The sequence below is a fragment of the Rhodococcus sp. AG1013 genome, assembly GCF_003350365.1.
Taxonomy (GTDB): Bacteria; Actinomycetota; Actinomycetes; order Mycobacteriales; family Mycobacteriaceae; genus Prescottella.
Genome location: NZ_QQAT01000002.1, coordinates 400,852 through 457,546 on the forward strand (window position 1 = coordinate 400,852; position 56,695 = coordinate 457,546).

The following is a 56,695-nucleotide window of genomic DNA, read 5'->3' on the forward strand; positions in this document are numbered from 1 at the left end:
CGTTCATCGGGTCGGACGTGGCGGCCTTCATCGAGCACACGCGCGATGCCGTCGAGCTCGGGCAGGACCAGGTGGTGGTCATCACCGCCGACGGTTACACGATCACCGACTTCGCCGGCAACGAGCAGCAGGGGCGCCCGTTCACGATCGACTGGGACCTGCAGGCCGCCGAGAAGGGAGGTCACGACTACTTCATGCTCAAGGAGATCCAGGAGCAGCCGCAGGCCGTCTCCGACACGCTCCTGGGCCATTTCGCCGACGGCAAGATCGTCCTCGACGAGCAGCGACTGTCGGATCAGGAGCTGCGCGACGTCGACAAGATCTTCGTCGTCGCGTGCGGCAGCGCCTACCACTCGGGCCTGCTCGCGAAGTACGCGATCGAGCACTGGACGCGGCTGCCCGTCGAGGTGGAACTGGCCAGCGAGTTCCGTTACCGCGACCCGGTGCTGGATCGGTCGACGCTCGTCGTCGCGATCTCGCAGTCCGGTGAGACCGCGGACACGCTCGAGGCCGTCAAGCATGCGAAGGACCAGAAGGCTCGGGTCCTCGCGATCTGCAACACCAACGGTGCACAGATTCCCCGTGAGGCCGACGCCGTCCTCTACACGCGGGCCGGTCCGGAGATCGCCGTGGCCTCCACCAAGGCCTTCCTCGCCCAGGTGACTGCGAACTACCTGGTGGGATTGGCCTTGGCGCAGGCGCGCGGCACGAAGTACCCGGACGAGGTGGCGCGCGAGTACGCCGACCTGGCCGCGATGCCGGAGCTGGTCACCCGGGTGCTCGCGACCGTCGAACCGGTGCGCGCGCTCGCACGCGAGTTCGCGCAGTCGCCCGCGGTGCTGTTCCTAGGTCGCCACGTGGGTTACCCGGTGGCGCTCGAGGGTGCGCTCAAGCTCAAGGAGCTCGCGTACATGCACGCCGAGGGCTTCGCGGCCGGTGAGCTCAAGCACGGTCCGATCGCGCTGATCGAGGAGGGCCTGCCGGTCATCGTGATCATGCCGTCGCCGAAGGGCCGGGCGGTGCTGCACTCGAAGCTGGTCTCCAACATCCAGGAGATCAAGGCGCGCGGCGCGAAGACGATCGTCATCGCGGAGGAGGGCGACGAGGCGGTGCGGGCACACGCCGACCACCTCATCGAGATCCCGGCCGCGCCGACGCTGCTGCAGCCGTTGTTGTCGACGGTGCCGCTGCAGGTCTTCGCCGCCGAGGTGGCGCAGGCCCGTGGCCTGGACGTCGACAAGCCGCGCAACCTCGCGAAGTCCGTCACGGTCGAATAGCGAGACCGTCAGGACAGGCTCGGTGTCGTCACATCACGATGACGACACCGAGCATGTCCGGGTGCAGCGAGCACGTGTAGTCGTAGGTGCCGGGCTCGGTGAAGGTGAACTCCCACGTCCCGGTGGTCTTCAACGGGCTGCGCAACACCGATTTCGCGTCGCCGAGGCCCACGACGTCGTGTGGTGTGCCGCGATCGTCGAACACCCACGTCACCGTCTGGCCCGCGGAGATGGTGACCGACGAGGGCGAGTAGGTCATGTTCGAGACCTTGACCGTCGGCCCGCTGTCGGCGACGGGTTCGTCGGTCGAGGAGTTGGTGCAAGCGGAAAGGCTTGCAGCCAAGGCGATTCCGGCGATCATCGCAGTTGCCCGTGTCTTCATGGGATTCAGCGTAGTCTGGCGATGATTGTGCCTCGAGTTACATCTCCCGACCTCGAGTTCGCGAGGAGTAGTCATGCCAACCCGTGAATCCGCGCCGATCGGTGCGCCCTGCTGGATCGACCTGCAGACCTCGGATCCCGAACGCGCCGCCGCGTTCTACGACGCCATGTTCGACTGGACCCACGAATCGTCCGGAGAGGAGTACGGCGGTTACGTGATGTTCTTCTCCGACGGGAAGCCCGTCGCCGGCATGATGGCCGGGCAGTCGGGGAACCCCTACGTGAACATCTGGACCACGTATCTGGCCACCGCCGACGCCGATGCCACCGCGAAGGCCGTCACGGAGTCCGGCGGTCAGGTGATGATGGAACCGATGACCGTGCCCGAGCAGGGCCGGATGGCGATGTTCCTCGATCCGTCCGGCGGGGTCGTCGGGGTGTGGCAGCCCGCCGAGCACAAGGGCTTCGGTGTCATGGGCGAACACGGTGCCCCCGCGTGGTTCGAACTGGTCAGCAAGAACTACGACGCCGCGTTGCCGTTCTATCGGGACGTCTTCGGCTGGAACCTGGCAACTCTCAGCGACACGGGCGAATTCAGGTACACCACAGGCCGGTTCGACGGCGAGGACCTGGCCGGGATCTTCGACGCGAGCACCGCGATGCCGGCGGACGTGCCGTCGCACTGGCAGATGTTCGTGGCGGTGGATGACACCGACGCCGCTGTCGCGCGGCTCACGGAACTCGGCGGGACGGTGCTGCGCGAGCCGTGGGATTCCGAGCACGGCCGGATGGCGAACGTCGCCGATCCGAACGGCGCGCAGTTCATGATCTCCGGTCCGGTGGCGGCCGGGTAGAGATGCGGAACTTCTACACGGCGCAGCAGGTCAAGGCCGCCGAGGCGCCGCTGCTGGCGCGCCTGCCCGAGGGCACGCTGATGCGGCGCGCCGCGTACGGCCTGGCGCGTGTCGCGGCCGACGAACTGCGGGATCGAACGGGGGGCGTGTCGGGCCGCGACGTCACGCTACTGGTGGGCTCGGGTGACAACGGCGGTGACGCGCTGTGGGCGGGAACGCTGTTGCGCCGGCGTGGCGTGGCGGTCACCGCGGTCCTACTGAACCCCGAGCGCGCACACGCCGCCGGATTGGCGGCGCTGAAGGCCGCCGGTGGGCGCGTCTCGTCGGATCCGGGCAGCCCCGACCTGGTGCTCGACGGGATCGTCGGGATCTCCGGCAAGGGCCCGCTGCGCCCGGCCGCGGCCGCGATCGTCGCGGAACTCGATGCCCCGATCGTCGCGGTCGACCTGCCCAGTGGCGTGGACCCCGACACCGGTGCCGTCGACGGTCCCTCCGTGACCGCTGCCGTCACCGTGGCGTTCGGGGCGCTCAAACCGGTGCACGTCCTGGCCGCGCCGAGGTGTGGCCGGGTCGAACTGGTGCCGATCGGCCTGGACCTGCCGACGCCCGACCTGGTCGCGCTCGACGCGTGGGAGGTGGGCCGGTTGTGGCCCGTTCCGCGGCCGGCGGACGACAAGTACACGCAGGGCGTGGTGGGTGTCGTCGCGGGCAGCGGACGTTATCCGGGCGCTGCCGTGCTGTCCTCCGGCGCCGCGGTCACCGCCACCGCCGGGATGGTGCGGTATGCGGGTCGTGCCGTCGCGGAGGTGCTCGATCACTGGCCCGAGGTGGTCGCTGCCCCGTCGCCCGCCGATGCGGGCCGAGTGCAGGCGTGGGTCGTGGGCCCCGGCATCGGCACCGACGACGACGCCCTGACGGACCTGCGGACGGTGCTGGAAACCGACCTACCGGTCCTCGTCGATGCCGACGGGCTGAACCTGCTGGCCGAGCACCCGGATCTGGTGCGGGGGCGCGGTGCGCCGACGTTGCTGACCCCGCATGCGGGCGAGTTCGAGCGGCTCACCGCTGTCGCGCCGACGCCGGACCGCGTCGCCGCGACGCGGGCACTGGCCGCCGAGTGGGGCGTGACCGTGCTGCTGAAGGGTCGGGCCACCGTGATCGCGGACCCGCACGGCCGGGCGTACGTCAACGACGCGGGCAGTTCGTGGGCGGCCACGGCCGGGTCGGGTGACGTCCTGTCCGGCGTCATCGGTGCGCTGATGGCGACGGGTCTGGCGCCGGCGGCCGCGGCCGCGGCGGGGGCCCGGGCCCACTCGCTCGCCGCCAACCTCGGGGCGCGGGAGGGTTCGGAGGACATCGGGGACGCCGGGCTCGCGCCGATCTCCGCGTCGACGCTGCTGGCGCACCTGCGGTCCGCGATTCGGATCCTTCGCTCACATGTGCCCGAATCGTGACTGGTCGGGTTGTACCCAGGAACCGGGCTGGTCCCGGTGAGTGGCAGGATCGAATTCTGTGACTACTAGCGCGCAGGAGACCGACACCGACCCGAACACCGTGAGCGCCACCTCGGCGGCGGACACACCCCCTCCGGCGGCGGCGCCGCAGGCGGAAGCGGTGATCGATCTCGACGCGGTAGCCCACAACGTGCGGATCCTGCGCGAGCACGCCGGCGATGCGGCGGTCATGGCCGTCGTGAAAGCGGACGCCTACAACCACGGCGCGGTTCCGGTCGCGCGGGCCGCACTCGCTGCCGGTGCCCGGGAACTGGGTGTCACCACCCTCGCCGAGGGCATCGAACTCAAGAACGCCGGGATCACCGCCCCGGTGCTGTCGTGGCTGCACACCGCGGACTCCGACTACGCCCCCGCGATCGCGCTGGGCGTCGAGGTGGGGCTGTCGTCGCCGCGGCATCTCGCGGCCGTCGTCGCGGCGGCGCGGGAGGTCGGCACGCCCGCGACCGTGACGATCAAGGTCGACACCGGCCTGAACCGGAACGGCGTCTCGCGTGAGGAGTGGACGGACTTCCTGAAGGACCTCGCTCGGGTCGAGGCCGAGGGGGCGGTTCGTTTCAAGGGTGTGTTCTCGCACCTCGCGCACGCCGACGAACCGCACCACCCCGCTATCGACGATCAGCGGGAACGTTTCACGGGTGCCCTCGCGGACGCCAAGCGGATCGGTTTGGCTCCGGAGGCGGCGCACCTGTCGAACTCGGCGGCCACCCTCACCCGTGCTGACCTGCAATTCGACATGGTTCGGCCCGGAATCGCGATATACGGACTGTCCCCGGTGCCGGATCTGGGGACGTTCGGCCTGCGGCCGGTCATGACGTTCCGATCGAGGGTGGCGCTGGTGAAGAAAGTGGCAGCTGGTGAGGGTGTGTCCTACGGGCACACGTGGGTGGCCCCGCACGACACGACGGTCGCGTTGCTGCCGGTCGGGTACGCGGACGGTATTCCGCGCGCGCTGGGCGGACGGTTCGACGTGCGCCTGGGTGACGACCGGCGCCCGGGCATCGGGCGGGTCTGTATGGACCAGGTCGTCGTCGATCTCGGTCCCGACGGTGCCGGTGTGCAGGAGGGCGACACCGCGGTGTTCTTCGGCAACGGCGAGCACGGTGAACCGCACGCACAGGAGTGGGCGGACGCGCTCGACACCATCCACTACGAGGTGGTGACCTCGGTGCGGGGCCGGACGGTGCGAACCTATGTCGGCGGTCCCGGCGGTCGTTCGTGAACGTCCTGAACAGGCTCGGCCTGTTCGGGGGAGTGCTGGGTGCCGCGGCGATCGGCGCGATCGCGGGGATCAACGTCGTCAAGTCTGCGGCGACGCGACGAGGACCGGAGATCTACGGGTCCGAGGACTTCGCGCTCATGACCGGCGACCGCAGCCGCGTCGTGGCGACCGAGGACGACGTGCCACTGCTGGTGCGGGAGGTGGGTCCACCGGATGCGCCCCTCACGGTGATCTTCGTGCACGGCTACTGCCTGCGGATGGAGTCGTGGCACTTCCAGCGCGCGCAGCTCGCGGAGCGGTGGGGCGATTCCGTCCGCATGGTGTTCTACGACCAGCGCGGGCACGGTGAGTCCGGCGTGCCCGCCGCCGAGAGCTGCACCATCGCCCAGCTCGGCCGCGACCTGGCGGCCGTCGTCGAGGACGTGGCGCCGTCGGGCCCGGTGGTGCTCGTCGGGCACTCGATGGGCGGCATGACGATCCTGGCGATGGCCCGGCAGTTCCCGGAGCTGTTCGACGACAGGGTGATCGGTGTGGGGCTGCTCGCGACGACCGCCGCCGGCCTGAACAAGTCGGGGCTCGGACGCAACCTCGACAACCCGGTCATCGACGGGTTCCGCCTCGCGGTGCGCACCGCCCCCGGCGCCGTGCAGCAGGCACGGGGCGCCGCGCGCGCGATCATCTCGCCGATCCTGCGGGCCGCGTCGTACGGCACCGAGGTCAGTCCGCGGCTGGTCGCGTTCTCGGAGGGCATGCTCAACGACATCTCGGTGGTGACGATCGTCAACTTCCTCGAATCGTTGGAGTTGCATGACGAGTCGGAGGCGCTGCCGGTGCTGTCGGACACACCGGCGCTGGTGCTGTGCGGTGACGCCGACATGATCATTCCGTTCACCAGCTCCAAGTACCTCGCGGCCGCCCTGCCGCGCTCGGAACTGGTGCGGGTGCGCGATGCCGGCCATCTCGTGGAGCTCGAGTTCCCGCAGGTAACCTCCGATGCGATCGATCGGCTGGTCCGGCGTGCCGTGTCGAGTCGTGCGGACCACGAGAATGCTGTGCCGGCGGGTGAACTGGAGCGAACCGATGTCGGCTGACACACGTACCGGGGGCAACGCGACCCTGCCCACGACCGAGGACACCGAGGCTCTCGGGCGGGCGCTGGCCCGCGACCTCGTCGCGGGTGATCTCGTGGTGCTGGACGGCCCGCTGGGCGCCGGGAAGACCGCGCTGACCCGCGGTATCGCGGCGGGTCTGGGCGTCGAGGGCCGGGTGACGTCGCCGACGTTCATCATCGCGAGAGAGCACCGGCCGGGGACGCGCCCCGACGGTGGCGCGCCCGTCGGCCTGGTCCACGTCGACGCGTACCGCCTCGGCGGCGAGGGCGGTGACGCGGGCTCGCTCGATATGCACGATCAGCTCGACGCGCTCGATCTCGACACCGACCTGGGCGACGCCGTCGTCGTGGTCGAGTGGGGCGAGGGCGTGGTGGAACATCTGGCGGATCGGCACCTGCGGGTGCGGCTGCGCCGCGAGCCCGAGTCCGATGTCCGCACCGCGAGCTGGGAGTGGGTGCCGCGCGCGTAGTACGGAGCCGAGTAGCCTGGTCTACCGTGCTTGTCCTTGCCATCGACACCTCCACTCCCGTGGTCACCGCGGGCGTCGTGAGCTTCGACCCTGATTCGGACCCGGGCGTTCCTCGGACGCTGGCCGTCCGAGTCACCGTCGACGCCCGAGCGCATGCGGAGGTCCTGACCCCGCAGATTCTGGACTGCCTGGCCCAATCGGGCCACAGCCCCGCCGATCTGGACGCGGTCGTCGTCGGCGTGGGGCCCGGTCCGTTCACGGGTCTGCGCGTCGGTATGGCGACCGCCGCCGCGTTCGGCGATGCGCTGGGCATCCCGGTACACGGGGTGTGCAGCCTGGACGCGATCGCCGCCGATGTCTCCGGAGAGCGGGACCTGTTGGTGGTCACCGATGCTCGTCGCCGCGAGGTGTACTGGGCGCGCTACTCCGGCGGGGCGCGGGTCGAGGGGCCCGATGTCGTCAAGCCGTCCGATCTCGATCCGTCGCCGTCGCAGGTGATCGCGGGCTCGGCCTCGCACGTGGACATGTTCGACCTGCCGGTCGAGCCGGTCGAGACCCCCTCACCGGCCGGTCTGGTGAAGGTCGCGGCGCAGGCACTGCGGGTGGGCGTGGAGCCGGAACCGCTGGTGCCGTTGTACTTGCGGCGCCCGGACGCGGTGGAGTTGGCGGACCGCAGGAAATGAGCATCCGCATCGTTCCGATGGCCGACACCGACACCGACAGGTGCGCCGAGCTCGAGCAGGTGCTGTTCCCCGGTGACGACCCGTGGAGCGCGCAGGCGTTCCGGTCGGAACTCGCGGGCGGGCACAATCACTACTTCACGGCGCGCGACGACGCCGACACACTGATCGGCTACGCCGGGGTGGCACTGCTCGGCAACAGCGTGACGCCCGAGGCCGAGGTACACACCATCGGGGTGGATCCGTCGGCGCAGCGCGGCGGCATCGGCGGAGCGCTGCTGGCCGAACTGCTGCGCGTGGCGGACAAGTGGGGTGGGCCGGTGTTCCTCGAGGTCCGCACCGACAACGAGCCGGCGATCGCGCTGTACAAGCGTGAGGGCTTCGAGATCGTCGGCACCAGAAAGCGCTACTACCAGCCGAGCGGCGCGGACGCGTACACGATGCACCGCCCGGCGCGGATCGACGCGGAGGCCGCCGAGCGGCAGGGCAAGGAGTGACGGCCATGATCGTGATGGGTATCGAGAGTTCGTGCGACGAGACCGGGGTCGGGATCGTCCGCTGGCACGATGACGGGCGCTGCGAGCTGCTCGCCGACGAGGTGGCGTCGAGCGTCGACCAGCACGCCCGCTACGGCGGTGTGGTGCCCGAGGTGGCCTCGCGCGCGCACCTCGAGGCGATGGTTCCCACGATGCGTCGCGCCCTCGCGGCCGCGGGCATCGACAAGCCGGACGCGATCGCCGTGACAATCGGCCCCGGTCTCGCCGGCGCCCTGCTGGTCGGTGTCGCGGCGGCCAAGGCGTACGCGGCCGCGTGGGACGTGCCGTTCTACGCGATCAACCATCTCGGCGGGCATGTCGCGGTGGACACGATCGAGCACGGCCCGATGCCGCCGTGCGTCGCGCTGCTCGTCTCGGGTGGGCACACGCACCTGCTGCACGTGGAGGAACTGGGCCGCAAGCCGATCGTGGAACTCGGCACCACGGTCGACGATGCGGCCGGTGAGGCGTTCGACAAGGTCGCGCGCCTGCTGGATCTCGGATTTCCGGGCGGCCCGGCGCTCGATCGCCTGGCGCAGCAGGGCGACCGGGATGCCGTCGTGTTCCCGCGCGGCATGACCGGTCCCCGGGATGCCCGGCACGACTTCTCGTTCTCCGGGCTCAAGACTGCGGTGGCGCGGTTCGTGGAGGCCAAGGAGCGTGCGGGCGAACCGATTCCGGTCGCCGATGTCGCGGCCGGATTCCAGGAGTCCGTGGCGGACGTGCTGACGATGAAGGCGGTTCGCGCGGCGCAGGACGTCGGCGTCGACACCCTCGTTCTCGGCGGCGGCGCCACCGCGAACTCGCGGATCCGGTCGCTCGCGGAGGAGCGGTGTGCTGCGGCGGGATTGACGCTGCGGGTGCCCAGTCCGCGGCTGTGCACCGACAACGGCGTGATGATCGCGGCCCTCGGCGCGCACCTCATCGCGGGAGGCACACAGCCGTCGGCGCTCACCTCGGCAACGAATCCGGGACTTCCGGTGTCGGTGAGCCAGATTCGGGACTGACCTCTGGCTGCGGCCCGGCCGGCTCGGTCCCCGGGGCGGGCGGCTCGGAGGTGGGGGTCTCGGAAGCCGGCGGCTCGGAGGTAGGCGGACCGGTGGTGGGCGGCTCGGTGGTGGGCGTGGTCGGATCGGCCGAGAGGCTCGGAGGGTCGCCGTCCGGAGTCGGAACCCCCGGTACGAGACCCGGGAGCCACGTGGGCAGTTCGGGCCACATCGGCGGAATCCACGGCCGACTCTGCGTGGTGCTCGGTGGCGGTGTCGTCGTGGTCGGCGCCTCGGTGGTGGTGGGCGTCGGGGGAGTCGTCGTGGGTGGGGGCGGTTCGACGGTGGTCGTGTACTGCGTCGTCCAGGCCGGACCGCTGTAGTCGTCGGTGGTCGGCAGTGGCACCTGCGAGGCGGGCGCCTGAACGGTCGAGGTCGGGGTCGGATCGCCCGACGGGATGTCGGTGTCGTCCGGATCGACAGTGGGGACATCGGGTTCGCCCGTGGGTGTCTCGATGACCTGGCTGCCGGTGGGTGCGTAGTTCTCCTCGCTCTGCGGGATCACTTCCTTGACGCCGTAGCCGAGCATCAGGCCACCGACGACGAGTGCGCCGACGATAGCACCCGTCCCACGTCCTCCACCCGACCCGGCGACCACCGGGAAATCCTGTCTGGCGTTCGATCCGGCCAGCAGCGCGGCGCCTTTGGCGGTCGCGGCCTCCGGTTCGGGCACGACGATCGTGACGCCGTCGAAGCCGGCGTCCAGTGCCGCCCCCACGTCGGTGATGTTTCCGCCGCCGCCGACGAGGACCGCGGCCTCGGGGGTGCGGAAGCTGCGAGCGCAGGTGCCGGTCACGAACTCGACGACGCGCGAGGCGATGTCGGCGTCCGGTTCATCGGCTGCACCGTCGCCGCTGACGGTCGTGGTGCGGTCACGGCACAAGATCGAGCCGCTGGCCTGGTCGACGACCGTGACGGTGAGTCCCGATGCGCCGAGATCGACGACCGCGATGCTCCCGTACTGCGCGACCAGCCCGGTGCTACGGAGATAGGCCAATGTGGCGGCCGTCTCGGGAATCAAGCGGATGGCCCGACGTTGGCGCTTGGCCGCGGACCGAACGGCTGCGGCGTGGCCCTCGGTGCGGTACGCCACCGCGATCGCGTCCGGCTCGATCTTGTGGTCGGGAACCTGGACGGTCATCAGGCCGATCGCGGAGAGGCTGAGGTCGCCGAGGTCGGTGTGGGTGCCGAGGTCCGAGGACAGCGTCCGGTACTCCATGGACTGCATGCCGGTGTCGTCGGTGGCGACGAGTGCAGTGCACACGCCGGCCGCTCCGGCAGAGATACCGAGTGAACTTCGCACTTGTCCACCTCCCACTTTCGGTGTTCGGATCTGTTCGCGTTCTCGACTCGCTCGCACCGGAAAGCTGGACTACTTCCCTTCCAGACGTCGACGTCGTTATCCGAACGTTACCGAAGATCGGTCCGCTCTGCTCGGTCAGGTGTGTCGTCGCAGGTCGGTGCCGACATTCGCGGTAGTACGGTGTGACGGATGCAGAAGCGAGAGCCTATGACCGACCCGGCCCGACTGCAGGAGCTCGACAAGCACGAGCGCCGTCGATTGCTGCGTCGGGCTCTGCTTCGTCCGCTCGGCACGGTTGTCGTTCTGGTCATCGCGTACTTCGCGCTGCCGATGGATCACCTGTCGAACGCGGGCATGGTCGCGATCCTCGTCGGCGGCCTGCTGTTCGTTGTGGCGTTGTGTATCTGGCAGGTTCGGCAGATCTTGCGCTCCCCGGTGCCCGCCATACGGTCGGCCGAGGCCCTGATGGTGACGCTGCCGGTGTACTTGCTGGGCTCGGCGGTGGCGAGCTTCCTCCTGTCCCAGATGAATCCGGAGTCGTTCACGGAGCCGCTGACCAGGATCGATGCGCTGTACTTCACGCTCACGGTCTTCGCGACGGTGGGCTTCGGCGACATCGCGGCGGTCGACCAGACTGCCCGTGCGGTGGTCACGGCGCAGATCGTCGGGAACCTCGTCATGCTTGCGGTCGGGGTACGACTGCTGACCGAGGCCGTGCGGTGGAGCAAGGCCCGGCGGGAGACCGACGGCGGCGCGGACGCCCCGAAGGACGCCCGCGCCGACGACTAGCGGAGTGTGGCCAGGACCAGTTCCACATTGTGGTCCGGGGAGCCGCCCAGCAGTTTCGGGTCGGCGTGGATGTCGTTGAACGAGAACTCGCGGTACAGCGACGCCAGGCCCGCCGGAGAGAAGTCGTCGTAGTCGACCTGGTACGGGCTGTCGGCCTCGATCAGCGTGGTCAGCAGCGACACCGTGCCGTCCTCGTTGTCGACCACCTCGATGATGCGTCCCTGCTGCGGGAAGTCGATGTGCGATGCCGTGTTGATCTCCCAGAATCCCTGTGCCGGAGTCTGGCCCACCTGTGCGGTGATGCGGTTCTCGTGGGTGTGGCCGTTGACCCAGGCGAGGACATTCGGGAAGCGGTGCAGCATATCCACCAGCTGGGCGCCCTTGTACCGGGGCTCGAGCGGGCGCTCCGGGTCGGGCAGGGTGTTCGCCATCGTGGTGCTCGTGTGGTGGCTGAACAGCACGAAGTAGGTATCGCTGCGGCTCTGCGTGACGAGCGCGCCGTTGGTGTCGTAGTACTTGCTGCTGCCCGCGAGCAGCGTCTGCTCGATCCACTCGAACTGCGCCTCGCCGAGCGAGCCGTCGACGAAGCCCGCGCGGTTGGTCGAGTCCATGCTGATGCCGATCACGCCGGGCGCGATCTCGAAGGTGTAGTAACCGATTCCGGTTTCGTCGGCGTCGGCCGCGAAGCCGTGGCCGACCGGGCCGGGGCCGGCGTTCGCCGGGTCGAGGTGGGCGGCGATGAACTCGCGCGGCGTGAAGGGGTGGCGCCGCGCGTCGGGGGTGACGATGCGCGGCGGGGTGGTGATCGCCGACAGCAGGTTCAGGACGGCGGTCGGATCGGAGCTCAGGGCGCTCGAGATGCGCGCGGCCTGGTCGGAGGAGTCCGGGACCTCGAACTTCTTGTCTCCCGTGTACATCTGCTCGAGGAACGGGATGCCGCTCGGGAGGGTGCCCTCGACGGAGTCGTCGTGGTTGCCGAAAACGCTGTACCACTTGGTGTTCAGGCCGGGGCTGGTGACCGGCTGCAGTGCCGCCGACAGCAGGCCGGGGACCTCCGGGAATCCGGTCTTCTTGTAGATGTCCTGGATCGACGACTCGGGATTCCAGTACAGGTCCGCGCCCGAGTTCTGCACGCCCTCGTAGCGGGTCGGATCGCCGGTGTTCGGAACGATCGTGCCACCGTTGAGTGCCTTGAGGAACCAGTCGAGTTCGACGTGCTCCTTGTTGTCGGTGTTGTCGCCCGTGGTGATCACGGCGTCGAAGTCGCGCTGTGTGTGCGGACCCTGGCGCAGCGAGTTGACCCGGTCGATGAGGGAGACGAGGCCCTGCGCGGTCATGGTCTCCTGCGGCCGGAACGCGGCACCCTGGAAGGGGTGGACGTACTCGAACCGAACGGGTGACTGGGCGTCGAGCACGTGCACGTCGGTGAGCTGAACCATGGACGCGAGGGCGGAGCGACGGTCCTCGCGACCGGACTTGGGCTCGGCCAGATCGGTGCGGACCACCAGCGGCCAGCCCGGACCGGCGGTGAGACGGCGGTATCCGCTGCTGCCCAGAGGAACGGCGACGGATTCGAGAGTGGTGCCTGCGATCGACGCGGGCAGCGGGGCCGCGGAGGCCTGTGCTGCGAGCGGATTCCACGACCGGCTGCCGATGAGAGGCAGTCCGGCGACTCCGAGCGCTCCGATGCCGGCCGCTCCGAGGAAGGACCGCCGATTCCAACCGTTCATCTGCTGTTCACACACGGCGCCCACTGTAGGGGACGGTTCGTGCCACAGACTCCTGTTCGCCCCCTTTGCGGCCCCGTGTCGCTCAGTGACGGCTCTCGTCGGAGAGCGGTCCGAACTGTGGGACCTGCGGCATCGTCGTCACGACGTGCACGGTCGCCTCGCTGCTCAGTGCGGCGAGGATCCAGGGCGCGTCGCTGGGGAACTGGACGAAGTCCCCGGTGGTGAGGTTCGTCAGTTCGTTCGTCGGGCCGACTCGCACCTTTCCGGAGACGACGTAGGCGTGGATCAGGGTCCCGGCGGAGTCGGCCGGGCGCACCATGCTCTCGACGTCGCCGCCCGGCGCCTGCCGCAGTCTGGTCAGGCTCGTGCGCACGTAGCCGGAGCCGTAGATCTGATCGAGCACCTTCGTCGAACCGATATCGGACCGGTCGTTCCACGAACCCTCGCCGGAGCGGACGACGAACACCCGCGTCCCCCACTCGGTCACCAGGCGCCGCAGCGGAACGTCGAGCGCCTCGGCGATGGCGTCGATCGTCTCGACTGTGGGATTGCCGACACCCTGCTCGATCTTCGAGAGCGTCTGCTTGGACAGGTTCGCCCGCTTGGCGAGGTCGCCCATGCTCATCTGTCGTTCGTTACGGAACCGCTGCACGTTGCGTGCGATCAGGCCGTTGCTGTCCAACAGGGCCTCCTTTCGTCGATGACGCAATGCGCTCAATGTTCCACACGATTGAATCCCCGCTCGACCGTGTGTCACTTTTAATATCACTATCGTCCATCTTGACATCGAAACGGCAGGTGGGCACACTCGATCGCGAAGGCGCCGCCACGGGCCGTCGCGCCGGGAATGTCCTCTTTGCGTAGTGATTGGGTAGGGATCGATGGGTGTGCAGGAGTTGACCGATCTGTCGCATTCGGGGTCGACGCGGGACGGCCGTGCCGCCGTGGACAAGGCGATGAGCCTGCTCACCAGCTTCGGGCAGGAGGCGTACTCCGGCGTCGGTGTCAGCGAACTCGCGCGCCGATCCGGGCTCAGCAAGTCCACCGCGTTCCGCATCCTCGGGATGCTCGAGCGCAACCACGCCGTCGAGCGGGTCGGCAGCGACTACCGGCTCGGCGCCGAGCTCCACAACCTCGGTGGCCGGGTATACGCGCCGCAGCACTCCGTGATCCGCGACGTCCTGACTCCCTACCTGGCGGACCTGTACGAGGCGACCCGGCAGACGGTGCATCTCGCGGTCCTGCACGGTCCCGACATCCTCTACATCAACAAGCTCTACGGCCACCGTCACGTCGCGTCACCGTCGCGGGTCGGCGGGAAGGCGCCGGCGCACTGCACTGCGGTGGGCAAGGCGCTGCTCGCATACTCCGGTCAGGACGCCGAGGATCTGCTGGGCTCGGATCTCGCGGCCCGCACCGCTCGGACGGTGACCGACATCGGACAGTTGCGTGTCGAGTTGTCGCAGGTCCGGCGGTCCGGTGTCGCGTTCGACCGTGAGGAGACCCGCGAGGGCCTGGTGTGCATCGGGGGAGTCGTCAACGGCTCGGGTGCACGCCCTGTCGCAGCGTTCTCGGTGTCGGGTCCGGTTGCGAGCTTCTCGCCGGCGAGCGTGGAGCCCGCCCTGCGTCGGGTGAGTCTGGCCGCGTCGCGCGCGCTGTGCGCGTCCCAGATCGCACTCGCGTCGTAGCGACGCCACAACTTCCAGGAAAGAACCTCTCCCGGAATCTGATTCAGGCTGAAGGAGCCCTACATGCCAGTCGCACTGGTTGCGCTGTCCCATTCACCCCTGATCGGGCTGAACGATCCGGCTCAGGAGGTGCTCGACGAGGTCGACCACGCCGTTGCCGGGGCGCGAGCGTTCATCGAGGAGTTCGCTCCCGAGGTCGTCGTGCTGTTCGCGCCCGACCACTACAACGGCTTCTTCTACGAGAAGATGCCACCGTTCGCTATCGGCACCGGCGCAATCGCGGTGGGCGACTTCGGTTCCGCGGAAGGCGAGATCCTGGTCGACACCGATGCGGCCGACGCGATCGCCGAGGGTGTCCTCGAGCGTGACATCGACCTCACGATCTCGGCACGCATGGTCGTGGACCACGGATTCGTGCAGCCGCTCGAGATGCTGTTCGGCGGCATCCGGTCGGTGCCGGTCGTGCCGGTGTTCATCAACGGCGTCGCGGCCCCTCTCGGCCCGGTGCGCCGGATCCGGCAGTTCGGCAAGGCGCTCGGTGAGGCCGCGTCGCTGCTCGACAAGCGCGTGCTGTTCCTGGCGTCGGGCGGACTGTCGCACGATCCGCCGGTGCCGATCCTCGCCGGTGCGCCGCCGCGGGTCGCGGAGGCGCTGATCCTCGGCAACCCGCCCACCCCCGAGCAACGTGCCCGCGGTGAGCAGCGGGTCGTGCAGTCCGGAATCGATCTGGCGGCAGGAACTTCCACGCGTAAGCCGTTGAATCCGGAGTGGGACAACGACGTTCTCGACATCGTCGCCGCCGGTGACATCGCGCAGTTCGACGGCTGGACCAACGAGTTCTTCGAGGCGAACGGTGGCGGGTCGTCGCACGAGGTGCGCACGTGGATCGCGGCCTACGCGGCACTCGCGGCGTCGGGTGCGTACGAGTTGCAGTCGCGGTACTACCGGCCGATCCCGGAGTGGGTTGCGGGCTTCGCGGTGACCACCGCGAAGTAGCGACTCTCGCCGACCTCTCTCAGCGACCCTGGACATCGCTGTCGCGCGGTGTTACTCATGACGTAGTGCTTCAGGGGAGGGGGCGTCATGGTGACATCCGCGCGACGGGCGGGGGCCGGCGAACGTGTTTTGCTGCTGCACGGATTCACGCTGTCACACCACGTGTGGCATCGCGTGGTCGACGAACTTGCTTCGGACTACGACGTCCTGGCGCTGACGATGCCCGGTCACTGGGGCGGTCCGCGGCTGCGATGGCGGGATCTCGGCATCTCCGGTATTGCCGACGGGATCGAACGCGAGCTCGACGTGATCGGCTGGGACACATGCCACGTCGTCGGGAACTCGCTCGGCGGCCAGGTGGGATTCGAGCTGGAGCGGCGGGGCCGGGCCGCATCGCTCGCCGCGATCAATCCTGGTGGAGGTTGGAAGCGCTTCTCGGCGACGGAGTTCCGGATGGGGATCGGGTTCGTCGCCCAGTTCCCGCTCGCGGCGCTCGCCCGGGTGCTCGGCGATCGCGCCGCGTCACAACCGCTGTTCCAGCGGCCGATCATCCGCAATTGCAGCCACGACATGTCGGTCGTCGACCCGGCAGACGCCACCGACGTGATCCGTGCCGTCTCCCGCTGTTCGGTCTACCTGCCGATCCTGCTCGCATTCCTGCGTGACGGCCCACTGACGGGTCTGGACGCGGTGAGGGCGCCGACCTCGTTGATCATCTCCGAATTCGATTCGTTCTTCCTGCGGGAGAAGTTCATCCAACGCTTCGTCGACGAGCTGCCCGACCATGTCCAGGAGGTCGCCCTCCCCGGAGTCGGCCACATACCTGCGCTCGAGAATCCGCAGCTGGTCGCCGCCGCCATCCGCGCACATCTCGATACGGCCGCCCACCGCGACGGCGTCGCCTGAGGGCCTACGAGTCGGACCTCGGCACGAAGAGGCCATGGCTGGTGCGATCGACCACGGTGAGTCGGGCGATCGCCTCGCGCGCATCGGGCTTGGGTCCTCCGGAACGGGTCTTCGGTATCGCGGGCCGGATCGCGCGACCGTCGGCATCGACGAGCCAGAGCATGGAGCATGGGATCCCTGGGGTGCAGTGCGCGCCGCCGGTGTAGTCGCGGGTCTTGCCGAACCACGCCTCGATCCACCAGCCCTGCGGGTCCGAATCCTCGGACAGCGCGGACAGGAGCACGGTGAGATCGCCGGCGTGCCGAACCTCGTCGACCGTCACCTCGGTGCCCACAGGGTTCCCGTTCGCATCGAGGCGCGACCTGCCGAAGGTCGGTTCACAGGACACGACGGCAACGGGAATGACGTTGTCGGGCACCGATCCCGTCGATGGAGGTGTGAAGGTCTGCGCCGTCGGCGGTGGGAAACGGCCGGGGAACATGCCCGGATCCAGGCAATCGACTCCCGCCGCGATCTCCGCGTCGCCGGGCGGACTCGGCGGGCGCTCGTGAAGATGGACGAGGCCCGCCACCGCAACCACGGGACAACCGTGGCGGCAACGGGTCCGAGGATCCTCACAGCTTCGACGATGCCACGAAGTGGCGGGCTGCCGGTGGAGTTCGCTGACTTCGCGGGTGCTCGGAAGTAGCGTGTGTGGTTGACGGGAGGGGTGAGTCATGGGCTTTGCGTCGACACCGGACCGGCACAGGCGATATCGACGAATCGCCTCGTCGGCCGTGGAAGAGATCCTGAACTACTTCGGCAAATGCCCTGTCTGCGGTTATCCCGCGCGTGCCTCCACGATCACTGTGCAGTTCGACGATGGCACTACGGAGTCGCTGGTCGTCGGCACATGTGGCCGCCCCTGCGGTTGGAACGGTCCGGTTCCGGCGACGTTGATGACCTGCGACTATGCGGATCCTGCGCGGGTTGACGTGGTCGAGTGAGTGGGAAGTTGTCGGTGGCCACCTGTAGTGTCGAAAGTATGTTCGATACCGGGGGTGGGGTCGGCGAGATACCGACGGACGGTGGTGTCGCGGGGGACGCGGCGCGGTTCGTGGTGTTGTCGGAGTTGGCGCGGATCGAGAATGCGCATGCGGCGCGGAAGGTTCTGCTGGCGGGCGAGTTGATGCTGTCGGCGCTCGAGCGGGATGTGGCGTTGCGGGGCGGCGATATTCGGGATTGTGGCAACGAGGCGGTCGCGGAGGTGTCGACGAGGTTGGGGTGTTCACACACGATGGCGTCGCATTTCTGCGATCTGGGGGTGGACCTGCGGTTGCGGCTGCCGTTGACGCGGGCGGCGTTCCTCGCCGGAGATCTGGACTACGCCCGGGCGTGGCGGATTCATCGTGAGACGGCCGGGCTACTGCCGGAGACGTTCTCGTTGTTGGAGGCGGAGATCGTGGCGTCGGCCCGCAGGTTGGCGCCGGCGGCGTTGGGGCGGGAGATCCGGGCGTTGATCCTGCGGGCCAGCCCCGGCGAGGCGGCGTCGGATCGGGAACTCGCGGAGGCGGAGTGTCGGGTGGGGGTCCGGCGCCTGGGTCCGTTGTCGGAGTTCTCGGCGGTGCTTCCCGCGGATCAGGGGCAGGCGGCCTGGCAGTTGGTGTGCGAGATGGCCGGCACGGTGTGCGGCAAGGATCGGCGTGGCCGGCAGGCGCTGCTGGTGGATGCGTTGATGGCGTCGCTGCACGGCGAATCCGCCCTGTCCTGCACGTGCGGAAGCGAGCGGTGCCCGAAGGTTGGTGTCGCGTCGATGCCGTCGCGGCGCAAGCCGTTGGTGCAGATCACCGTCGATGTGGCGACCCTGCTGGGCTTGACGGCCTCGCCCGCATACCTGGACGGGCACGGTCCGATCGATCCGCACCTCGCCCGGCTGTTGGCCGAGGACGGGACGTGGCGGGCGATGCTCACGGAGATGCGCGATCTCGCAACAGAACTGGGGCTCACACCGTCGACGAAGCCCACCGAGACTGATACGGGTCCAGGTCCGGATGCGGACACCATTTCGGCGGCGCCGGGCGGCCAAGGCAACGCAACCGAATCCGCGCCACAGCGACGTCAGGGCCTGCAGGTGTTCCGCGCCCGGGGCCGCCGACACCGAGGGGGACGGTTGCCGGAATCGCCGATCCCGTCGTCGTGGTGGGATCGGCCACCACCACTGCCGGGACCGCCACCGGTCGGAGAGGGCACCACGATTGCGGACGTTCTGAACAGGCTCGACACCGACGCGACGTTGCGGCGCGGGCGATTCCCGGACGGGCACGGCGGACAAGCGCAGCCACCGCACGGCGCCCTCACGTACCGGCCGGACGCATCGACCACGAGCATGGTCCGCACCCGCGACGGGCACTGCCGGTTCCCGGGCTGCTCGGTGCCCGCGGCCCGCTGCCAACTCGACCACATCGTCGCCTTCACACACCGCAACCCGATCGCGGGTGGTTGGACCATTCCGTCGAACCTGCAGTGCCTGTGCCAGTTCCACCACAACCTCAAGACGATGGACCGCATCACCGCCACCATGTTGGCGGGCGGCATCCTCGTGTGGTCGAGCAGTTACGGCACCACCACGGTCACTCTTCCCGGCGGGGTCGCGATGACCGACCTCGACAACACGCTCGTCCCGCACCTCCCGCGACGCAGACACCGCCAAACGGCCGACGGCACGCACGAGACCGACGAACCGCCGCCGTTCTGATGCAACTCGTTCCGGCTCAGGATCCGGTCGTGAGCCGCACGTCCGCGACCAGCCCGTGGTGGTCGGATCCGGCAACGTCGATGCGCTCGAACGACGTTGCCGTGGCGCCCTTCGTGAGGATGTGGTCGATCCCGACGACGGCGGGGTAGCGCTTGTCGGTGGGGTACGTCGGCAGGATCCCGGCGCCCAGTTGGTCGGCCGCATCGACGTACCCGCCGTGGCGCAGATCGCGGAACTTGCTGTGCGAGTAAGTGGCATTGAAGTCGCCACTGACGATGACGTTGTCGTGCGCGGCCGACGAATCCATATCGGCGCGCAACCGATCGAAATCTTCCGTCCAATGTGCTGCCGGCGCGATGTACGCGGGCACCGGATGCACGTCGTACAGGATTACCGGCCGGCCGAGTCCGGCATCGACCTCGGCCACCAGATTGGTCAGTGCCATTCCCTCCACCTGGCGGCCGTTCGACAACGGCAGTCGGCTGTAGATGCCGCCACCACCGCCGCCGGTGGTGTGCGGGGCCAGAACCTGATGGGGCAGAAGGTCCTCGAGCCCGGCTTTCCGCAGGGCCTCGACGGACGGGTCGGTCAACTCCTGGATCGTGAGCACATCGATGTCACGTTCCCGCACCATCCGCACCAGGGCCTCCGGATCGGCGGAACCCACCATGATGTTGGACTGCATCACGCGAATCGACGGTCCGTTCTCGTCCACTACCGGTTCTCCGGACGCACCCGCGACGTACAACGGGCCGTACGCCCAGCCGCCGAGCCCGACGACGACCACGGCCGCGGCGAGCAGCAGCCACTGTCGTGCGACGGCCGAGACGATCGCGCCGACCACGGTGGCCAACAGCAGAAGCGGCGCCAACGATGCCAGCACGATCACGATGTTGTTGGAGGCACCCGAGCGGAATGCGGCCAGTGCCGCCACGCCCGCGACGAGTCCCGCCACCCCGACCGCACCCGCGATCAACCGCAGCGCCCTGGATCTCGTCATCGACTCTTCGCCCCCAGATGTTTCGTGCGTTCCGACCAGCGACGGCAGCCTATCCGTTCGGTCCGGAAACGGGACAGGACGTGGACGGGCCCGTGGGGTCGCGCACTACTAGTCGCGCACTACTGCCGGTGGTGGACGGACTGCGGTGTGAGGTAGGCGTTCAGACCCTCGATTCCGAACTCGACTCCCAGGCCGGAGTCTCCACGTCCTCCGAACGGCGCACTGTGGTTCGAGGCGAAGAAGTTGATGCCTACCGATCCGGTGTCGATCCGGCGTGCCACCTCGATGGCACGATCCTCGTTGGTGGAGAAGATGATTCCGCCGAGACCGAACGCGGTGTCGTTAGCGATCGCGACGGCGTCGTCGACGGTCTCGTACCGCATGACAGTGACGACCGGTCCGAAGATCTCCTCGCGGGCGATGGTCATCTCCGCAGTGACATCGGCGAAGACGGTGGGCTGCACGAAGTACCCGCGGTCCGTGTCAGCGCGGCCACCGCCGGTGGTGAGGCGGGCGCCCTCGGCACGAGCGCCCTCGATGTACCCGAGGACCTTCCCGTACTGCGCCTCGGTCGCCGATGGTCCGAAGACGGTGTCGCCGTCGAAGGGGTCCCCCTGCTTGGCCGCGGCGACGGTGCGCGTGACGGTGTCGACGACCTCGTCGTACCGCGCCGCAGGCGCGAGGATTCTGGTCGAGATGTAGCAGGTCTGGCCCGTGTTGCGCATGCAGGACCGGATCAACGCCTGGGCGAAGGCGTCCAGATCGGCATCCTCGAGCACGATCGCCGATGATTTGCCGCCCAGTTCGAGTGTGACCGGCCGCAGTAGTTCACCGCACGCCGCCGCGATCTTCCTGCCGACCGGGGTGGACCCGGTGAATGCAACCTTACGGACCAGAGGATGGCGCACGAGGTGGTCCCCGACGGCGCCCGTTCCGGTCACCAGGTTCACGATGCCGGGTGGGACGCCGGCGGCCGCGACCGCCTCGATGACGAACCGGATCGACAGAGGGGTGGTTTCGGCAGGTTTGATCACGACGGTGCAGCCGGCGATGAGTGCGGGCGCCAGCTTGGCGACGACGAGGTTGATCGGGAAGTTCCAGGGCGCGATGAGGACACACACGCCGACCGGGTCGCGAAAGACGGTGGTCGTGCCGAGCCCGTTCGGGTAGGGGCGCTCGTCGTCGCGCTCGAGATACGACGCCAGTGATGCGAAGTAGCGGAAGATCCCGGCGGCATTCGCCGCACTACCCGAGGTCTCGGCGACAGGGCTGCCGTTCTCTCGGGTGTTCGTCCACGACATCGGTTCGGCCCGCTTGTCGATCTCGTCCGCGATCCGCAGCAGGTACTCCGCGCGGTCGGACGGACGCAGATCCGACCAGCCCGGTCCGCGGAAGGCACGGTCGGCGGCGCCGACCGCGGCATCGACGTCGCGAGTGGAGGCGTTCGGTACCGAACCCCACACCTCCTCGGTGGCCGGGTCGACGACGTCGATGCGCGCGTTGCTCGTGGACGTGACCCAGGTGCCGTCGACGAAGAGATCGTCGACGTGTGTGTAGGGAAGCTCGACCCGGTCCCTGCTCGGCACGGCCCGTGTCATCGCAGCACGTCCGTCTTCAACAGCGCGCGGGACCGATCGAGGTCTGCCACGGCGATCCGGTATCCGGCTTCGGTTTTCAGTTCGGGCAGGATCTCGCTCTCGAGTCGGTCGCAGTACACCGAGGGCGTCATCCCGAACCAGGACGAGGCAAGTGCGATACCGACGGGAGCGAAGCGCCACAGACGGTCGGCGTCGCGCACGAGTTCGTCCTCGAGGGATTTGGCGTCGGGCCGTGTGTCGTGGCCGTCGATGATCTCGCAGACGCGCTCGACGAACTCGTCGTCGTAGCCGAGCGGCGGCAGTACCTCGCGAGCGATGATGCAGCCCTGACGTTCGTGTTCGTACCGGATCGCGGCCTTGCGCCAGTCGCCGCTGAAACCTTCGGAGATGATCCGTGATTCGTCGACACGCCCCCATCCGGTGTCGTGCAGCAGGATCGAGACGCGGACGATGAGCGAGTCTGCCTCGGGGTAGCAGTCGCACAGGCGCTCGGCGTATGCGAACGACGTGGGCAGGTGGATGTCGTTGCCGCGGGCCCGGGACTCGGGAACCACCGACTTCCAGATCGGATCCAAGTCGGTGTCGGCGTCGGGAGCCACGACGATCGGCGAGGTGTCGACGGGAAGGGCGGTAGGGGTACGCATTGCGCACTACCTCGATTCGGATGGAGTCGGAGCCGGGAGCGCGTCCGCGCTCTCGGCGGTGATCGTCTTGAGGGCCGTCGCAGGGTCGGCCGCGAGATCGGCGGGGATGTGGGCACCCTTCGCTAGGGCGCCCCGCACGGCCATGAAGTCGAGCGGGTTGTTGACGCAGTCGGCCGCGATGAGGCGTCCGCCGCGGTAGTACAGAACCGTGTACTTGCCTTTCGCCTCGTCCCTGCGCACGACCGTGGTGTCGTATCCGGTCGACAGGCCCGCGATCTGCAGCTTCAGATCGCCCTGGTTCGACCAGAACCACGGAATGCTGGTGTATTCGGTGCGGCGCCCGGTGAGCGAGTAGGCGGCGATCTTGGCGTGTTCGATGGCGTTGTTGACGCTCTCGACCCGGATCCGGTCGCCCGGGTCGGCGCCGGGCACGGGGTTGGGCATGTTTGCGCAGTCACCCACGGCGACCGTGGTGCCGTCGGAGGCCAGCGCGTACTCGTCGACGCGGACGCCGTCGTTGCAGACGAGTCCCATCGACTGCGCCAGTTCGACATTGGGCACGACGCCGATGCCGACGAGCACGATCTGCGCGGGCAGGACGCGTCCGTCGGTCAACTCGACGCCCGTCACCGCGCCGTCCGCTTCCACGATCCGGGAAACCTTGGCGTCCAACTCGATTCGCATTCCGCGTGTGCGGTGTGCCTCGAGGAGATACTCCGACGTCTCCGGCCCGACGGCCCGGCCGACCAGGCGCGGCCCGGCCTCGAGCACCGTAGCGCTCTTGCCCATCTTCAGGGCGCTCGCGGCCGCCTCGATCCCGATGAACCCGCCGCCGACGACAACGATGTCGGTGGCGTCCGGCATGCGCCGGCGCAACTCGAGGGCGTCGTCGGCATTGCGCAGGTACAGCACCCCGTCCAGGTGGTGGCCCGGTACGTCGATCGTTCGCGCGCGGGCACCGACGGTCAGCGCCAGACGATCGAAGGGGAACCTCGTGCCGGACGCCGCGACGGCGACGCCCGACCCGTCGGGCCCGCGCTCGACGCTGGTGATGCGCTCACCCTTGACCAGCGAAATGCGGTGCTCGTCCCAGTATTCCGCGCTGCGGAAGATCAGCGATTCGGCGGAAACCAGACCCTGCAGGAACTCCTTGGACAGTGCCGGCCGCTGGTAGGGGCGGTGGTTTTCGTCGCCCAGCAGGGTGATCGGCGGGGCGTACCCGAGGGCGCGGAGCGAGCCGGCCAGCTGGACGCCGGCCTGGCTCGACCCGATGACGAGTAGCCCGCTGCCGGCGGCGGAGTCGTCGGAAACCATTGTCACACCTGCGTTTCCGGGGTGCGCACGTGCAGATTCATGCCGTCCGTGAGTTTGACCTGGCAGGACAGGCGGGAGTTGTCCTGGCGGTCCACCGCCGTGCCGTAGAGCATCTCGTCTTCCATGTCGTCCATCGCCGACAGGTCTTCGAACTGGTCCGGCCGGACGAAGACATGGCACGTCGCGCAGGACAGCGAGCCTCCGCACTCGGCGATGATGCCGGCGACGCCGTTGCGCATCGCGACCTCCATGACGGAATCGCCGACACTGCCTTCGACGACGCGGGAGTTGCCGTCGTGATCGGTGTAGGTGACTGTGGGCATTGCTGCGCCTCCTAGATGAACTGTCGGCCGCCGTCGACGACGAGTGTCTGGCCGGTGATGTACTTGCTGTCCGGACCGGCCAGGAACAGTGCGGCTCCGACGATGTCGTCGGGCTGACTGGCCCGCTTGATCGCGCCGCGGTCGACACCGTAGGTCTCGGCCTGTTCCATCAGGCCGTAACTGGCCTCGGTGAGGGTGAAGCCGGGAGCGATCGCGTTGACGGTGATCGACCGCGAACCCAACTCCTTGGCCATGACCCGGGTCAGAGCGACCACGCCACCCTTCGATGCGACGTAGTGCATCCAATTCGCCGATCCGCTGAGAATCGTTGCGGAGGAGAGGTTCACGACAGATCCGCCCTCTGCCAGGTGCGGGCTGCAGGCCCGCGCACACATCCATGGCCCCTTCAGGTTCACCGCCATGACGCGATCCCATTCGCCCGGGTCGATCTCCTCGAAAGCTGACCGGGTCACGCCGGCGTAGATCGCGGCGTTGTTGACGAGGACGTCGATGTGGCCGCCCCCGAACTCGGCGACCGCGGTCGCCATCGCGTCGGTGGATTCCACCGAGGTCACGTCCACCGCCGTCGACAGCGCCTCGGCCCCGCGCTCGCGGAGCTGTCTCGCCGTCTCCTCGGCGCCCTCGGCGTCGATGTCGGCGACGGCCACCCGGTAGCCGCGGTCGGCGAATCCTTCCGCGAATGCGCGGCCGAGTCCTCCTGCGCCACCGGTGATCAGAACGGTTCGCATGTCACTCGCCCACGATCGTGACGACACCCTTGGTGCCGTCGACGTGCAGGCGTTGCCCGGTCTTGATCTGCGTCGACGCGGACCCGGTGCCGGTCACGGCCGGCAGACCGTACTCGCGGCACACGATCGCGGCGTGGCTCATCATGCCGCCGATGTCGGTCACCGTCGCCTTGATCTTCCCGAAGATCGGGCCCCAGGACGGAGCGGTGACCGGGGCGACGAGAATCTCGCCGTCCTGGACGAGAGCCAGTTCGTCTGAACTGGTGATCACGCGGGCGATGCCTTCCACGACACCCGGCGACGCGGCCATGCCACGGAGATTGTCGCCGGACTGGTCGTCGTCGTTGAGCCACTGCTGGACCTGCTCGGTGGTGATGCCGTAGAGCATGCTCGTGAACGGCTCGGTGATGAACTCCGGGGGCGTGTTGAGCGCCGGCTCGGGGCGGCGGGACTTCAGCGCGTCGACGATGCCTCGACGGCGTTCGATCTCGGCGGGCCAGTAGTGCGGTCCGGTCGGCTCGGCGCCGACGGCCCATGCGGTGGCGAGGTCGAACAGGGCTTCGCGCACCTCGCCGCGCTTGAGGTAGAGCAGGTCGTCCTGCTCGGGCCAGAACCCTTCCTCATGCAGCATGCGGGAGAGCTCGCGGACCTTGCGCCAGAAGACGCCCATCGTCCAGTGCTCGATGTAGAAGTTGTGGTTCTCGACGTACGGGTAGGCGGTGCGGGCCAGTCCGAGCTTGGCGTCGAACGACTCTCGCGTGTCGTCGTCGAGCAGGTCGCGGTACTCCTCGGCGATCCGGTCGCGCTCGGCGGCCAGTTCGGCGACCGGGCGCATGATGTCTTGCCCCTCGCCGAGGCGCCGGATGTAGTCGGCGATGTAGCCGAGCGGCAGTTCCTGGTGCTCGATCCAGTACTTGTCGTGGCCGTAGAAGCCGTTGCCGACGGTGAAGTTGAACCACGGATCCTGGGCGCCTTCGTACTGGGTGATCCACCGGGCGCCGTTCTCCGCCGCCGCGATCCGGGCCAGGGTGCCGTCCGGGTCGTCCGTGTTGTCGAACAGCCCGGTCAGCCCGAGCTCGACGGCCAGCTTCGCGAGGCCCTTGAGTTCGTCGTCGGGCCGGAACAGCTCCATGTCGACGCCCTGGACCATCGTCGCGATCGACTGGTCGGGGATGTTCGGGAACACCTCCTTACAGAAGCCGAAGAAGTCGAGGTACGCGATGTACCCGAGGTTGAGGAACTCGAAGTGGTACTGCCAGTTCTGGTAGCAGAGCTGGATCAGCCGGTCGTAGTTCTCGAGCAGAACCTCGGTGCCGTCCATGGCCTTCCCCGAGCGGATGTCCTCGATCGACACCATGTCGGGCAGCTTCGCGAACGACAGCGCGTTCATCTCGTCGATCGTCTGGCGGACCTTCTTGTGCCACTGCTCGAGCAGTGGCTCCCAGTTCTGGTAGTAGTACGCCGCGCGCTCCTCGAACTGCGGTGCGCGGGTGTCGAACTCCTCCTCGGGAGCGGGGATCGGCGACATGTACAGGTAGCCGAGGTGCATCTTGAACTCGATGCCGTTGGAGTTCGGGATGAGCAGGTGCCGGGTGTTGTACTGGCCCAGGCACTTGACGGCGAATTCACCGCCGATGGTCTCGAAGGGCTTGAAGACCGTGGGCCAGTGCTGGCTGTCGCAGAACCAGAACTTGGCGTCGTCGACTTCCTTGCGGTTCGGCTGGAAGACCATGTTGTACGGGTAGAGCTCCTCCCACCCCTCGGCGCCCGCGGGCGTCTCGAGGTCGAAGGGGCTCGGAAAGGACTTCATCGTCATGGGAGTTCCTCTGGAAGGAAAGCGGTGCGGGGCGGGTGCTGGATCTGTACGCGGAGTGCGCGGTCGGATCAGGCGGAGCGCGGCTTGGTCATTGCTCGGCTGATCGAGCTCATGTCGAAGCTCCGTCGAGCAGGCTTGGTGGTCTCGGTTGCCTTGTCCTGAGCGGGTTTTGCAGACCACACGGTTTCGGGGCGGGACTGCAGCAGCAGGAGGTTCTCGCCGTCCGGGAGGTCGGCGTCGAGTGCCCACTCGATGTCCTGCGGGCATCCGTAGTGCTTCTCGGCGCGTTTGGCGATCGCGGCGACGGCCTTCAGTTCCTCGTCGCTCAGGCTCCGGCAGGCGCGGCGGTCGGCGTCGACCTCACGCTCGACGAGGCGGTGGGAGACGGGATCGGGAACCAGTTCGGCGTGTTTGTCGCCGATCGTCTCGGACACCACGGTCAGCATCACCTTGTCGAGCACGATGTTGTCCGGGGTGACCTGACCGGAGACCACCATCTCGCCGACACCGTACGACGCGTCGACGGTGATCTTCGAGCGGTCCCCGTTGGTGGGGTCCATCGTCATCGCGACGCCGGCGACCCTGGCACTGACCATCTTCTGGACCGCCACGGCCATCGAGAGTCCAGCGTCGGGGATGTTGTTCTTCAGCCGGTACGTGATCGCGCGACTGGTGTAGAGCGATGCCCAGCAGTGCCGGATGTGCTCGAGTACCTCGTCGACCCCGTTGAGCCACAGGTAGGTGTCCTGCTGGCCGGCGAAGCTGGCGTCGGGCAGATCCTCCGCGGTCGCCGACGACCGCACAGCCACCGGCACGGGGTGCTCGAATCGTGACTGCAGGCGCTCGTATGCGTCGATCGTCAAGCGCCGCAGCGGCTCCGGGACCGGGCGCGAGGTGATCGCGTCCCTGATCCGGATGGAGATATCATCCACGCGGGTGACGTCCTCGGGATCGAGGCCGGCGAGCAGCTCACGGATCTCGTCGGCGATTCCGGCCGTCGCGATGAAATCGTCGTACAGCGTCGTGGTGAGTGCGAAGCCGGGTGGCACCGGCATGCCGGCCGCCGTCAGCGACACCAGCGACGCGCACTTGCCGCCCAACTGATCGTGCTGCGGTTCCCGCGGGCTGTCGAAGAACTGGATGTACCGTGCCGACGCGGTCTCGGTGGTGCCGTCGGTGTCGGCCCCGCTCTCGCCGAGTGCGTCCCACCGTACCGGTACCGACGTCGGGGCCCGGAACGACAGGTTCTCGCCGAACGTGATCGCGTCGGGATCTACGAGTTCGAGGAACGGCGCTGTTTTCAGTACCTCCTCGACGACGACGCGGGTCTGGAGCTTGGCGAGCATGTTGCCCAGGCAGTAGTGCAGGCCGAAGCCGAAGGCGAGGTGCTCGCGCGCATTGTCCCGAGTGATGTCGAACGTCTCGGGATCGGCGAAGTACGACTCGTCCCTGTTGGCGGAGCCCATCACGAGCAGGACGTTCGCCCCGGCGGGAATGGCCGTTTCGCCGATCATCGTGTCCTCGAGTGCCTTTCGGCGCCACGCGACGATCGAGGGGGAGAAGCGCAGCACCTCCTCGACGGCCTTCGGGATCTTCTTCGGATCCTCCCGCAGCGCCGCCCACTGCTCCCTGTGGGCCAGGAGCAGTCGCAGCGTATTGGAGATCAGTGTCGTGGTCGTCTCGTGCCCGGCGAACAGCAGGCTGTAGCAGACCGACGCGATCTCGTGGTCGGTGATCTCGGTGCCCTCTTGCTGGGCGCGCACCAGGTCGGCGACGAGGTTGTCCCCACCGTGCTCGTGGGCGTGGGCGACCAGTCGCCGGCACTCCTGCCAATACTCGACCAGGTTGTGCGCGTGCGGAATCTGCTGCTCGTCGCTCAGATTGCCCCACGTCATCGCGGCGCGGGAGTCGGACCAGCGCTTGTACTGGTCGACCTGGCTCGTGTCGGCGCCGATCAGTGTCAGGATCGTCACGGTCGGCACGTCGTAGGCGAGGTCGCGCAGCAGGTCACCGCGGCGGTCCTCGTGCGCGAGCAGGGCCCGCAGTTGCTGATCGACATTCGCGCGGACGAACGGCTCGAGTGCCTTGTAGCGGCGTGGAGTGAACGCCTTCGAGGTCGCCTTGCGGATGCGGGTGTGCTCCGGCGGCCTCCGGGCGGACAGTCCGGAGTAGGCGGTGAACCCGCCGTCGTTCATGATCTGCTTGGCCTGCGGCCCCCGTTCACGCACCGGTGCCTGGGCGTTCTCGCTGCTGAAGACCTCCCAGTTGTCGAAGACGGCCTTGATGTCCTCGTAGCGGGTGACCACCCAGCAGTCGATCCGCTCGTCGAACATGACGGGTTCCGCCGAGCGGAGTCGGGCGTAGGCCGAGAACGGATCGTTCATGTCGAACGGTTCGTAGCCATGGTGGGCGACGGGGCAACCACCCGTGGAGACGGTGTCGGTCGTCTTCTGTGTCGGCGCGGACATGTTCACTCCTGGAATCGGGGTGTCGGGTGCTCGTAGAGCGCGGTGTCTGAGGTATTCGTTGCGGCGGAAGACAGTTCGCGAAGCTGCGGTGACACGTCGGTCGACGCGATCGCGGCGAACGCGCGAGCCATCACTCGGGCCGGTTCGGTGCACAGGTGGGCGTGGGTTCGGGACCCCACGAGTCGGAGCGTCTCGGACTGGGCGAGCCCGAACCATCGGCCGACGGTGGCCAGTCCGTGCGGTGTGATCCGCCAGAGCTTGTCGGCATCCTTGACGACCGCGTCGCTGGGGCTTGTGGCCTCGCGGCGGCTGTCGTGACCGTCGATGATTGCGGCGATCTCGTCGATGTCGGTGTCGGGTGTGCCGAGGTCGCCGAGGATCGACCGCGCGATCGCGGCGCCCTCGATCTCGTGGACGCGGACCAGTTCCGGGTGCCGCGGCCGTGGCGCGATCGCCTCCAGCACCAGTTCCTCCGGGACCGTCGACCAGCCGACGTCGTGGAGCAGGATCGCCGGCAGCACGATCTCGGGCCGCGCCCCCGGTACCTGGTCGAGTAGCGCGCGGGCGATGCCGAAGGCATACAGGGTGTGGGCGTCGTTGTCCCGTACCCGTAGGTACGGAGCAGCGCGCCGCCAGATGCGATCCTGAGGCGGGTCCATGTCGATCAGGTGCGGAACGTCACCGGTCGCCGGAACGAGAGCCCGGATGTCCCTGCCGAGGAGGCCGGTGTCGTCAGCGTCGCCTCGGTGCCGTGTGGTGGCGGTCTCCATGTCGTCCTCCTTATGACGTGGACCACTCTTGCTTCCGCCCGCGACGCAGCCAAGCAGGATCTTCCGATGAACGGAATCAACCGAGCCAGAAGGTTCGTATTGCCTGTTCAACGGGCTGCGGCAAAGCCTTGAAGACCTTCTCCAGCCGCGCGCCGGTGCCGCGGAGTGGGGGAAGGAAGCGCGCAATGTCGGCCGATCGGCTGCTCGGGAGCACGATTCCGATCGCTGCGACGACTTCGTCGTTCGGCGCGCGGACCGGTATCGCCACCGAACAGGACCCGAGGGCCATCTCCTCCTGGGTCCTCGCGTAGCCCTGTTCACGGATGGTGTCGAGTTCGCGCGCGAGCCGCGCCGGTTCGGTGATCGTGAATCTCGAGCGACGCTCGAGAGTGTGGGCCAGGTACGTCTCCCTGAACCACGGGTCCTGGTATGCCAGGAGCACCTTGCCGACAGCGGTCGGGTGCAGGGGGAGTCGGCTGCCGACGCGCGCCAGTCGGGGGACGCGTCTGCTTCCGTAGATGCGATCGACGTAGATCACTTCGGTACCGCGGCGCACCACGAAGTGAACGGTCTCGTGGGTGAGATCGAAGAGGTCCTGGAGCGGCGGATGGACGATGTCGCGGAGCCGGAGCCCGGCGTTCTGACCGATTTCCCACAGCCGGATGCCGATCTGGTAGCGGCCGTCGGGTCCGCGCAGCAGTGCGCCCCACTGCTCGAGTTCGCCGACCAGGCGATGAACCGTCGTCAGCGGCATGCTCGTCGCGGCCGCGATGGTGCTCAACGCGTGTGGGCCAGGATCCTCCCCGAATACCTCCAGGATTGCGAGCACGCGCGATGCTGTGGTTCGGCCGGCTTCCCGGGGAGTACCTGCCATGTCGAACCGCCTTCCGACTCTAGGGCCCCCTCGTCCCCAGATCCTGCTCCATCGGGCCGATCGTCACTACATCGCCGGGGTGGAGATCGGTGAGCTCGTTAACCTGGCCGACTCGCATCCTGCCGCTGACGACGTACGCGTGGACGAGGGTTCCGGCGGAGTCGGGTGGCCGAACGGGCGAGCCTGACCCGGTTCCGCCGCGTCGAGTCGGTTCCTCCAGCGACCCATCATCGCAAACTGCAGCCACGGTGCTTCCAGCGTCGATCCCGGCGACGCCACGAACGTCATCCGGGCGGCATCGTGCAGGTGACAGTAATCACACTGGCCGGAAACGGACGGCTGGTGTCGACTACCTCGATGCGCCGCCGGTCCTCCGCTCCATCGGAGGGCATAGGACGCTCGGAGCCTGGTGATCCCGCGTCAGAACGGGGTGGACGTCATAGTGACGATGACAGCGGAAATGGTGGCCACTGCCATCGCGCCGAGCACTACCAGTCCTGCAGCAGCGGTGAGTTGGTTCCATCCGGCGACCATGAGCACGATCGCGACGACGGCGACGAGTGCATCGAGCACGACCGAGATGATCACGGCGGCGTCGATGTCGGTGAGCGCCCTCGCCAGCGCTGTCATGGCGATGCCTTGGATGACGAACCCGACCCCTATGGTCGCGAGTACTGCGGTCGCGATACCGGTACCTGCCGCGAATCCGTTGGCCAGGAGTGCCAGGGGGAGGATGCCGTAGAGGATCCGAGCGATTCCGACACCGCTGATCGTCCATCGGGTGACTGTCTGACGGGCCTGGTCATGGGTGGCCGGCAAATGGGCCTGGTCGGGAGTTGCCACATTTATGGGCACGGTGTCGTATGTCACAATTCTCACCTCGAGTGTAGTGGGTCACTTATGGACGCGATTTCGCGGCCTGAGGACCGCCATTAGTAATGGTTGACGACTGCGGTGCAAGCGACCGGATCGGATTCGAGTTTGGCGGCAGCGGTCGGTGTCCGACGTGAGGTGCACCAGCGAGATCCATCCGGAAGCATTGGCCAGTAAGGGTTTTCATCGGCTCCCATCGCGACTCCCTAAGCGCTTCAGGGTAGATGTGGGTCCATGATCGTCCCGAAAGCGGATGTAATTCGGATTCGTGCTCGAAGGCCCAGAACCAGAACATCACTCATTGCCGAATTCGACCTCGTGCAAACAGACGAAATCGGCGATAATCGAAGAACCCCGTGCTGTGCACCCGACCTCCACAAGGGGTGGTCGATGATCAGAGTCGATGAATTCTCCCGCCTTGTGTCCGCCATCTACGCGACGGCCCTCGCTCCCGAACAGTGGAATTCGGTACTCCGCGGTCTCGTACGCGCCTTCGACGGTCACGGTTCCGGCCTGCTGACGTCGTCGAGGAGCAAGCGACGAGCCGACTGGCAGGTCGGTGGTGAGCCTTCCGCGCAAGCCGCCTACAACGAGTACTACGGTCGACTCGACTATGTGGCAGAAGTCGTGGAAAGCGCTCCGATCGGCATCATTCACACCGGCACCGAGTTGATCTACCCCCACGTGAACACGGAGTTCTACGCCGACTGGTGCCGCCCCAATCATTTCGAGGACGGCCTGTTCGTCCGACTGACCAGCGGTAGCAACACCGCGTGGCTGGGAGTTGCCGCCGAGCGGGGCCCGGAACCGTTCGGAACCACCGATCGGCTTTCGTCGTTCCGACAGTTGATTCCGCACCTACAACAGGCAATTCACACCCAAGCGAGACTCGCGGACCTTGCGCAGAGTGAACGCGACCTGTCCGCGGCGCTCGAGCAGGTGTCGCGCGGCATCGTGATCATTGGACCGGACACACGGATTCTGCACCTCAACACCGCAGCCGAGAGAATCTTCGTTTCCGGCGACGGCCTTCACCTCGATCGGCAGGGATCTATTTCAGCGTCCCTCACGCGTTCTGATCGAGAACTCCGCTCTCTCATGTACCGCGCGCTGAACGCACACGGCGACGGTGTTTCCTCCGGAGGCTCAGTCTCCTGCCCCCGCCCGTCCGGACGATGCGAATATGCAGTTCACGTGGTCCCTCTCAGTGCGGAGACCGTCGAGGAAACCATCGGACTGGACGCATCGAAGGCCACCGCACTCGTGGTGATCGACGACCCCGATCGCGTACCCAAATTGGACACCGCCATGTTGCGCCGGCTGTACGCGCTCACCAGCACGGAGGCGGAGGTCGCGCTGCGGGTCGCTCAGGGCGATGGGTTGAGGCCGATCGCCGAGGAACTCTCCGTCTCGACCACCACCGTCAGAACCCATCTTCAGCACATCTTCGAGAAGACCACCACGCACCGCCAGGCCGAACTCGTCCGACTCCTTCTGTCCATCGGCCCGGCAGGCAACCCCGGGCCATAGCTTCGAACAGTGCCGGCCGCATACCGGGATTTCTGTGACTCGCTTCCGGATGAGCTTGGGCGAGCGCTTGTGTGAGGTAGTCGATAGGGCCCTGCCGTCAGGACACGGGAGCAGATCCTGCAGGTGTTCGCGGATGTGGCCCTGCACGCACGATTCTCGCGGATCGACAACTACGGGCAGTATCGGGGGATGCCGCTCAGTCGGTGTTTCGGGAAGGTGCGCTGACAGCGTCGGAAGGCGGGGCTGCGATGGGTTCGGAGTCGATTCCGGCGAGGAGACCACGACGAATCGTGTCGTCCGACGCGCAGGAGATCTTGAATGGGTACCGCGATGCGCTCGCAGGCGGATGGGCCGTAACGTCGAATCTGCAGTGCCAGTGCCCGTAAGAGTGCGTGACACCGATGAGTCGAGGCCGGCACCCGGGGCGACGCACTGACGGATGTACCGGAAGGTGTCTCGTATGGGGGCGCCGCGGGAGGCCCCGAAAACGTAAGCCGGGCGGTGGGATTCGGTGGAATCCCACCGCCCGTGCGGCGTGATCAGAGGGGGAGGTCGTCGACGGCGGTCGGCGCGTCGGCGACCCAGCCGGGCTCCATGACCAGGAGGGAGAGCTCCGTGATCCCCCGGCGCTCGCCCGGGACGTCGACGTCGACGACGTACCGGAACCCGGCGTCCTCCGCGAACGCGATCGCGGCCAGGTCGCCGGCCGGGACCGGCAGCACGATGCGTCGGCAGGCCGGGTTCTCTCGAAGGACCCGCTCCCCGAGCCCGCGCAGGGTCTCGGCGTCGCGCGGGCCACGGATGTCGAGCTCCAGGTCGGCGATGCCGGCCGGGTACGCGTTGCCGAGCGGCCCGCGCACGGCGTACCGCGCGCGGACCTCGACCGGAGCGTCACCGTCGGTGACGCTGTACGTGAGCGGCCAGCCCGGCGTGCTCATCGGCTCAGCGAGCCGTGGCCGTCGGCGGCCAGCTTGCGCAGCGAGACCTTGTCGAGCTTTCCGGATCCGTTGCGCGGCAGCGAGTCCAGCACCAGCAGCTCCTTGGGGAGCTTGTACCGCGCGAGGCGCTCGCTGGTGAACTCGCGGATCTCCTCGAGCGTCGGATCGGTGTCGGTCGACACGACGAGGACCGCGACGACGATCTCGCCCCACTTGGGGTCCGGGGCGCCGACGACGGCCGCGTCGGTCACGCCCGGGTACTCGACGAGCACCCGTTCGACCTCGGCCGGGTAGACGTTCTCGCCGCCCGTGATGACCATGTCCTTGATCCGGTCGACGATGTAGAGGAATCCCTCCTCGTCGAGGCAGCCGAGGTCACCCGAGTGGAACCAGTTCTCGGCATCGAACGCCGCGTCCGTGGCCTTCTGGTTGGCCCAGTAGCCCGGGGTGACGTTCGGTCCGCGCACGCAGATCTCGCCGGCCGCGTTGGGCTCGGTGAGCGTTGCACCGGTCACCGGATCGACGATCTTGATCTCCGTGAACGGCATCGGTAGACCCGCCGACGACGCCCGCTCGAGCGTGCGCTCGGGTGGCAGTGACGTCGCGAACGGCGCCGTCTCGGTCAGGCCCCACGCCTGCTGCAGTGCGACACCGTGGTGGCCGTATTCCTTGACCAGGCTGGGCGGCACCGGCGCGCCGGCAACGATCGCCGAGCGCAGGTGCGAGAGGTCAGCGTCCGCGAAGTGCGGCAACTGGGCGATCGCCGAGAACATGGCCGGCACCGCGAAGATCGTGTTGATCTTGTACTCCACCAGGTCGGCGAGCGTGCGGGCCGGGTCGAACGTGCGGCGCACCAGCGTCGCACCGCCGCGGGCGAGGCTGCGCAGTGTGAACGAGTTGAGGCACCCGATGTGGAACAGCGGCGCCACCGCGAGGTTCACGTCGCGGCGGTTGGTGTCCACGACGGAGTCCACGTTGAACGAGTTCCACCAGATGTTGCCGTGCGTGAGCATGACGCCCTTGGGGCGTCCGGTGGTACCCGACGTGTACATCAGCGCGGCCAGGTCGTCCGCGAAGCGGGGGAGCGGGGTGAGTTCCACCTCGAGTGCCGCGCCTCGTTCGAGTGCGGCCGTCAGCTTCTCCCAGCGCTCGGACGGCTCGTCGGTCAGCGGCACCGCGTCGTCGTTGTCGACCGCGATGAGCCGCGGCGGAAGCACCGCCGGGTCGATCTCGTCGACCAACGGCATGTGGCTGGGCTCGACGACCAGCACACGCGGTCCGAAATCGCTCAGCTGGTAGGCGATTTCGGCGGCAGCGAGCCGGAAGTTGACCGGCACGAAGACCGCGCCCACCCACGCCGACGCGAGGTAGCTCACGAGGAAGGTCGGGCTGTTGAGGCCGAGGTAGCCCACCCGGTCGCCCTTGCGGACGCCCGCCGCGTGCAGCGCCAGCGCCGCCGAGTGCACGCGCGCGGTGAGCTCACGGTAGTTCAGCTCCTGGCCCTCGTAGATGAGGGCGGTGTTGGCGCCGTGCAGCCGGCCCAGCGACTGCAGTGCACGGGCGGGGCTGATGTTCACAGGGGTCTTGTCGGTGCTCACAGATCGTCTCCGCCCGCTGCGGTGCGGAATCCGCGAGCGGCGATGCCGCCGTCGACGGGAATGATCGCACCGGTGATGTTGGAACTGTTGGCCGCGGAGGCCAGCAGCACGTACGGCGCCGTGAAATCGGCAGGTTCGACACTCGCGTCGTGCAGCGGCAGGAGCGGGTTGTCACCCGTCGTGGTGCCGCGCGCGAACGACGCCTCGATGGAACGGTCGGCCAGTCCGATCGACTCGGGGCCGCGCAGGTCGGTGCGCATGCCGCCGGCCGCGACACCGTTGACGCGAACCTTGGGAGCCAGCTCGTACGCCAGTTCCAGCACGAGTCCGCGGCAGGCGTGCTTGCTCGCGGTGTACAGCGGTCCGCCTCCGTTCGGATAGAAGGCCGAGTTCGACAGCGTCATCACGACGCTGCCGCGGGTCTTGACCAGCTCACGCCACCCCGCCTCGACGGCCAGCAGATAGCCCTTGACGTTGATGGCGAACAGCTCGTCGAACGCCGCGGACAACGCGTCGCCGTCCAGCCGGGTGATGCTGCGCTGGTAGTCCCAGATACCCGCGTTCGGCACCAGGGTGTCGAGTTTACCGAAGCGCGCGACGGCCTCGGTGACCGCGCGATGCTGGTCGGTGGTGGACCGGACGTCGGCCTCGACGGTGTGCACCCGGTCGGCGAGATCGCCGACCGACTCGATCAGGTCGTCCAGCTTGGCGGTGTCACGGTCGGCGACCACGACGGAGGCACCCTCGGCGAGGAAGCGCTCGGCGATCGCCCGGCCCAGCCCGGAGCCACCGCCGGTGATGAGGGCGACGTTGCCCTCGAGCCACCCGGTCATGCGTCCCCCGAACAGTCCGCCAGGAAGTCGGCCACGAGCCGCTCGAACTCCTTCTGACGCTCGACCTGGACCCAGTGGCCGCACTTGCTGAACGCGTGCAACTGCACGTCGGGGATCTGCTTGAGCATCAGCTGCGAGCCCTCGAACGTGATGGTGCGGTCCTCGGTGCCCCACAGCAGCAGCGTCGGAGCCTTGATCTTGTGGGCGTTGCGCCACAGCGGATCCATGCCGTGGCGGCGGGCGAACGCGGCGTTGTAGCGGTGGTAGAACTCGATGTGGCTCTCGTCGAGCGACGCCTCGTAGCGGGCCTCGATGTTCGCGTCGTCGAACTGCTTGGGATCGGCGACCATCGTGCGGACGAAGTCCTTCATCTTCTTCACGCTCGGGCCGCCGCCGTTGTAGTAGCGGAACATGGCCTTCTGGCCCTCAGTCGGCGTCGGGCCGAACGGCAGCCAGCCGCCGCCCGGCGCCATCAGCACCAGACGGGTCACCCGCTCGGGGACGGCGAGCGCGAGCGCGATCGCGGCGGCGCCGCCGAGGCTGTTGCCCATGAGATGGAACTTCTCGATGCCCATCGCATCGAGGGTCTGGATCAGTGCGTCGACGGTGATCTGCGTGATGCTGCGCTCGTGCAGGTCCCCGTCGGTGGGGCGGTAGCTGCCGCCGAAGCCCGGCTGGTCCGGCAGGACAACGCGGAAGTGCGGCGTCAGCGCCGGCAGGTTCTGGCTGTAGTTGGCGATCGCCGACGCGCCCGGGCCGCCGCCGTGCAGCATCACCAGGACGGGGCCACTGCCGGCCTCGCTCACCTTGATGGTGCCCAGCGAGGTTTCGACCTCGCGGGTGCTCAGGGCTGTCTCCGCCGCTGCATTCGTTGTCACTGTTTCACGCGCTCCTGTGTCTGGGAAGAGTCGGTGTCGGGATGGGATCGTCGCCGTGGCGCGATCAGAAGAAGGTGCTGATGTTCTTGGCCAGCAACACGTTCTGGTCGAGCAGGATCGTGCGGCGGGCGACGAGCAGCGAGCCGGGAGGGCCGTCGGGGTTCTCGCGGAGGATGTCCTCGCGTCCGCCCGAGTAGATGTCGACCTCGCGTTCGAGACGGTTGCGGTAGACGAGGAAGTTCGAGCGGACGTGCCATTGGCCGATCTCGCGCTCGTCCTCGTCGGCGTGGCGGACCACGACGTTGCTCACCAGGTGCCGGGTGCGCGACGGCGGATCCTCCGCCCACGCCATGCCGGAGTCGAAGCGGCGGATGCGCCACGCCAGGCTGGCGCGGGTCTCGTCGAAGAATGCGGCCTCACCGCGCGCGGCGACCGCGAGCGACTGCTGGCGCCGCAGGCGGTTGGTGCGGGTGGGAGCCCAGTAGTGCAGGTCCTCCGCCAGCAGGTCGAGCCAGTCGGTGAACCGGCCGTCGTCGATCAGCTCTGCTTCGTGGAAGTACAGCTGCTGCACCCGGAAGTGGGTGTCGGCGTCGGCGGTGGGGCGCTGCGTGGTCGGCTGGGTGGTGTCGGTTGCCATGAGTCAGTCATCCTTTGGCGAGCTTGCGCAGGTTCACGGTCGGGTCGGCCAGCGCGGCCGGATCGACGGGAAGTGCGCGGTCGATGATGATGCGCGCGGCCCGCACGGCGGGGCCGCCGTCGATGAACGCGGCGCCGACCAGGGTGTTGCCCCGGACCCGGAACGCCATCTGCGGTCGGGTGGCGTCGTCGGCGTACGGCCGGATCACGGTCTCGCCTTCGGCGGTCATCGATCCGACGCCCTGCACGTGGATGCCGTGCCGGTCGGACCAGAACCACCCCGCGCACTCGGGCTCGGGGTCTTCTCCCAGGACGCGGGCGGCCACCGCGCGTCCGTTGAGCTGCGCTGCCTCCCAGTGCTCCTCGCGACGATGGAGTGTGCCGTCGGCATCACGTCGGCGTGCCACGTCACCAGCGGCGTACACCGCGGGATGGCTCGTCCGCAGGTTCTCGTCCACCAGGACACCGCCGTCGACGTCGAGGCCCGCGGTTTCCGCGAGTTCGGTCGACGGGATCGAGCCGATGCCCACCAGGACCGCGTCGGCGGGGAGTTCGTCGCCGGTCGTGAGGACGACGACCACGCTGTCGTCGTCAGTCGAGCGGATCTCGGCGACGCCCGCCGTGTGCACGTCGATGCCGTTGGCGGCGTGCTGGTCGTGGAGGTAGCGCGCGAGCTCCGGGCCCACGGCGGGGGCGATGGGGGGATCGATCGGATCGACCAGGGTGACGGACGCTCCGAGCTGCAGTGCGGCGGAAGCGGTCTCGGCACCGATCAGGCCCGCGCCGATCACCACCAGGCGAGCGCCGGGTACCAGGCGGGCCTTGAGGGCGCGGGCATCGTCGATGGTGCGCAGCAGGTGGACCTGCGGCAGGCCACCGCCGGGCACCGGCAACGGGCGCGCGCCGGCGCCGGTGGTCAGGATCGTCACGTCGGCGTCCAGACGAGTGCCGTCCGCCAGTTCGACCACACCCTCGTCGGGCTTCAGTGCCGTCACGGCGACGCCGGTGCGCAGCGTGACCCTCTGTGCGAGATACCAATCCGGCTTGGCGAGAGCGAGATCTGCCTCGTCGGCGGTACCGAACATGAACGCCTTGCTCAGCGGCGGACGGTCGTACGGCGCGGGTCCGCCGTCGACGAGGGTGATCTCACCCTCGAAGCCGCGGGCCCGCAGTTCGCCGGCGGCGCTGACTCCCGCCAGACCGCCGCCGACCACGACGACTGCGGAGGGGGTACTCACTGCGCCTCTGCGTTCTGGCCGGGGTAGAGCCAGATCTCGTCGTCGGTGACCTCGACCTTGTGGGCCGCGACGTCCTCGGTGGCCGGCATCGAGAGCACCGAGCCGGTGCGCAGGCAGAACCTGCCCGAGTGCAGCGGGCATTCCACCTGGCCGCCCTCGATCCAGCCGTCGGCGAGCGACGCCTCGCCGTGGGTGCAGCGGTCGTTCAGGGCGAAGTACTCGCCGTCGTCGTGGAAGACGGCGATCGGCTCGCCGGTGCCGGTCTGCTCGGCGTCGACGACCAGCGCCTCGCCGTCCTCGATGTCGCCGACCGCGCCGACCTTGATCCTGGTGATGGTCTCGCTCACTTCGCGCCCTTTTCGTGCCATGCCGGTGTGTTCATCAGTTCTGCCCAGCGTCGGTAGAAACCGCGGCCGGCGGCGTCGCTGTACAGCTCGCTCGTCTTGCCGGGGTAGACGCCGTCCTCGCGCTCGCTGCCCAGGCCCATCTGGTAGTTGAGCGGCACACTGTTGGTGATGAAGCCGCCCGCGATGGCCTGGCACTCGCTCCAGTTCTCTCCGTCGTCCTGCTCGAAGATGCCGCTGGGACCGAACGTGCGCAGGTTGTACAGGCGCTGGGCCTCACGCACTTCCTCGGGCATGGACTTGTCGACGATCGTCCACGCCCAGACCTCCATCTTGTCCGGGCCCTTCGGGTGCCAGACGCGGATGCTGCCGTTGACCGGCAGGTACGAGAAGTTCGGGAAGACGGTCGCGTGGCCCGTGGTCATCGGGCCCTCGACGCGCTCGTCGCCGAGGCGCTCACGCAGCGCGTCGTAGTCGTAGTACTCGTGCACCGGCTGCGCGTCGAAGCGGCTGCGCGGATGCGTCGGGAACCCGGCGCCGTGCCCCATCGGATCGCTGAACTGGCGGCCCGGCGTGTTGACGATCTCGGCCTTCGGCCCACGGCCGGTGGGGGAGAGCACCATCAGCGCCGACGCGTGCGACATGTTGACGTGGTACCAGTCGGTGGCGAACTGCTCGGCCGCCAGCTTCCAGTTGCCGTCGAGCACCCACTTGTGGATACCGCCCACGGCGACCGTGCCCTCGGGATCGCGGTCGAGCATCGCGTCCATGTAGTAGGTCATCCCGCCGAGTGCTTCCTTCAGCGGCGGTGCGTCGGGGTTCCACGTCGCGAAGACCAGGCCGTGGTACGTGTCGAGCTGCGCGACCTCGACCAGGCCCCAGTCCTTCTTGTCGAAGCTCTCCGGGTAGCCCGCCTCGTTGGGGACGCTGACCAGCTTGCCGGCGGTGTCGAAGCTCCAGCCGTGGTACGTGCACGTGAAGTTCTTGGTGGCGCCGAAGTCGGCGCGGCACACGCGGGCGCCGCGGTGGCGGCAGGAGTTGAGGAACGCGCGGATCTTGCGGTCCTTGCCCATCGACACGATCACCGGATCCTCACCCATGAAGGTGGTGAGGAAGTCGCCCGGCTTGGCGAACTGCGACGTGTGGCCCAGGAACAGCCAACTGGGCGCGAAGATGCGGCGCAACTCCTGCTGGTAGATCGCGTGGTCGGTGAAGACCGCACGGTCGACGTAGCCGTTGTCGCCGTCCACCATCGTGGACACGTCCACGAACTTGGTGAGGGCGGCCGGCCTCTGGATCGAACCCTGGGGAACGGCGTTGCCGTCGGAGGTACACATAGGTCGTCTTCCTTCGAGCTAGACGATGCGGACGGTGACGTCGGGCAGGCCCGGCGAGGTGACACCGAAGGTGGAGCCGGCGGCCAGCGGGACCGCGGCGTGGACGGCGCCGGCCAGGACGAGGTCCCCCGCGCGCAGGTGATCGCCGTACTGCGCGAGCGAATCTGCCAGCCAGACAATGGCGTTGAGCGGGTGATCGAGCACCGCGGACCCGGGCCCCTCACCGACGGTCTCGCCGTCGCGGGTGAGCGTGAGGATCCGGTCCGGGAGCGTGTCGAGGAGCTCCCGGGTGGCGGGAACACCCGGACCCGCAACCAGACGGGCGCTCGACGCGTTGTCGGCGACGGTGTCGACGAGGCCGATCTTCCAGTCGGCGATGCGGCTGTCGATGAGTTCGAGGCTGAGCATCACCTCGCCGACCGCATCGCGCACCTGCTCGAACGTGAATGCGGACTCGCCGGGCACCAGGTCGCTCGCGAGGCGGAACGTGAACTCCGCCTCGGCGCGCGCGGCCACGAGGTCGTCCAGGGCCTGCTCGCCCTCGTGCGGGACGACCATCGTGTCGAGGATCGCGCCGAAGTCGGGCTGGTCGACACCGAGTTGGCGCTGCATCGCGAGCGACGTCAGCCCGATCTTGCGGCCGACGACCCGTTCGCCGGCCTCGACCCGACGCGCGATGTTGCGGCGCTGGATCTCGTACGCGTCGGCCACGGTGAGGTCCGGGTGGGACGAGGTCGGTTGCGCGATCGGCCGCCGAGTGCGCTCCGCCTCGGCAAGCTCTGCGGCGAGCGAGGGGACTGCCGCATGCAGCGCGCCCCTGGTGTCAGTTGGCATGCGTACAGGAGACCGTCGGGGCGACACCGAGTGCCAGCGGGCGTGCCGAGGTACGGCACGGTCTCTCGCGCGAGGGCCCGGCGGGCGTCGACCATGGGTATCCGAACACGTATTTCACGACCGCTGCACCCGGCGGTTGTGTCCGACAGCACAGGAGAATCCATGCTCGCAGCCGTCGCCGTCGCCCAGAACGCGGACGATCCGCTGAGCGGTCTCGAACTCCGCGAGGTTCCCGACCCGGTCGTTCCGGACGGTTGGGCCAAGGTCGCGGTGCGGTCGTCCGCGCTCAACATGCACGACGTGTGGACGCTGCGCGGCGTCGGTCACCCGGCCGATCGGATCCCGATGATCCTGGGCTGCGACGCGGCCGGTGTGGACGAGGACGGCAACGAGGTGATCGTCTACCCGGTGATCGCCGATGCCGACGGTGGTGGCGGCGACGAGACGCTCGACCCCGGTCGTGCGTTGCTGTCCGAGCAGCACGACGGTGCGTTCGCCGAGTACCTCGTGGTGCCCCGGCGCAACCTGATCCCCAAGCCCGAGTGGCTGTCGTTCGACGAGGCGGCGTGCCTGCCGGTCGCGTGGACCACCGCGTACCGGATGCTGTTCACGCAGGCGCAGATCAAGGCCGGCGACCGCGTCCTGGTGCAGGGTGCCGGCGGTGGTGTCGCGACCGCCGCGATCAGTCTGGCGGCCGCCGCGGGCGCCAAGGTATACGCCGCGAGCCGCAGTGCCGAGAAGCGTGCGAGCGCGCTCGAGCTCGGTGCGCACACCGCGATCGAGGCCGGCGCCCGGCTGCCCGAGAAGGTCGACGTGGTGATCGAGACCGTCGGCGAGGCCACGTGGGCGCACTCGATGCGCGCGCTGCGTCCCGGGGGCACCATCGTCATCGCGGGTGCGACGTCCGGCTCCAACCCGTCGGCCGACCTCACCCGCATCTTCTACCTCCAGCAGCGCATCCTCGGGTCCACCGGTTGCACCCGGGCGGAGCTGGTGTCGATGCTGCGGATGATGGACGCCACCGGACTGCGACCCAAGATCGACCGCGTGATTCCGTTGCAGGACATCCACTCCGGGTTCCAGGCCATGATCGACGGCGACGTCAACGGCAAGGTCGTGGTGAAGGTCTCGTGAGCATCTGGATCGGCGATCCCACCATCGAGATCGCGAACGAGAAGGGCGTCGACACCCTCAACCGCAACCTCGGCATCGAGCTGACGGAACTGACCGAGAACTCGCTCGAGGGCCGGATGCCGGTCGACGAGCGCACCAAGCAGCCCGCGGGCGTGCTGCACGGTGGCGCCTCGGTCGCGCTCGCCGAGACCCTCGCCAGCTGGGCGTCGATCTTCGCGGTGGATCGCAGCAAGTTCCATTGCGTCGGTATGGAGATCAACGCCAACCACGTCCGACCCGTGAGCTCGGGCTGGGTGCACGGCAAGGCGACGCCGCTGGCATTGGGCCGCAAGACGCACGTGTGGGAGATCAAGATCGTGAACGACGAGGGCAAGCTCGTGTGCATCTCGCGATGCACGATGGCCGTCCTGGAGACGCCGTCGCAGTACTGAATTCGTTCGCTGGAGGTGGCGCCGGAGCACTCGCTCCGGCGCCACGTCTGCGTTCGGGTCAGTGCGCTCGAGCGGACGCCACCCTTGAGTGCTGGCACTCTCATGTATAGAGTGCTAGTCGACACTGAGCGAGTCCCGGCACCCGCGACGACGGGGCGCGTGAAGAGTCACTGTGGTGACTGAATTGATGGTGGTCCGAGGAACAGCCTCGGGCCCGACAAACCCCTGAAAGTGGAGGGCTCATCGTGGCGAGCGTGAACATCAAGCCGCTCGAGGACAAGATCCTCGTCCAGGCCAACGAGGCCGAGACGACGACTGCCTCCGGCCTGGTCATCCCCGACACGGCGAAGGAGAAGCCCCAGGAGGGCACCGTCGTCGCTGTTGGTCCCGGCCGCTGGGACGAGGATGGCGAGAAGCGCATCCCCCTGGACGTCCAGGAAGGCGACACCGTCATCTACAGCAAGTACGGCGGAACCGAGATCAAGTACGCCGGCCAGGAGTACCTGATCCTGTCGGCTCGCGACGTTCTGGCTGTCGTCGCGAAGTAAGCCTTACGCCTCCCGCCCCGGAGTTCCGCATCGGACCCGGGGCGGAGTGCGTTCCGGCCGACACCCTGACATCCGTTCCGGGACGAAAACCCTGAGCCAGGAGTAGCTGAATCAATGTCCAAGCAAATTGAGTTCAACGAGAAGGCCCGGCGCGCGCTCGAGCGTGGCGTCGACCAGCTCGCCGACGCCGTCAAGGTCACCCTCGGCCCGCGCGGTCGGCACGTCGTGCTCGCCAAGGCATTCGGCGGCCCCACCGTCACCAACGACGGTGTGAGCATCGCCCGCGAGATCGAGCTCGAGGACCCGTTCGAGAACCTCGGCGCACAGCTCGTCAAGAGCGTCGCCACCAAGACCAACGACGTCGCGGGCGACGGCACCACCACCGCCACCGTTCTCGCGCAGGCGCTGGTGAAGGCCGGCCTGAAGAACGTTGCCGCGGGAGCCAACCCGATCGGCCTCGGCATCGGCATCAGCAAGGCCGCCGACGCCGTGTCGGAGGCGCTGCTCGCGGCCGCCACCCCGGTCGAGGGCAAGGAGGCCATCGCACAGGTCGCCACCGTGTCGTCGCGTGACGCGGAGATCGGCGAGCTGGTCGGCGAGGCCATGACCCGAGTCGGCGTCGACGGTGTCGTCACGGTCGAGGAGTCGTCGACCCTGCACACCGAGCTCGCCGTCACCGAGGGCGTCCAGTTCGACAAGGGCTACCTGTCGCCGTACTTCGTCACCGACATCGACGCCCAGCGCGCCGTTCTCGAGGACGCGCTGGTGCTGATGTACCGCGACAAGATCACCTCGCTGCCGGACTTCCTGCCGCTGCTCGAGAAGATCGCCGAGTCCGGCAAGCCGGTCCTCATCATCGCCGAGGACATCGAGGGCGAGGTGCTCTCCACGCTCGTCGTCAACGCGATCCGCAAGACGCTCAAGGCCGTCGCCGTCAAGGCGCCGTTCTTCGGTGACCGTCGCAAGGCCTTCCTCGAGGACCTCGCCGTCGTCACCGCCGGCACCGTGATCAACACGGACATGGGCATCACGCTCAAGGAAGCCGGTCTCGACCTGCTCGGCACGGCACGCCGCGTCGTCGTCACCAAGGACGAGACCACCATCGTCGACGGTGCCGGCACCGAGGCCGACATCGCCACCCGCGTCGCGCAGCTCAAGCGCGAGATCGAGAACACCGACTCCGACTGGGACCGCGAGAAGCTCGAAGAGCGCCTCGCGAAGCTGGCCGGCGGCGTCGCCGTCATCAAGGTCGGCGCAGCCACCGAGACGGACCTCAAGGAGCGCAAGTTCCGCGTCGAGGATGCCGTCAACGCTGCCAAGGCTGCGGTCGAGGAGGGCATCGTCCCCGGTGGCGGCTCCGCCATCGTGCAGGCCGGTCAGGTCCTCACCGACCTGGCTGCGTCGCTCTCGGGTGACGAGGCCACCGGTGTCGAGGTCGTGCGCACCGCGCTGCGCGCTCCGCTGTTCTGGATCGCCACCAACGCAGGCGTCGACGGTTCCGTCGTGGTCAGCAAGGTGTCCGAGGCGCCCAAGGGCCACGGCTTCAACGCCGCGACCCTCACCTACGGCGACCTGCTCGCCGACGGTGTCGTCGACCCGGTCAAGGTGACGCGTTCGGCTGTCGTCAACGCGGCATCCGTCGCGCGCATGGTGCTCACCACCGAGAGCGCCGTCGTCGAGAAGCCCACCGAGGAAGCAGCGGACGCCGGCCACGGCCACGCTCACTGATCTCCTCGGCACCAGCTGAGACGAAAGACCCCCGGACGGTTTCGTCCGGGGGTCTTCGGCTTTCGGGGACCCGCATCGGATCAGGTGAGCGGGATGGACGCGAACATGTCGCCCGTCGGGGACGTCGACCCGCCGGGCGGTTCCACCGTGAAACCGAGCTGGGTGGCACCGTCGATGCCCTCGAGCACCGCGGTCGTGGTGGGGGACACCTGGTCGGGGCCCATCGTGCCGGCCGGCACCGGCTCGTCGCCACGTACCAGCCACATCTGGTAGACGGTGTCCGACTTCGGCGGCGTGACACCGTTCATCACCAGCATCGCCGCGTTCGCGTCCTTCGAGTACATCGTGGTGGCCGTGCCGCCACCCGGAATCTCGGCTGTCACCGAGTGCATGTCGGGTGCGTCGAGGATCTGCGCGGTGACCGACGGTGTCGGCGGGGTCTCCGTGATCTGGTGACCGATGACCACGCCGCCGGCGAGCAGTGCCACCGCAGCGGCAACGGACGCGATCGCGATCCGCCATCGGCGCCCGGGCGTCCGACGGGCCGCGAGTTCGTCGCCCGTGACCTGACGGATCAGATTGTGGCGCAGGGATGCCGGCGGCGTGACTGCGACGAGGGAGCTGGCGGCGGCCATCGTCTCGCGGGCCAGCCGGACCGCGGCGTCGAACTCGGCGCGAGTCGCCTCGTCCGCCTCCGCCAGTCGTGCGTCGAGGTCGCGTCGCTCGGAGTCGTCGAGGGCGTGCAGCGCACAGGCGTGCGCCCATTCGATCAGATCGTCGTCCATCTCATATCACCCCCAGGCAGCCTCTGAGCCTTGTCAATCCGTCTCTGATCCGTGACTTCACGGTCGGCACCGCCACCCCGAGTTCGGCCGCCACCTCGCGGTACGTCCGGCCGCCGTAGTAGGCGAGCGTGACCGATTGTCGTTGAATGTCGGTCAACGCCTGGAGGCAGTCCAGAACTGCCTGCCGTTCGGCGCGGTGCTGCACCTCCTCCGTGACCTGATCGAACTCGTCCACGCGGTTCGCGGTCTCGTAGACCACCTCACGATCGGAGTGGGACTGTTCCGACCGCACCCGGTCGACCGCGCGGCGGTGGGCGAGCGTCATCAGCCACGAGAGTGGTGATCCGCGTTCGGGATCGAAGTTGCCGGCCGATCTCCACACCTGGAGGTAGACCTCCTGAGTGGTCTCCTCCGAGAACCCGGGGTCACGCAGGACCCGCAGGACCATGCCGTACACCCGCGCGCCGGTCCGATCGTAGAAGTCCGCGAACGCAGCGCGGTCACCTTCGGCGATGTCCGCCAACAACTTTCGCAGGTGAACCGATTCCTCGTGGCGGGCGGCGACGAGCTTCCCGTTGTCGACGGGGCATGCGTCATCGCCGCCGGAGGATCCGGCCGAGCTCACGTGTCCTCGTTCGAGTGCATCGAGGACCACCGTAGCGTCCATCGGCCGGATCCTCCCGGAGTGGGCGGCTCGTCGTGGCATGGTCGTGGACCGTCGTGACTATGACTACTGCGGCATCAGCACCGAGTCCACGAGGTACACGGTCGCGTTCGCCGTCTGCACGCCGCCGCACACGACTCCGGCCTCGTTCACCTTCAGGTTGTCTCCGGACCCGGTGACGGTGACGTCGGAGCCCTCCACCGTCGCGTGGGTCCCGTCGACCTGGCTGGGGGCCAACTGTCCCGGAACCACGTGGTACGTGAGGATCTTGGTCAGCAGGGCGTCGTCGGTCTTCAGCGTCTCGACGGTCGCCGGATCGAGCTTTGCGAACGCCGCATCGGTGGGAGCGAACACCGTGAACTGGCCGCCGTTGAGCGTGTCGACGAGGTTGACGTCGGGATTGAGTTGGCCGGACACCGCGGCGGTGAGTGTCGTCAGCATGGGGTTGTTCGACGCGGCGACCGTGACGGGATCCTGTGCCATGCCGCTGACCGAGCCCGGGCCGTCGGGAACCATCGCTGCGTACTCTGCACAGCCCGGACCGACCGGGTTCGCGGCCGCGGCGGTGGCACCCGAGGACATCATTCCGGACTCCGCCGAACCTGATGTCGTGGTGCTCGTCGTCGGGGCGTCGCCGGAGTTGTCGTCGGACGAACACGCAGCGACACCGAGCAACGCGATCGATGTGGTGGCGGCTACGGCGATGAGGCGGGACGTCTTGATGTTCATGGGACTGCCTTCCTGACGGGATGGTCTTCATCACTGTCGGAAAGGCATTCGGAGTACCGGACGCCGCGGATGGGTCGACGCGGACACGACTGCGCCCGGGGAGACCTCGACGTCGAGGTCTACCCGGGCCTGCGCGTGTACTCGTCACCTACGGGTGACGGGCACCACTAAGCGATGCGGCGGCGCGACTGCCTGGTCAGCATCTCGCGCTCGGACTCCGACATCCCACCCCAGATCCCGTACGGCTCGCACACCGACAGCGCGTGGTTGCGGCACTGTGCCAGCACCGGGCACTGTCGGCACATCTCCTTCGCGCGGCTTTCCCGCTGGGCCCGAGCACGGCCACGTTCGCCGTCCGGGTGGAAGAACACGGCGGAGTCCACACCACGACACAACCCGTGCATCTGCCAATCCCAGATATCGGCATTCGGGCCGGGAAGATGATTCGGAACAGGCATCAGGACTCCTCTGTCAGCAGGCTCGCGGTGACGCTGCGAGCGGCCCGCCACCCCCCGGGATGACAAGACCTATGAAATCGGTTACGCCCCGCAACCGTAAAGGGGCATATGAAATCCCGTCAACACTTACGCTGAGTGGTGATTTCCATATCCCTGGAGCCAAGAATTAACGCCCTGGACATTTACATGGGGCGGCGGCTGTGATTGCGTAGCGACACGGGGGTCGATCGCTTCCGCGTTGGCCGACGTCGCCCTCACCTGGACGATCGTCCTGATTCTCCCCGACCGGTTGGTTACTCTGGAGTATTGTTCGGCGATTCTCGTTAACCTCGACGCCACATATTCTTCAAATTTGAATCATGTTCGCGTGGCGAATCGCCTTTACGGTGCACGAACATTATTAACAGGTCGTCCAGTTGGAGAAGTTTCAACGGTTCATCGTGTGTCTTCAGTCGCGTCTGCAATGGCTATCGGGGGCTATCGGGGGCTATCGGGGGCTATCGGGGCGGGATCGGACGTCGGCCGACCGGTATGCGGAATGGCGTCGGCGCCCGCAGTGGCATGATCACCGGATGCCGCACGACCCGCACGACCCGCACGACCCGCACGACCCGCACGACCCGCACGACCCGCACGACCCGCACGACCCGCACGGCTCTCACGACTCACACGACTCGCACGGTCTTGGGGGCGCCGCCTTCGGTTCGGATCCCGGACGGAACCCGTTGCCGGTACCTGCCGATCCGCTGGGGCGCTGGTTGCGCGCCGTCGCACTGGGTGGACAGGGTCGGTACGCGCAGGCCCGGGCCGAGCTCGAACCGCTGCGCCGGATGTCCGCGACCGAGCCGGCGGTGGCCTCGCTCGCGGCCAGCACACAGGCATCCCTGCTGCGGCAGCTCGGCGCCCACGCCCTCGCTTCCGGGTACGACGGTGCCGCGCTGGCGCTGATCGGGATGACCCGTACCGGCGACCGGTGGTGGCACGAGGCACGCTGCGATGCTCTGACGGGACTTGCTGCCGACGCGCTGGGATGCGGTCGGCTGGCGTTGGGGCGCACGCTCCTCGTCCGCTGCGAGGCATACCTGTCTGCAGTCGGTGAACCGGACACGCTGTGGCGTCAGTACGTGAGACTGCACTGGGTGACGGCCGAGATCGCGCTCGCGGCCGGGGACTTCGCCGCCGCAACCGTCCATGCTCAGGCTGCGGTCGACCGCTCGGCCGACTGCCCGTCCGTGCGGCATCGGATCAAGTCCGAGCTGCTGTTCGCGGCGTCGGCGACCGGAAGGCCCGAGCCGGACCTCGCACTCGAGACCGCGGAGCGGGTGCTCGTCGACGCCGGTGCACACGGACTGCTCCCGTTGCGATGGGCGGCAGCGATGTTGGTGGACGGCGTGCGCCCGGATCCGGCCGCACGAGCGATCCGTGACGAATGCGCCGATGCGATCGCTCGCCGGGGCGGGAGGTTCTCGAAATGACCGCCCGATATTCGAACGATGCACTGACGCGTCGGACTCTGTCGTTACTCTTACAGACGTTCCGCCGTGAGGCGGAAGCACACCCGGCTGGGGGGACGTGCCACTGTAACGCCAGGATTCGCGCTGACGATGTCTAACACGGGTGAGGAGTTGAACTCCGCCGTCGCTGCCGCAGCGCAGGGCGATCGGAATGCTCTGGCCCAGGTCCTGAAGAGTATTCGCCCTCTGGTCGTGCGCTATTGCCGTGCCAGGGTCGGCGCCGCGGAGCGTGGGCAGTTGTCCGCGGACGATGTGGCGCAGGAGGTGTGCCTCGCGGTGATGACGGCACTTCCGCGCTACCAGGATCAGGGTCGTCCGTTCATGGCTTTCGTCTACGGCATCGCCGCACACAAGGTCGCTGACGCTCACCGAAACGCTGCGCGTAACAAATCCGATCCAGTTGCTGAAGTACCAGATGTCGTTTCCTCCGACGACAGTCCCGAAGAGCGGGCGCTGAGTTCGGAGACGAGCCGACAGGTGAACGCACTGCTTCAGACGCTTCCCGAGAAGCACCGCGAGATCCTCGTCCTTCGGCTCGTCGTCGGTCTGTCGGCGGAGGAGACGGCAGCAGCAGTCGGAAGCACCGCTGGCGCGGTGCGGGTGGCTCAACACCGAGCCATTGCCAAGTTGAAGAAGGAAGTGACGAGAGCAGGTGAGAGGCATGGCTAGGGGCCAGAATGGCGAGCCGGGCGATCCCCACGCCGATCTCGCTGGAAACGGCACGCCCGTCGACGTCGCCGCGGTGCGTCGTGACGATGCGCTGATCGACGCGATCGCCGGCGACCGTCCCGTCGCAACCGACAGTCCCGAGGAATACCAGGTCGCCGCGCTGCTCGCGAACTGGCGGACCGAGATCCTGGCGCAGCCCCTGCCGGCTGAACCGGACCTCGACGACATCGTTGCCCGCGTCAACCGCGAACTCGAGGCGCAGGACTCACTGTCGACCCGGTCGCGGTCCGGGCGCAGCCAACTCCGACTGCTCCGACCGATCGCCGCGGCCGCCGCCGTCGTCGCGATCGCGATGGGCGGCATGAGCATCTTCTCGTACAACGCCGAACCGGGCGACCCGCTGTGGGGCGTCAAGCAGGTGGTCTTCACCGAGCGGGCGGCCTCCACCGTCGCGAAGATCGACACGACGTCCAACCTCCAGGAGGCCGAACGTCTCATCGCGTCGGGTGATGCGGTCGGCGCGAAGGCCAAGCTCGACTCGGCCGGCGCGCGCGCGAGCGCGGTCAACGAGGCCGGGACCCGGGACGAGCTGAACGTGTGGCGCGACCGACTCCTGACCGAGTTGGGGAAGGTCGTGCCGCCACAGGCTCCGAACGTGCCGCCCACGACGACCCCGCCGACCGCCACCGCCGGCGACTCGTCGTCCACCAATCCGGGTCAGGAACTGTCGACGTCGGTCACGGGGTGGCCGTCGTCCACGATCGACCCCCGCATCCAGGGCGTGAGTCCGGGCACCTCGACAGCGCCGTCACAGTCGCCATCGCCATCGGCGACCTCCTCACCGAACCCGGCGACCGCGACGTCCGAGACGCCGCCTCCCACGACGACCACGACGACGCCGCCTGCGACGTCGACCACACGGGCCACGAGTGGCTCACTGGGCGGACAGCCGCCGGTGACGCCCTCGCCCTGACGATTCAGGGATGGATCCCGCACGAACGAGTACGGCCCGGCAAGCAATGCTTGCCGGGCCGTAGCCGTCGAGGGGTGACTCTCAGAGTTCGAAGCCGTCGCCGTGGAGGGCGTCGTTCATCGAGGCATCCGCGTAGCCGCGGCAGTAGTCCCAGGTGACGTACGCGTCGGGCGACGGGTCGTACGCGGGCTCGTGCGGGCGGACCGTGCCGTCGACGAGCAGCTGGAGCAGGTTCGCGCGCAGCATGTCCCAGTCGTGGTAGTGGTCCTGCTGGCAGTCCTCGCAGCACACGACCAGTCCGCGAATTCCGCGGTGGCCGAGCAGCGCCTCGTAGACGGCGAGGTCCGCGAGGTCCTCCTCCACGGCGAGACGCTCATGGGGATCCAGCGGCTGGCCCGGCTCGATCGCGTCGAGCGCAGCAGACGGGTCGGCAGGGTCACCGGCGAAGGGGTCCGGCGGAAGACCGGGAGGCAGTTGATCGCGCACAACACCACGGTACGCAGTTCATCCCGGTCTGCGCTAGCTGATAGCCGTGGGTGAGTCGCCGGGACGGCCCGCGTGCACTTTCGGGCGAGCCGATACCATGGTCCACGGAGGTCTGCGCACGGCAAATCCCGCAGGGGAATTTTTCGTCGGCCCAGACTCTTCTTCCGTAATCAATATCAATCGACGCTTCATGGAGGGCCCGAGCCGCATGAGTAGTACCGGAGGGCACGTGCACACCGGGGGAGACGACCCGAACAAGGTTGCGATGCTGGGTCTCACCTTCGACGACGTGCTGCTGCTGCCGGCGGCTTCGGACGTCGTCCCCAACCAGGTGGACACCTCGAGCCAGCTGACCCGTGAGATCCGCCTCAACGTCCCGCTGGTGAGTTCGGCGATGGACACCGTCACCGAGGCCCGCATGGCCATCGCCATGGCGCGCGCCGGCGGCATGGGTGTCCTGCACCGCAATTCCGCCGTCGAGGCGCAGGCCGGATGGGTCGAGACCGTCAAGCGGTCCGAGGCCGGCATGGTGACCGATCCGGTCACGTGCAGTCCGTCGGACACCCTCGCCGAGGTCGACGCCAAGTGCGCGCGGTTCCGTATCTCCGGACTGCCCGTCACGGACGAGACCGGCACCCTCGTCGGCATCATCACCAACCGCGACATGCGGTTCGAGGTGGACGAGAACCGTCCGGTCGCCGAGGTGATGACCAAGGCGCCGCTGATCACCGCGCGCGAGGGTGTGACCGCCGAGGTCGCGCTCGGCCTGCTGCGTCGTCACAAGATCGAGAAGCTCCCGATCGTCGACGGCCACGGCAAGCTCACCGGGCTCATCACGGTCAAGGACTTCGTCAAGACCGAGCAGCACCCCAACGCCACCAAGGATCGCGACGGACGCCTGCTCGTCGGTGCGGCGGTCGGTGTCGGTGACGACGCCTGGGTCCGCGCGATGACGCTGGCCGACGCCGGTGCCGACGTCCTCGTCGTCGACAGCGCGCACGGCCACCAGGTCAACATCTTGCAGATGATCGCGAAGCTCAAGGCCGAGATCGGCGACCGCGTCCAGCTCATCGGCGGCAACGTCGCCACCCGCGCCGGCGCTCTCGCTCTCGCCGAGGCCGGCGCGGACGCCGTCAAGGTCGGTGTCGGCCCGGGCTCCATCTGCACCACCCGCGTCATCGCCGGTGTCGGCGCCCCGCAGATCACCGCGATCCTCGAGGCCACGGCCGCGTGCAAGGCGCTCGGTGTCCCGGTCATCGCCGACGGCGGCCTGCAGTTCTCCGGTGACGTCGCCAAGGCGCTCGCCGCCGGCGCGTCCACCGCGATGCTCGGCTCGCTCCTCGCCGGTACCGCCGAGTCCCCGGGCGAGCTGATCCTGGTCGGCGGCAAGCAGTTCAAGAGCTACCGCGGCATGGGCTCGCTCGGCGCGATGCAGAGCCGCGGACAGGGCAAGTCCTACTCCAAGGACCGCTACTTCCAGGACGACGTGCTCGCCGAGGACAAGCTGGTCCCCGAGGGCATCGAGGGCCGGGTTCCGTTCCGCGGCCCGCTGTCGCAGGTGATCCACCAGCTCACCGGCGGCCTGCGCGCGGCCATGGGCTACACCGGTTCCGGGACGATCGAGCAGCTCCAGGAGGCGCAGTTCGTGCAGATCACCGCGGCGGGCCTCAAGGAGAGCCATCCGCACGACATCACCATGACTGTCGAAGCGCCGAACTACGCTGCCCGCTAAGCACTCATAACAATCGAGAAAGGGGCGCGCGTGCGCGACCTCGTCGAAATCGGCATGGGCAGAACTGCCCGACGCACCTACGAGTTGGACGACATCAACATCGTTCCCTCTCGCCGGACCCGTTCCTCGAAGGAGGTGTCGACGGCCTGGCAGATCGATGCGTACCGCTTCGACATCCCCGTCCTGGCTCATCCGACCGACGCGCTGGTGTCGCCGTCGTTCGCGATCGAGCTCGGCAAGGCCGGCGGTCTCGGTGTCATCAACGGTGAGGGCCTGTGGGGTCGGCACGCCGACGTCGAGGTCAAGCTCGCCGAGCTCGCCGAGATGGCCGAGAAGGAGATCGATCCCGACGCGGCCGTCGCACGTCTGCAGGAACTGCACGCCGCGCCGCTGCAGCCCGAGCTGCTCGCGGCAGCGGTCGCGCAGGTCCGCGACGCCGGTGTCACCACCGCTGTCCGCGTCAGCCCGCAGAACGCCCGCGCGCTCACCCCGGCGCTCGTGAAGGCCGGCATCGACCTGCTGGTCATCCACGGCACGATCATCTCGGCCGAGCACGTCGCGCACGGCGAGAGCGAGCCGCTGAACCTCAAGACGTTCATCTCCGAGTTGGACGTCCCGGTCATCGCCGGTGGCGTGAGCGACCACCGCACCGCGCTGCATCTGATGCGTACGGGCGCGGCCGGCGTCATCGTGGGCTACGGCTCCACCGAGGGCGCCACCACCACTCGTGAGGTGCTCGGCATCGGCGTGCCGATGGCGACGGCGATCGCCGACGCCGCCGCGGCTCGCCGGGACTACCTCGACGAGACCGGCGGACGCTACGTCCACGTCATCGCCGACGGCGACATCACGTCGTCGGGCGACTTCGCGAAGGCCATCGCATGCGGTGCCGACGCGGCCGTCATCGGTGCGCCCCTCGCGGTGGCGCAGGAGGCTCCGGGCGGTGGCTGGTTCTGGCCGTCCGCGGCCGCGCACCCGTCGATGCCGCGTGGCTCGCTGCTGCCGGTCTCGTACGGCGAGCGTCCGGCGCTCGACCAGGTCCTGAACGGGCCGTCGGACGACCCGTACGGTTCGCTCAACTTCGTCGGCGGCCTGCGCCGCTCGATGGCGAAGTCGGGCTACTCCGACCTCAAGGAGTTCCAGAAGGTCGGCCTGAGCGTTCGCGCCTGATCCACCTCGTTCCTGTGGCCGAATGTCACATCCGTTCAGTTGAACTGAACCGGTGTGACATTCGGCCACAGGCGTTTCGGGGAACCGCCACCGTTCGTGCGACCGGTGGTTACAGTTAGGGCACCCTTGTGGTATGAGTCACAGGACTGCGGTGCATACTGGCGAGTAACAAATCCGTTCATGGTGGAGGTGTCCTATGGGCAAGCAGCGCGCGACCGACTACGACGTGCTGATCGTCGGCTCCGGCTTCGGTGGAAGCGTCACCGCGCTCCGGCTGGTGGAGAAGGGCTACAAGGTCGGTGTGCTCGAGGCCGGGCGCCGCTACGCCGACGCCGACTTCGCGAAGACCAGCTGGGACCTCAAGCGCTTCCTCTGGGCACCGGCGTTGGGCTGCTACGGCATCCAGCGCGTGCACCTGCTGCGCGACGTTCTGATCCTCGCCGGCGCGGGTGTCGGCGGCGGTTCCCTGAACTACGCGAACACCCTCTACAAGCCACCGTCGTCGTTCTTCCAGGACCCGCAGTGGCGCGACATCACCGACTGGGACTCCGAACTCACGCCGCACTACGAGCAGGCCCGCAAGATGCTCGGTGTCGTCCAGAACCCCCACATGACCCCCGCCGACGAGGTCATCAAGTCGGTCGCCGAGGACATGGGCGTGGGTGACACGTTCATCCAGACGCCGGTCGGTGTGTTCTTCGGGGAGCCCGGCAAGACCGTCTCGGACCCGTACTTCGGTGGCGTCGGCCCCGACCGCACCGGCTGCATCGAGTGTGGTGAGTGCATGACCGGCTGCCGCCACGGCGCCAAGAACACCCTCATCAAGAACTACCTCGGCCTGGCGGAGAAGGCCGGCGCCGAGATCATCCCGATGACCACCGTCGAGTCGCTGTACGAGCGGTCGGACGGCACGTGGGACGTCGCGACCCACCGCACCGGGGCGAAGGTCCGCAAGAACCGCAGGACCTACACCGCGCAGTACGTCGTGGTCGCGGCCGGCACGTGGGGCACCCAGCAACTGCTGCACAGGATGAAGGACACCGGGACGCTGCCGCGGCTGTCGAATCGCCTCGGCGAGCTCACCCGCACCAACTCCGAGTCCATCGTCGGTGCGGGCAAGTACAAGATCGATCCGGCGATGGACCTCACGCACGGCGTCGCGATCACGTCGTCGTTCCATCCCACGTCGGACACGCACATCGAGCCCGTCCGGTACGGCAAGGGCTCCAACGCGATGGGTCTGCTGCAGACGCTCATGACGGACGGTGGCGGCAGCACGCCGCGCTGGATCAAGCTGCTCAAGGTGATCGCCGCCAACCCGCGACAGATGCTCCGGATGCTCACCGTGAAGAACTGGAGCGAGCGCACCATCATCGCGCTCGTGATGCAGAACCTCGACAACTCGATCACCACGTACACCAAGAAGGGGATCCTCGGCCGCCGCAAGGTCACCAGCAAGCAGGGCCACGGCGAGCCCAACCCCACGTGGATCCCGGCCGGCAACGAAGCCACCCGACGGATCGCCGAGAAGATCGACGGTGTCGCGGGCGGCACGTGGGGCGAGGTGTTCAACATCCCGCTCACCGCGCATTTCCTCGGCGGTTGCACCATCGGGTCGGATGCCGACCACGGAGTCATCGACCCCTACCACCGGGTGTACGGCTACCCGACGCTCAGCGTCGTCGACGGTGCCTCGGTCTCCGCGAACCTCGGCGTGAACCCGTCGCTGACGATCAGCGCGCAGGCCGAGCGGGCGGCGTCGCTGTGGCCCAACAAGGGCGAGCAGGACAACCGTCCCGCGCAGGGCGCCGGCTACTCCCGGATCGCCGCGGTGGCGCCGAAGAA

At 68.1% G+C, this 56,695-nt stretch carries 56 protein-coding genes and 1 pseudogene (2 of these 57 running past the window's edge); 26 read left to right on the forward strand and 31 right to left on the reverse strand.

What is annotated here, in order from left to right; genetic code table 11:
* Positions 1–1,277, forward strand: partial view of a glutamine--fructose-6-phosphate transaminase (isomerizing) gene (glmS, locus tag DEU38_RS04430; RefSeq protein ID WP_114718884.1) — the 3' portion only. It extends 586 nt beyond the left edge of the window; 1,277 of the gene's 1,863 nt are visible here — the last part of the coding sequence; the start codon falls outside the window, past its left edge; it ends in the stop codon at positions 1,275–1,277.
* Positions 1,278–1,305: 28 nt separating this feature from the next.
* Here glmS and DEU38_RS04435 read toward each other — a convergent pair whose 3' ends face one another.
* Positions 1,306–1,659, reverse strand: coding sequence for a cupredoxin domain-containing protein (locus DEU38_RS04435; protein WP_114718885.1), 354 nt, complete (start codon positions 1,657–1,659; stop codon positions 1,306–1,308).
* Between the two features lie 73 nt (positions 1,660–1,732).
* Here DEU38_RS04435 and DEU38_RS04440 point away from each other — a divergent pair, with 73 nt between their 5' ends.
* From DEU38_RS04440 to tsaD, 8 genes are all read left to right on the forward strand, one after another.
* On the forward strand, positions 1,733–2,512 hold the full coding sequence (locus DEU38_RS04440; protein WP_114718886.1) for a VOC family protein: 780 nt from the start codon (positions 1,733–1,735) through the stop codon (positions 2,510–2,512).
* Between the two features lie 2 nt (positions 2,513–2,514).
* On the forward strand, positions 2,515–3,966 hold the full coding sequence (locus DEU38_RS04445; protein WP_114718887.1) for an NAD(P)H-hydrate dehydratase: 1,452 nt from the start codon (positions 2,515–2,517) through the stop codon (positions 3,964–3,966).
* A 100-nt stretch (positions 3,967–4,066) separates the two neighbouring features.
* Positions 4,067–5,245 carry an alanine racemase gene (gene alr / locus DEU38_RS04450; protein WP_254623025.1) on the forward strand — a complete coding sequence of 393 codons (1,179 nt, stop codon included), beginning with the start codon at positions 4,067–4,069 and terminating at the stop codon, positions 5,243–5,245.
* A complete protein-coding gene (locus DEU38_RS04455; protein ID WP_114718889.1) occupies positions 5,242–6,336 on the forward strand; it encodes an alpha/beta fold hydrolase in 1,095 nt (364 codons plus the stop codon). The genes alr and DEU38_RS04455 overlap by 4 nt, the downstream gene beginning before the upstream one ends.
* Positions 6,326–6,826 carry a tRNA (adenosine(37)-N6)-threonylcarbamoyltransferase complex ATPase subunit type 1 TsaE gene (gene tsaE, locus DEU38_RS04460; RefSeq protein WP_114718998.1) on the forward strand — a complete coding sequence of 167 codons (501 nt, stop codon included), beginning with the start codon at positions 6,326–6,328 and terminating at the stop codon, positions 6,824–6,826. The genes DEU38_RS04455 and tsaE overlap by 11 nt, the downstream gene beginning before the upstream one ends.
* Positions 6,827–6,852: 26 nt before the next feature.
* Positions 6,853–7,509, forward strand: coding sequence for a tRNA (adenosine(37)-N6)-threonylcarbamoyltransferase complex dimerization subunit type 1 TsaB (tsaB, locus tag DEU38_RS04465; protein WP_114718890.1), 657 nt, complete (start codon positions 6,853–6,855; stop codon positions 7,507–7,509).
* Positions 7,506–8,003, forward strand: coding sequence for a ribosomal protein S18-alanine N-acetyltransferase (rimI, locus tag DEU38_RS04470; protein ID WP_114718891.1), 498 nt, complete (start codon positions 7,506–7,508; stop codon positions 8,001–8,003). Before tsaB ends, rimI begins: the two co-directional genes overlap by 4 nt.
* Positions 8,004–8,008: 5 nt before the next feature.
* On the forward strand, positions 8,009–9,049 hold the full coding sequence (gene tsaD / locus DEU38_RS04475) for a tRNA (adenosine(37)-N6)-threonylcarbamoyltransferase complex transferase subunit TsaD (protein ID WP_114718999.1): 1,041 nt from the start codon (positions 8,009–8,011) through the stop codon (positions 9,047–9,049).
* On the opposite strand, the gene DEU38_RS04480 is transcribed toward tsaD, so the two are convergent.
* Positions 8,994–10,391, reverse strand: coding sequence for an exopolyphosphatase (locus DEU38_RS04480; RefSeq protein ID WP_114718892.1), 1,398 nt, complete (start codon positions 10,389–10,391; stop codon positions 8,994–8,996). The genes tsaD and DEU38_RS04480 overlap by 56 nt on opposite strands.
* Before the next feature lie 207 nt (positions 10,392–10,598).
* Here DEU38_RS04480 and DEU38_RS04485 point away from each other — a divergent pair, with 207 nt between their 5' ends.
* A complete protein-coding gene (locus DEU38_RS04485) occupies positions 10,599–11,180 on the forward strand; it encodes a potassium channel family protein (RefSeq protein ID WP_114718893.1) in 582 nt (193 codons plus the stop codon).
* On the opposite strand, the gene DEU38_RS04490 is transcribed toward DEU38_RS04485, so the two are convergent.
* Positions 11,177–12,910: a TIGR03767 family metallophosphoesterase gene (locus DEU38_RS04490; RefSeq protein WP_114719000.1), complete on the reverse strand. Its 1,734-nt coding sequence runs from the start codon at positions 12,908–12,910 to the stop codon at positions 11,177–11,179. The genes DEU38_RS04485 and DEU38_RS04490 overlap by 4 nt on opposite strands.
* Before the next feature lie 82 nt (positions 12,911–12,992).
* The gene (locus tag DEU38_RS04495; protein WP_114718894.1) at positions 12,993–13,592 is read right to left on the reverse strand and encodes an XRE family transcriptional regulator; all 600 of its coding nucleotides are present in this window, start codon (positions 13,590–13,592) and stop codon (positions 12,993–12,995) included.
* Positions 13,593–13,791: 199 nt separating this feature from the next.
* Between DEU38_RS04495 and DEU38_RS04500 the strand changes: the two genes are divergently transcribed.
* The 3 genes from DEU38_RS04500 (at position 13,792) to DEU38_RS04510 (ending at position 16,500) form a co-directional block, all read left to right on the forward strand.
* Positions 13,792–14,598, forward strand: a complete 807-nt coding sequence (locus DEU38_RS04500) for an IclR family transcriptional regulator (protein WP_114718895.1) — start codon at positions 13,792–13,794, stop codon at positions 14,596–14,598.
* Positions 14,599–14,661: 63 nt separating this feature from the next.
* Positions 14,662–15,594, forward strand: coding sequence for a 3-carboxyethylcatechol 2,3-dioxygenase (locus DEU38_RS04505; protein ID WP_114718896.1), 933 nt, complete (start codon positions 14,662–14,664; stop codon positions 15,592–15,594).
* Between the two features lie 87 nt (positions 15,595–15,681).
* On the forward strand, positions 15,682–16,500 hold the full coding sequence (locus DEU38_RS04510) for an alpha/beta fold hydrolase (RefSeq protein WP_114718897.1): 819 nt from the start codon (positions 15,682–15,684) through the stop codon (positions 16,498–16,500).
* 4 nt (positions 16,501–16,504) lie between these two features.
* Here the strand turns inward: DEU38_RS04510 and DEU38_RS04515 are convergent, their stop codons facing one another.
* Positions 16,505–17,080, reverse strand: coding sequence for a hypothetical protein (locus DEU38_RS04515; RefSeq protein ID WP_114718898.1), 576 nt, complete (start codon positions 17,078–17,080; stop codon positions 16,505–16,507).
* 136 nt (positions 17,081–17,216) lie between these two features.
* Here DEU38_RS04515 and DEU38_RS04520 point away from each other — a divergent pair, with 136 nt between their 5' ends.
* Together DEU38_RS04520 and DEU38_RS04525 are read left to right on the forward strand one after the other, a co-directional pair.
* Entirely contained in the window at positions 17,217–17,486 is a 270-nt protein-coding gene (locus DEU38_RS04520; RefSeq protein ID WP_147283452.1) for a hypothetical protein, read from the forward strand.
* 38 nt (positions 17,487–17,524) lie between these two features.
* Positions 17,525–19,234 (forward strand): HNH endonuclease signature motif containing protein, encoded by a 1,710-nt coding sequence (locus DEU38_RS04525; RefSeq protein ID WP_114718900.1) that lies wholly within the window; start codon positions 17,525–17,527, stop codon positions 19,232–19,234.
* Positions 19,235–19,250: 16 nt separating this feature from the next.
* Here the strand turns inward: DEU38_RS04525 and DEU38_RS04530 are convergent, their stop codons facing one another.
* The 12 genes and pseudogenes from DEU38_RS04530 to DEU38_RS04595 form a co-directional block, all read right to left on the reverse strand.
* Positions 19,251–20,234 carry an endonuclease/exonuclease/phosphatase family protein gene (locus DEU38_RS04530; protein WP_114718901.1) on the reverse strand — a complete coding sequence of 328 codons (984 nt, stop codon included), beginning with the start codon at positions 20,232–20,234 and terminating at the stop codon, positions 19,251–19,253.
* Between the two features lie 119 nt (positions 20,235–20,353).
* Complete coding sequence (locus tag DEU38_RS04535) at positions 20,354–21,832, reverse strand: aldehyde dehydrogenase (RefSeq protein WP_114718902.1); 1,479 nt, start codon at positions 21,830–21,832, stop codon at positions 20,354–20,356.
* A complete protein-coding gene (locus tag DEU38_RS04540) occupies positions 21,829–22,476 on the reverse strand; it encodes an HD domain-containing protein (RefSeq protein WP_114718903.1) in 648 nt (215 codons plus the stop codon). The genes DEU38_RS04535 and DEU38_RS04540 overlap by 4 nt, the downstream gene beginning before the upstream one ends.
* 6 nt (positions 22,477–22,482) lie before the next feature.
* Positions 22,483–23,790: an NAD(P)/FAD-dependent oxidoreductase gene (locus DEU38_RS04545; RefSeq protein ID WP_114718904.1), complete on the reverse strand. Its 1,308-nt coding sequence runs from the start codon at positions 23,788–23,790 to the stop codon at positions 22,483–22,485.
* A 2-nt stretch (positions 23,791–23,792) separates the two neighbouring features.
* Positions 23,793–24,113, reverse strand: a complete 321-nt coding sequence (locus DEU38_RS04550) for a 2Fe-2S iron-sulfur cluster-binding protein (RefSeq protein ID WP_114718905.1) — start codon at positions 24,111–24,113, stop codon at positions 23,793–23,795.
* A gap of 11 nt (positions 24,114–24,124) precedes the next feature.
* Positions 24,125–24,862, reverse strand: a complete 738-nt coding sequence (locus tag DEU38_RS04555) for an SDR family NAD(P)-dependent oxidoreductase (protein WP_114718906.1) — start codon at positions 24,860–24,862, stop codon at positions 24,125–24,127.
* Position 24,863: 1 nt separating this feature from the next.
* On the reverse strand, positions 24,864–26,678 hold the full coding sequence (locus DEU38_RS04560) for a PEP-utilizing enzyme (protein WP_114718907.1): 1,815 nt from the start codon (positions 26,676–26,678) through the stop codon (positions 24,864–24,866).
* A 68-nt stretch (positions 26,679–26,746) separates the two neighbouring features.
* Positions 26,747–27,820: a PEP/pyruvate-binding domain-containing protein gene (locus DEU38_RS28825; protein ID WP_114719001.1), complete on the reverse strand. Its 1,074-nt coding sequence runs from the start codon at positions 27,818–27,820 to the stop codon at positions 26,747–26,749.
* A 57-nt stretch (positions 27,821–27,877) separates the two neighbouring features.
* Positions 27,878–29,146: pseudogene (locus tag DEU38_RS04570) on the reverse strand (cytochrome P450); the annotation flags it as partial.
* 2 nt (positions 29,147–29,148) lie between these two features.
* The gene (locus DEU38_RS04575; protein ID WP_114718908.1) at positions 29,149–29,916 is read right to left on the reverse strand and encodes an HD domain-containing protein; all 768 of its coding nucleotides are present in this window, start codon (positions 29,914–29,916) and stop codon (positions 29,149–29,151) included.
* Between the two features lie 76 nt (positions 29,917–29,992).
* Positions 29,993–30,745: an IclR family transcriptional regulator gene (locus DEU38_RS04580; protein ID WP_254622615.1), complete on the reverse strand. Its 753-nt coding sequence runs from the start codon at positions 30,743–30,745 to the stop codon at positions 29,993–29,995.
* 465 nt (positions 30,746–31,210) lie between these two features.
* Positions 31,211–31,633 carry a hypothetical protein gene (locus DEU38_RS04595; protein WP_114718910.1) on the reverse strand — a complete coding sequence of 141 codons (423 nt, stop codon included), beginning with the start codon at positions 31,631–31,633 and terminating at the stop codon, positions 31,211–31,213.
* A 264-nt stretch (positions 31,634–31,897) separates the two neighbouring features.
* Between DEU38_RS04595 and DEU38_RS04600 the strand changes: the two genes are divergently transcribed.
* On the forward strand, positions 31,898–33,193 hold the full coding sequence (locus tag DEU38_RS04600; protein ID WP_114718911.1) for a helix-turn-helix transcriptional regulator: 1,296 nt from the start codon (positions 31,898–31,900) through the stop codon (positions 33,191–33,193).
* Positions 33,194–33,732: 539 nt separating this feature from the next.
* On the opposite strand, the gene DEU38_RS04605 is transcribed toward DEU38_RS04600, so the two are convergent.
* The 9 genes from DEU38_RS04605 to DEU38_RS04645 form a co-directional block, all read right to left on the reverse strand.
* Entirely contained in the window at positions 33,733–34,131 is a 399-nt protein-coding gene (locus tag DEU38_RS04605; RefSeq protein WP_114718912.1) for a hypothetical protein, read from the reverse strand.
* Positions 34,128–35,729: a long-chain fatty acid--CoA ligase gene (locus DEU38_RS04610; protein WP_114718913.1), complete on the reverse strand. Its 1,602-nt coding sequence runs from the start codon at positions 35,727–35,729 to the stop codon at positions 34,128–34,130. The genes DEU38_RS04605 and DEU38_RS04610 overlap by 4 nt, the downstream gene beginning before the upstream one ends.
* Entirely contained in the window at positions 35,726–36,562 is an 837-nt protein-coding gene (gene hcaB / locus DEU38_RS04615) for a 3-(cis-5,6-dihydroxycyclohexa-1,3-dien-1-yl)propanoate dehydrogenase (protein ID WP_114718914.1), read from the reverse strand. The genes DEU38_RS04610 and hcaB overlap by 4 nt, the downstream gene beginning before the upstream one ends.
* Complete coding sequence (locus DEU38_RS04620) at positions 36,559–37,440, reverse strand: alpha/beta fold hydrolase (protein WP_114718915.1); 882 nt, start codon at positions 37,438–37,440, stop codon at positions 36,559–36,561. Before DEU38_RS04620 ends, hcaB begins: the two co-directional genes overlap by 4 nt.
* 64 nt (positions 37,441–37,504) lie before the next feature.
* Positions 37,505–38,077: a 3-phenylpropionate/cinnamic acid dioxygenase subunit beta gene (locus tag DEU38_RS04625; RefSeq protein ID WP_114718916.1), complete on the reverse strand. Its 573-nt coding sequence runs from the start codon at positions 38,075–38,077 to the stop codon at positions 37,505–37,507.
* 7 nt (positions 38,078–38,084) lie between these two features.
* Positions 38,085–39,314: an NAD(P)/FAD-dependent oxidoreductase gene (locus DEU38_RS04630; protein WP_114718917.1), complete on the reverse strand. Its 1,230-nt coding sequence runs from the start codon at positions 39,312–39,314 to the stop codon at positions 38,085–38,087.
* On the reverse strand, positions 39,311–39,661 hold the full coding sequence (locus DEU38_RS04635) for a bifunctional 3-phenylpropionate/cinnamic acid dioxygenase ferredoxin subunit (protein WP_114718918.1): 351 nt from the start codon (positions 39,659–39,661) through the stop codon (positions 39,311–39,313). The genes DEU38_RS04630 and DEU38_RS04635 overlap by 4 nt, the downstream gene beginning before the upstream one ends.
* Complete coding sequence (locus tag DEU38_RS04640; RefSeq protein ID WP_114718919.1) at positions 39,658–40,995, reverse strand: aromatic ring-hydroxylating dioxygenase subunit alpha; 1,338 nt, start codon at positions 40,993–40,995, stop codon at positions 39,658–39,660. The genes DEU38_RS04635 and DEU38_RS04640 overlap by 4 nt, the downstream gene beginning before the upstream one ends.
* 18 nt (positions 40,996–41,013) lie before the next feature.
* Positions 41,014–41,829 carry a 2-keto-4-pentenoate hydratase gene (locus DEU38_RS04645; protein WP_114718920.1) on the reverse strand — a complete coding sequence of 272 codons (816 nt, stop codon included), beginning with the start codon at positions 41,827–41,829 and terminating at the stop codon, positions 41,014–41,016.
* A 162-nt stretch (positions 41,830–41,991) separates the two neighbouring features.
* Here DEU38_RS04645 and DEU38_RS04650 point away from each other — a divergent pair, with 162 nt between their 5' ends.
* The 4 genes from DEU38_RS04650 (at position 41,992) to groL (ending at position 45,670) form a co-directional block, all read left to right on the forward strand.
* Positions 41,992–42,963 carry a zinc-binding dehydrogenase gene (locus DEU38_RS04650; RefSeq protein ID WP_114718921.1) on the forward strand — a complete coding sequence of 324 codons (972 nt, stop codon included), beginning with the start codon at positions 41,992–41,994 and terminating at the stop codon, positions 42,961–42,963.
* The gene (locus DEU38_RS04655; RefSeq protein ID WP_114718922.1) at positions 42,960–43,394 is read left to right on the forward strand and encodes a PaaI family thioesterase; all 435 of its coding nucleotides are present in this window, start codon (positions 42,960–42,962) and stop codon (positions 43,392–43,394) included. Before DEU38_RS04650 ends, DEU38_RS04655 begins: the two co-directional genes overlap by 4 nt.
* A 245-nt stretch (positions 43,395–43,639) precedes the next feature.
* Positions 43,640–43,942, forward strand: coding sequence for a co-chaperone GroES (gene groES, locus DEU38_RS04660; RefSeq protein WP_005518479.1), 303 nt, complete (start codon positions 43,640–43,642; stop codon positions 43,940–43,942).
* Between the two features lie 114 nt (positions 43,943–44,056).
* Entirely contained in the window at positions 44,057–45,670 is a 1,614-nt protein-coding gene (groL, locus tag DEU38_RS04665) for a chaperonin GroEL (protein WP_114718923.1), read from the forward strand.
* Between the two features lie 80 nt (positions 45,671–45,750).
* Here groL and DEU38_RS04670 read toward each other — a convergent pair whose 3' ends face one another.
* From DEU38_RS04670 to DEU38_RS04685, 4 genes are all read right to left on the reverse strand, one after another.
* A complete protein-coding gene (locus DEU38_RS04670; RefSeq protein ID WP_114718924.1) occupies positions 45,751–46,455 on the reverse strand; it encodes an anti-sigma factor in 705 nt (234 codons plus the stop codon).
* A 1-nt stretch (position 46,456) separates the two neighbouring features.
* A complete protein-coding gene (locus tag DEU38_RS04675; RefSeq protein ID WP_114718925.1) occupies positions 46,457–47,122 on the reverse strand; it encodes a sigma-70 family RNA polymerase sigma factor in 666 nt (221 codons plus the stop codon).
* 63 nt (positions 47,123–47,185) lie between these two features.
* Complete coding sequence (locus tag DEU38_RS04680; RefSeq protein WP_114718926.1) at positions 47,186–47,848, reverse strand: fasciclin domain-containing protein; 663 nt, start codon at positions 47,846–47,848, stop codon at positions 47,186–47,188.
* Positions 47,849–48,015: 167 nt separating this feature from the next.
* A complete protein-coding gene (locus tag DEU38_RS04685; protein WP_114719002.1) occupies positions 48,016–48,306 on the reverse strand; it encodes a WhiB family transcriptional regulator in 291 nt (96 codons plus the stop codon).
* A 572-nt stretch (positions 48,307–48,878) separates the two neighbouring features.
* Here DEU38_RS04685 and DEU38_RS04690 point away from each other — a divergent pair.
* From DEU38_RS04690 to DEU38_RS04700, 3 genes are all read left to right on the forward strand, one after another.
* Positions 48,879–49,781: a hypothetical protein gene (locus tag DEU38_RS04690; RefSeq protein ID WP_258557623.1), complete on the forward strand. Its 903-nt coding sequence runs from the start codon at positions 48,879–48,881 to the stop codon at positions 49,779–49,781.
* A gap of 129 nt (positions 49,782–49,910) precedes the next feature.
* A complete protein-coding gene (locus DEU38_RS04695) occupies positions 49,911–50,489 on the forward strand; it encodes a sigma-70 family RNA polymerase sigma factor (RefSeq protein WP_031938667.1) in 579 nt (192 codons plus the stop codon).
* Positions 50,482–51,462 carry an anti-sigma-D factor RsdA gene (locus DEU38_RS04700; RefSeq protein WP_114718927.1) on the forward strand — a complete coding sequence of 327 codons (981 nt, stop codon included), beginning with the start codon at positions 50,482–50,484 and terminating at the stop codon, positions 51,460–51,462. Before DEU38_RS04695 ends, DEU38_RS04700 begins: the two co-directional genes overlap by 8 nt.
* Positions 51,463–51,543: 81 nt before the next feature.
* Here DEU38_RS04700 and DEU38_RS04705 read toward each other — a convergent pair whose 3' ends face one another.
* The gene (locus DEU38_RS04705; protein WP_114718928.1) at positions 51,544–51,948 is read right to left on the reverse strand and encodes a DUF5319 domain-containing protein; all 405 of its coding nucleotides are present in this window, start codon (positions 51,946–51,948) and stop codon (positions 51,544–51,546) included.
* A 208-nt stretch (positions 51,949–52,156) separates the two neighbouring features.
* On the opposite strand from DEU38_RS04705, the gene guaB reads away from it, so the two are divergent.
* The 3 genes from guaB to DEU38_RS04720 all read left to right on the forward strand — a co-directional run.
* Positions 52,157–53,680, forward strand: a complete 1,524-nt coding sequence (gene guaB, locus DEU38_RS04710; protein ID WP_114718929.1) for an IMP dehydrogenase — start codon at positions 52,157–52,159, stop codon at positions 53,678–53,680.
* Between the two features lie 30 nt (positions 53,681–53,710).
* Positions 53,711–54,850 (forward strand): GuaB3 family IMP dehydrogenase-related protein, encoded by a 1,140-nt coding sequence (locus DEU38_RS04715; protein ID WP_114718930.1) that lies wholly within the window; start codon positions 53,711–53,713, stop codon positions 54,848–54,850.
* A 196-nt stretch (positions 54,851–55,046) separates the two neighbouring features.
* Positions 55,047–56,695: the 5' portion of an FAD-dependent oxidoreductase gene (locus DEU38_RS04720; RefSeq protein WP_114718931.1), read on the forward strand. 115 nt of this gene lie beyond the right edge of the window; 1,649 of the gene's 1,764 nt are visible here — the first part of the coding sequence; its start codon is at positions 55,047–55,049; its stop codon lies beyond the right edge, outside the window.

Bases quoted from the DNA above. Each gene is read 5' to 3' on its own strand.
- DEU38_RS04435 (WP_114718885.1), bottom strand. From the start codon at position 1,659: ATGAAGACACGGGCAACTGCGATGATCGCCGGAATCGCCTTGGCTGCA.
- DEU38_RS04440 (WP_114718886.1), top strand. From the start codon at position 1,733: ATGCCAACCCGTGAATCCGCGCCGATCGGTGCGCCCTGCTGGATCGAC.
- DEU38_RS04445 (WP_114718887.1), top strand. From the start codon at position 2,515: ATGCGGAACTTCTACACGGCGCAGCAGGTCAAGGCCGCCGAGGCGCCG.
- tsaE (WP_114718998.1), top strand. From the start codon at position 6,326: ATGTCGGCTGACACACGTACCGGGGGCAACGCGACCCTGCCCACGACC.
- rimI (WP_114718891.1), top strand. From the start codon at position 7,506: ATGAGCATCCGCATCGTTCCGATGGCCGACACCGACACCGACAGGTGC.
- tsaD (WP_114718999.1), top strand. From the start codon at position 8,009: ATGATCGTGATGGGTATCGAGAGTTCGTGCGACGAGACCGGGGTCGGG.
- DEU38_RS04485 (WP_114718893.1), top strand. From the start codon at position 10,599: ATGACCGACCCGGCCCGACTGCAGGAGCTCGACAAGCACGAGCGCCGT.
- DEU38_RS04490 (WP_114719000.1), bottom strand. From the start codon at position 12,910: ATGAACGGTTGGAATCGGCGGTCCTTCCTCGGAGCGGCCGGCATCGGA.
- DEU38_RS04500 (WP_114718895.1), top strand. From the start codon at position 13,792: ATGGGTGTGCAGGAGTTGACCGATCTGTCGCATTCGGGGTCGACGCGG.
- DEU38_RS04505 (WP_114718896.1), top strand. From the start codon at position 14,662: ATGCCAGTCGCACTGGTTGCGCTGTCCCATTCACCCCTGATCGGGCTG.
- DEU38_RS04510 (WP_114718897.1), top strand. From the start codon at position 15,682: ATGGTGACATCCGCGCGACGGGCGGGGGCCGGCGAACGTGTTTTGCTG.
- DEU38_RS04520 (WP_147283452.1), top strand. From the start codon at position 17,217: ATGGGCTTTGCGTCGACACCGGACCGGCACAGGCGATATCGACGAATC.
- DEU38_RS04525 (WP_114718900.1), top strand. From the start codon at position 17,525: ATGTTCGATACCGGGGGTGGGGTCGGCGAGATACCGACGGACGGTGGT.
- DEU38_RS04530 (WP_114718901.1), bottom strand. From the start codon at position 20,234: ATGACGAGATCCAGGGCGCTGCGGTTGATCGCGGGTGCGGTCGGGGTG.
- DEU38_RS04535 (WP_114718902.1), bottom strand. From the start codon at position 21,832: ATGACACGGGCCGTGCCGAGCAGGGACCGGGTCGAGCTTCCCTACACA.
- DEU38_RS04540 (WP_114718903.1), bottom strand. From the start codon at position 22,476: ATGCGTACCCCTACCGCCCTTCCCGTCGACACCTCGCCGATCGTCGTG.
- DEU38_RS04545 (WP_114718904.1), bottom strand. From the start codon at position 23,790: ATGGTTTCCGACGACTCCGCCGCCGGCAGCGGGCTACTCGTCATCGGG.
- DEU38_RS04550 (WP_114718905.1), bottom strand. From the start codon at position 24,113: ATGCCCACAGTCACCTACACCGATCACGACGGCAACTCCCGCGTCGTC.
- DEU38_RS04555 (WP_114718906.1), bottom strand. From the start codon at position 24,862: ATGCGAACCGTTCTGATCACCGGTGGCGCAGGAGGACTCGGCCGCGCA.
- DEU38_RS04560 (WP_114718907.1), bottom strand. From the start codon at position 26,678: ATGACGATGAAGTCCTTTCCGAGCCCCTTCGACCTCGAGACGCCCGCG.
- DEU38_RS04575 (WP_114718908.1), bottom strand. From the start codon at position 29,916: ATGGAGACCGCCACCACACGGCACCGAGGCGACGCTGACGACACCGGC.
- DEU38_RS04600 (WP_114718911.1), top strand. From the start codon at position 31,898: ATGATCGTCCCGAAAGCGGATGTAATTCGGATTCGTGCTCGAAGGCCC.
- DEU38_RS04605 (WP_114718912.1), bottom strand. From the start codon at position 34,131: ATGAGCACGCCGGGCTGGCCGCTCACGTACAGCGTCACCGACGGTGAC.
- hcaB (WP_114718914.1), bottom strand. From the start codon at position 36,562: ATGACCGGGTGGCTCGAGGGCAACGTCGCCCTCATCACCGGCGGTGGC.
- DEU38_RS04625 (WP_114718916.1), bottom strand. From the start codon at position 38,077: ATGGCAACCGACACCACCCAGCCGACCACGCAGCGCCCCACCGCCGAC.
- DEU38_RS04640 (WP_114718919.1), bottom strand. From the start codon at position 40,995: ATGTGTACCTCCGACGGCAACGCCGTTCCCCAGGGTTCGATCCAGAGG.
- DEU38_RS04645 (WP_114718920.1), bottom strand. From the start codon at position 41,829: ATGCCAACTGACACCAGGGGCGCGCTGCATGCGGCAGTCCCCTCGCTC.
- DEU38_RS04650 (WP_114718921.1), top strand. From the start codon at position 41,992: ATGCTCGCAGCCGTCGCCGTCGCCCAGAACGCGGACGATCCGCTGAGC.
- groL (WP_114718923.1), top strand. From the start codon at position 44,057: ATGTCCAAGCAAATTGAGTTCAACGAGAAGGCCCGGCGCGCGCTCGAG.
- DEU38_RS04670 (WP_114718924.1), bottom strand. From the start codon at position 46,455: ATGGACGACGATCTGATCGAATGGGCGCACGCCTGTGCGCTGCACGCC.
- DEU38_RS04675 (WP_114718925.1), bottom strand. From the start codon at position 47,122: ATGGACGCTACGGTGGTCCTCGATGCACTCGAACGAGGACACGTGAGC.
- DEU38_RS04680 (WP_114718926.1), bottom strand. From the start codon at position 47,848: ATGAACATCAAGACGTCCCGCCTCATCGCCGTAGCCGCCACCACATCG.
- DEU38_RS04685 (WP_114719002.1), bottom strand. From the start codon at position 48,306: ATGCCTGTTCCGAATCATCTTCCCGGCCCGAATGCCGATATCTGGGAT.
- DEU38_RS04690 (WP_258557623.1), top strand. From the start codon at position 48,879: ATGCCGCACGACCCGCACGACCCGCACGACCCGCACGACCCGCACGAC.
- DEU38_RS04695 (WP_031938667.1), top strand. From the start codon at position 49,911: ATGTCTAACACGGGTGAGGAGTTGAACTCCGCCGTCGCTGCCGCAGCG.
- DEU38_RS04700 (WP_114718927.1), top strand. From the start codon at position 50,482: ATGGCTAGGGGCCAGAATGGCGAGCCGGGCGATCCCCACGCCGATCTC.
- guaB (WP_114718929.1), top strand. From the start codon at position 52,157: ATGAGTAGTACCGGAGGGCACGTGCACACCGGGGGAGACGACCCGAAC.